Source organism: Micromonospora sp. NPDC048907 (assembly GCF_055586885.1).
In genome coordinates this window covers 1-57671 of record NZ_JBVJHI010000011.1, presented here as the reverse complement: position 1 = coordinate 57671, position 57671 = coordinate 1, and the positions used below count along the sequence as shown (strand labels likewise).

Below are 57671 nucleotides of genomic sequence, written 5' to 3'. Positions count from 1 at the left end.
CGCTCGCGACGACTGGAACGATGTTCTTGCGCACCTTCCCCGTAAGCATCCTCATCAGATCGCACATCTCAAGTACGGGTACCGCGTCCCGCGTCAGGTGTATGAATTCGCATCGCCTCTATTAGCGACCGCTGCCCCTGGAGTTGACCAGCCTACCGTGGTGCGTGATGCACCCGCCGCTCCGCGCCGAACTCATGTCGCGCCGGATGGTCGCGCCGCTGTCACCGTTGAACTCGCTCAAGCACATGCCGGCAAGGGCCGCTTTGTCGGCATCGTTTGCGCCGAATCTTGTCGAGCAGAGCTGGAGCAAGAGCTCAAAGAGCAGGAGGTGGCGTGGATGGACGCCGACCAGGGCGACCTCGGTAGCTCCATCAACGTCGTAAGTCCCCGCGGCGCCAAGGGCCTCGAGTTCGACAGCGTCATCGTGGTTGAGCCTGCTCAAATCGTTCGTGAAGACCCGCGCGGCGAGCGTCTCCTTTACATCGCGCTGACGCGGACCACGAAGTTCCTCGACGTCGTCTACACGGACCCCAACGTGCCTCCCCTTGACCTGCCGAACCAGACACCGGTTGTTGAGCCAAGAGAGCGCGACGAATTGCCGGCTACCACGCCCGTCAACCGCCCCAAGCCGGCAGGGCCAGGACCGGCACGGGTGGACCCGCTCGTCGAGTCGATTGCCCAAATGCTCGCCCAGGAGTTCCAGAAGAGGGTCTATGGCACGGTGAACGAAGGCATCTACATGCAGGTCCTTCAGCGCGTTTCTGAACTCCTTCCGAAGGAGACCGAGGGGAATCAGCCGGGATGAGTGCCGTAAAGAGTGCGGCCGGGCACATGCGCCGGTTGCCACAGGCCAGGGGAAGCGTGCTACAGCGCGAGCCGGTTAGGTTCACGGCGTGACTGATCTTGCGTGGGGAGTCTACGAGCACCTCATCACCCAGCAGCTAACCAACCGGCTCCAGAACGTCGACCCCTCCCTGGTCCAGCACGCAAAGCTCGATCCAGCCGACGCTCACGACGTACTCGCCCGGCACATCGCGGCCCTCGCGCGCCGAGCGCTGCTCGCCGTCGGTGGCGGCGACGACAAGCTTGCCCGCCAGATCGAGCTGACGAATCGCATCGCCGATGGGATCGCCCAGGTCGAGCCTCGCGCCGTTGGCGTCGACGACCAGGTCGCCGACGCGCAGCGCCTGCTGCACGCCATCGCTGCCCCACCGACTCCGCCCGCCGCGCCGACCTTTCCTTTACGCCCCACCACCCCGCTTTCCACCGGCGCGCTGCTGGTCAACGGCCGCCACCAGCCGCGCATCGGCCACGAGGTCACCCACGAAATGGCCTCCGCCGAGCAGGTCGACCTCCTTTGTGCGTTCATTAAGTGGCAGGGCCTGCGCATCATCGAGCCCGCCATCCGCGAGCTGATCGCGCGCGGCGGTCGGCTGCGGGTCATCACCACGACCTACATGGGCGCGACAGACCAGCGGGCCCTCGACCGGCTCGCCGAGCTCGGCGCCAACATCAAGGTCTCCTACGAGACCAGGACCACCCGCCTGCACGCCAAGGCGTGGCTGTTCCGCCGCAACAACGGCACCACCACTGCATACGTCGGCTCGTCGAACCTCTCGAAGTCAGCACTGGTCGATGGCGTGGAGTGGAACGTCCGCATCTCCAACCTTGAGCAGCCGCACGTGATCGACACCTTCGAGGCGACGTTTACCGACTACTGGAACGACTCGACCTTCGAGGCGTACGACCCGGCGAACGACGCCGACCGGCTGCGTGTCGCGCTGCGCGGCGAGCGCCTCGACGAGGCACCGTCCGAATTCGCAAACCTGGACGTCCGGCCGTTCCCGTACCAGCAGGAGATCCTCGACGACCTCGACGCCGAGCGGCTGATACACGGCCGCTGGCGGAACCTGGTGGTAATGGCGACCGGCACCGGCAAGACCGTGGTAGCCGCGTTGGACTACCGGCGGCTCCGCAAGGCCGGCCACGTCGACTCGCTGCTGTTCGTAGCCCATCAGGAGCAGATCCTGCGGCAGAGCCGCTCGGTATTCCGGCAGGTCATGGGGGACGGCAGCTTCGGCGAATCTCTCGTCGGTGGCGATCGACCCAAGGACTGGAAGTACGTATTCGCCTCGATCCAGTCACTACACCGGCAAGAGATCGACCCCGAGGCGTACGACATGGTGATCGTCGACGAGTTCCACCACGCCGAGGCGCCCACGTACGCCCGGCTGCTGGAACGGCTGCGACCCCGCGTACTGCTGGGGCTGACCGCAACCCCCGATCGCAGCGACGGCGGCGATGTGCGCCGGTGGTTCGACGGCCGCGCCTCGGTGGAGCTGCACCTGTGGGAGGCGTTGGAGCGGCAACTGCTGGCGCCGTTCCAGTATTTCGGGCTGCACGACGACGTCGATCTGTCGCAGCTGCGCTGGAAGCGCGGGCAGGGGTACGACCCGGCCGAGCTCGACGGCGTCTACACCGGCAACCACGCCCGAGCGCGGATGATCCTGCGGGCAGTTCGGGACACCGCCGACGTCCCCCGGATGCGGGCGCTTGGGTTTTGCGTGAGCATCGGGCACGCCGAATTCATGGCCAACTGGTTCACCGAGCACGGCATACCGTCGGCGGCGGTAACCTCGCGAATCGACCCCGCCGGGCGGCAAGCGCTGCTGACCGCGTTCCGCAACCGTGAGCTGCGGGTCCTGTTCACCGTCGACCTGTTCAACGAGGGCGTCGACCTGCCGATGGTCGACACGATCCTCATGCTGCGACCCACCGAGAGCGCCACGATCTTCCTGCAGCAGCTCGGCCGCGGCCTGCGCCTCGACGACGACAAGCCCTGCCTGACCGTCCTCGACTTCATCGGCGGACAGAACGCCAACTTCCGGTTCGACCTGCGCTGGCGGGCGCTGACCGGGGTCAGCCGGCGGGCCGTCGAGGCCGCCGTCCGTGATGACTTCCCGTCGCTGCCGAGTGGCTGCCACGTTGAGCTGGACCGGGTGGCGAAGGAGGTCGTGCTCGCCAACCTGAAGTCGGCGCTGCCGACCTCGAAGAACGGCCTGGTGGCAGAGCTGCGGCAGCTCGGTGATGTGAGCCTGGCCGAGTTCCTGCACGAGACCGGCCTGGACATCGAAGACGTCTACCGGTCGGCAAGTGTCGGCGGGTGGGCGGGGCTACGGCGCCTTGCGGGGATCGATAGCTCGACCGGGGGGCAGGACGACCGCGAGCTCGGCCGCGCCATCGGGCGGATGCTGCACATCGACGACGCCGACCGGCTCAGCCTCCTCGCTCGGGTCGTGAGCGGCGAGCGGTCCGGCGGTGGGCGGCTACTCGACATGCTGCATTTCAGCCTGTGGGGGCCGTCGGTGCCGCTCACCGAGCGCGACGCGCGGCTGAAGCGGCTCTGGGCGGAGCCGGCGCGCTGCGCGGAGCTGCGCCAGGTCGTCGAGGTGCTGCGGGAACGCATCCATCGGGTGACGGTGGATCCGTCTTCCGAGCGGGTGCCGCTGCGGGTGCACGCACGCTACAGCCGCAACGAGGCCTGCGCGGCGTTCGGGATGGCGAACCCGGGATCGCTTCGCGAGGGGGTGAAGTGGCTGCCCGATGAGCAGGCCGACCTCTTCTTCGTCACCTTGGTCAAGTCTGAGGAGCATTACTCCCCCACGACGATGTACGCCGACCGGGCCATCACCGACAGCCTGTTCCAGTGGGAGTCGCAGAGCACCACGTCGTCGGCGTCGGCGACCGGGCAGCGCTACATCAACCACGTCAAGGGCGGATCGACAGTTCACCTGTTCGTGCGGGAGTCCAAGGTCGCCGACCGTGACCTGGGCGCGCCGCCGTATCTGTACGCCGGGCCGATGACGTACCAGGAACACAGCGGCGACCGCCCGATGCGGATCCTCTGGCGGCTGCAGCATGCGCTTCCCGCCGACATGTATGCCGCCGCGCGGGCGATCGCCGCGTGATGCCGACGAGGGGGCGCGGCAACCGGATGACATTCGGCCGAGAGGGCGAGAAGCGCCTCACTGCCTGGATGGCCGAGCACGCCCGGGTTGTATGGACCGTGACGGACCAGCCATGGAAGCTTGAGGAGGAGTTGATCCGGTCGTGCGTGTTGCCGCTCAACCTCGACCAGAACCGTCATGGCACGTTCCACAGCCAGCTCTCCGGGCTCCGCGCCACTCAACGGGCACACGCTCGGTTGCTACCAGTGGAGCGTTGACCGCGCGGCCGTACCGCAGCGACCTGCGCCAAACTCCGGTAGGCACGACGTCAGCCGCTTAGAACGGACCCGGCATTCCACAGGCTGGTGGCCGCCGACACGTGGTCGGCGGCCACCAGTGTTCAAGCGGCGATTAGCTACTGAACGGCCACCCGCTGCTTGTTGTAGTTCTTGCCATGACCTTCCGGCTTGTAGTTGCCTTCGACGTTGCCGGCGATGTCGATCGAGAACCAGTTCACGAACGTGTCGCTGTTCACCGTGATGCTCTGAATCCCCTCACGCATCCCAGCGAGGGCCAGCTTCGGCGAGCTGTACGTCGGCCGGCTCCCATCAAGCGTGTAATACACGTTCGCCGGCTCACTCGTGCTGAAGGTAAAGGCCGTAGCCCCCGGCTCCCGCTTGACGACCTCGAGCGACGACCGAGGCTGGCTCTTGTCGGTCGCGTACGCCCGGGCCACTTCGAGGATGCCAACGTTGCCGTTGGCGAACTCCATCGCCTCCTCGTGCCCCTCGGCGAACGGCGGCTGGAACCCGACCGCGGTGAACCGCCCGGTCGCCGGGTCGTAGATGTCCGCGCCGACCTCGAAGTCCCAGCCGATGATGCCCCGGTTGTACCAGTGCTCGTCGGCGCTGTTGCCGGCCGCCGAGTACAGCACGTCGGTCACCGGTCCGGTGCGGCCCGGCCAGATGGCGGTGCCCCGGTATTCCTGCACGCGGGAGAGGATGTAATCCGAGGAGGTCCAGAAGTACGCCTCGGTGCCCTGGTCCACCCGGGGCAGCACCTCGCGTCCCTCGGCTTTGTACGCCCCCGGCGGCCACATGAAGTACCCGCCGTAGGAGTGGGTGTTCATCGAGAGCTTGATGTTGGGGAAGGTGTCGACCAGCCAGACCTCGTTGCGTGCCTCCGGCTCGGAGAGCTCGTTCGGCCCGGCGAACGTGTCGCTGGCGCAGTTGGTGGCGGAGGCACCGACGTAGCCGTCGAAGACGGAGCCGACCGAGAAGTTCCGGTTGACGTCGACGCCCCAGGCGTTGCGGCGGCCCGGGTCGGCGTTGGCCGCCGGGCAGTAGTTGGTCATGTTCCGCCGCTGCATGTTGTAGTCGTACATGCTGTAGTGCGCGCCGTCGGGGTTGACGACCGGCAGGATGAAGATGTCCAGGCCGTCGACGATCTTGCGGGTGTTCGGGTCCTTGGCGTAGTTGCGCAGCAGCCGTTCGGCCGACTCCACGCAGACCAGCGGGGTCACCCACTCCCGGGCGTGCTCCTGGCAGTAGAGGAAGACGCCGACCTTCGAGCCGTCGCGGTGCTTGCCGATGCGCAGCACCTTCATCTGGAAGGGTTCGCGGGACACGCTCGCCGGCGCCTTCAGGTTGTCGGTCAGCGTGGTCGCCGGGGCGACGGCCACCACGCCCGTGCCGGCGTTGCCCCGGTACGTGCTGGCGGTGAGCAGTCTGGCCGCGTCGGTGTTGCCGTTGATCGCGGCGACGACCTGCGCCGCCGTGCTGGTGGTCGCGCCGGAGCCGTCGGTAGCAAGGCGGACCGTGACGGCCCTGCCGGACACGCTCACGCTCAGGGGCGCGTTCGCCGTGGCCGGGTCGACAAGCGACACGGTGATGCCGTTGCCGCCCTCGGAGCCGTACGCCGTCGAGGTGACGTAGAGGGTGCTGGCCGCGGCGGTGCCGAACTGGGCCTGCGCCTTGCGCCGGTAGCCGTTCGTCTTGTACGGCAGGTCGATCAGCTCGGTCAGCGTCGGGAACTCGGCGGCCAGGCCGGTGAACCGTGCGGTGACCTCGGTCGGGTCCATGTAGTGGTCGACGAAGTCGGACACGTACGGATGCTTGCCGGGGTTCTTGCGCGGGCTGCCCAGCCACTTGGTGACGTCGACCGTCGCCGAGCCGCCCTTGCTGCTGGTGATGGTGGCCCGGGTCGGCTTCGCGGTGATGGGGACCGGGTTGCTGAACCGGTGGTACATGTACTGGCCGGCGTCGGTGAACCGGGACATCGTGGCGGTGCCGCCGGAGCCGATCTCGGTGCCGGGTCCGCTGTCCCAGCTGGCCGTCAGCACGGTCGTCGAGTCGGTGCCGGCACTCGACTTCACCTCGACGTTGAGGAAGAGCTGGTTGTCGAGGCTGGTGAACCATTCGGCCCGCAGCACGGTCAGGGTGTCGGTGGCGGCGGTCGCCGCCGTCGCGGCCCGGATGGCGGCGGACCGGTCGGCCATGTTCTGCGCGTAGTCGCTCTGGTCGGAGATGGCGTCCTGCACGTCGAAGCCCTTGTCCCGCAGCTCCTGGCTCTCCTGCGGGCTGAGGATCGCGTGTACCTCGATGCCGTTGTCGACGGGCTTGACGTACTCGGCGAGGTCGACGCCGAGTTGCTGGAGGCGGTCGATGCCCGACTTGTCGGCGACGACGATGCGCATCAGGCCGACGCCGTTCTGTCCGCCGGTCGACGACCGGTCGGGGGCCACGGCACTGTCCGTGCTTGTACTGGCGAGGCCGGGGGTGCTGACGGCGAGCGCCAGCGGTAGGGCGATCAGGGCCAGGAATCGGCGCGGGCGGTTGGATCTTCCTGTACTCCTCATGAGAGTCCTTCCGGCGAGGCGATCCAGAAGGCCGCGCAGTCGAGGCGTCGGGGTAGGTCACCCCCGGCTGCCGCAGCTACACACAGCGTCGTCGCCGTCTCACCATCAGTCAAGATCTATGTGGCCGGTACGCACCCGGGTTTCGTCACCGGGGAGCCTTAGCCGCACACGCCGGCGGCCATCACGTCCGCACACGCCGGCGGTCAACACGTCACGAGGTCTCCGCTGGGCAGGGGCGTCCAGCGCCGACGCTGGGACAGCTCGGGTATCAGCCAGTGAGGGTCAACGCCACCGGCAGGCCCTGCGTCACCTCCAGGACGGCCCGCTCCCCCAGTGGTCGCGACAGCTCGACGGTGGTGCTGCGCGGTGCTCCGATGTCCGGGCATGCCTCGCCCTTGGCGTGCCGGTACTCGATGACGATCACGACGACCGCCAGCTCCGACTCGGCCGCTTCGGCGCTGTAGTCGGCCCCGCACGGCTTGCTGTACGGACCGGGCGCGCCGGTGAAGGAGACGGTCAGTTCGCTGCTTGCGGTCGTGGTGGTCGCTGACGCGATCGCCAGCCCCTCGTGTGGGTGGTCGGCGTCCCAGGGCGGTGGGGTCACCCGGACGATGGCCGAGGGATCCACCGCCACCCGCACCAGCCGCACGGCCGTTCCGGCGAGGGTGTACTCCCACGCCGGGGCGGTCGCGAGGCCGCGGGTGGTCGGGACCGTCATCGTGGTCAGGCGGGCCCCGGTGAGCGTGAGCGGCGCGCAGCCGGAACAGTCGCCCGTCCCCGCGGCGCGCAGCTGCGCCAGCGCCCCGTCCGCGGAGATCAATGGCACGTCGTGACGGGTGCCGTCGGCCCAGACGATGGCGCCGGCCCGCTCCGGGGCCTCGGGCAGCGTCGTGGCGGCCTCGACGCGGCCGGCCGACAGGGCCTCCTTGCCGGACCCGTTCGCCGGCTCCCAGTCGCCGAGTTGGCCGGTCAGCTCCCCCACCGGAACGAAGGGGGCGCCTCCGGCGGCGCGAAACGCCTGGTCGTACCGGGTCAGGGCGTCGCCTGCCTGCTGGCGCAGCCCGTCGAGCGGATCGACGGCGGGGCTGTTCCCGGCGGAGCCACAACTGACGAGCAGGGCCGCGACGGTGATCCACGGCAGCGCCCGGTACCGATGCATGCTCACTGCCTCCACCTCCTTGAGACGCCCGCACGCCGGTCCGGGTTGCGCCTCACCGGCGTCGACCCGATGGGGAAACCCGTACGGCCGGTCCCGCGCCGCCCGAGCCGACCGCTACGCCTCCCCGGTTCCGGCCGGCTCCGGCGCGGCGTGCCGCCCCCTGGCGGGCCGCTCGTCACCGTGGCCCGGCCACCACGCCTTGTGCCCGATCAGCGCCGTCAACGCCGGCACGAAAAACATCGACATGACGAACGCCGACAGCACGATCCCGATCGCCACCGCGAACCCCATCTGCTGCAGGAACGAGATCGGCGCGAGCATCAGCACCCCGAAGGTCCCGGCCAGGATCAGGCCGGCCGCGGCCACGGTCGGCCCGGCGTGCTCCACCCCGATGGCCGCCGCCTCATGCGGCTCGTTCCCTTCCCGCGCCTCCTCCCGCAGCCGCGCGATCATCAGGATGTTGTAGTCCGTCCCGATCGCCACCACGAACAGGTACAGGATGATCGGCAGCTGGAAGGTCACGCCCGGGTTGTCCTGCAACCCCTGGAAGACGTAGACCGTCGCGCCCAGCGTCGCCGCGAAGTTGAGCAGCACCGCGATCACCAGGTAGATCGGCGCGACCAGGCTGCGCAGCAGCAGCGCGAGGATCAGCGCGATCAGCCCCGCCGCCACCGGCAGGATCACCGACAGGTCGCGGTTGTTCGCCGAGTTGATGTCCGCGAAGATCGCCGTGGTCCCGCCGACCAGCGCCTTGGTGCCCGGCGGCGCCGCCGCGTGCACGGCGTCCCGCAGATCCTCCCGGACGAGCGTGATCGCCTCGTTGGACACCGGATTCTCGCTCAGCAGCAGGTTGACCCGGGCCACGCTCGGATCGGTGCTGCGCTCCGGCGGCTGCGCCTGGCCCACGCCGGGCGCCTTCGCCACGGCCGCCGCGAAGTCGGTGACCTGCTGCTCGCTCAGCGGCGTCCCGTTACCCGTGGTCAGGTAGACCTCGGTGGGGGCGAGGGCGCCCGCCGCGAACCCGCGCTGCAGGTCCTTGGCGGCCTTGGCCGACTCCGTGTCCTGCGGGAAGCCGGCACTGAAGTCGTAGTCGGCCTTGTAGCTGAGCACGCCCGCGGCGAGCGCCACCAGCACGATGCCCGAGGCCACCGCGACGAGCGCGGGGCGGCGGCCGACGGTGGTGCCGAGGCGACGCGACAGGGTGGCCTTCGGGGCGCGCTGCCAGGCCTTGGACGGCCAGAAGACGTACCGGCCGAGCAGCGAGACGACCGCCGGGATGAGGGTGAGCGAGGTGATCAGCATGACGGCGACGGCGATGGCGAGCGCCGGCCCGAGCGAGCCGAAGAAGCCCAGCGAGGCCAGCAGCAGCACGAGGAACGCGACGATGACGGCTCCCGCGGCCGAGGTGATGACCTCGCCGACCCGCTGGACGGAAACGATCATCGCGGTGCGCTTGTCGTCGCCGGCGCGCAGCCGCTCGCGGTAGCGGAAGAGCAGGAACAGGATGTAGTCGGTGCCGATGCCGAACAGCACGATGAGCAGGATCGTCTGCAGGTCCTGGCTGACGTTCAGATCGAACGCCTTGCCCGCGGCGGCGACGAGCCCGGTCGTGATGGTCAGGACGGCGCTGACGACCACGACGGGCAGCAGTGCGGCGATCGGGCTGCGGAAGATGATCAAGATCAGTCCGATGATCAGGATGATCGTCGCGACGCCGACCACGGCGAAGGCGCTGTTGAAGGTGTCCTCGTTGTCGACGAAGCTGGCCACGTCGCCGGCCACGCCCGCGGTCAGCCCGCTGCCGGCCAGCTCGGGGCCGAGGTCGGCCCGCAGGTCGCGTACGGCGTCGAGCAGCGCCGGGTCGTCGGGGGTGGTGGCGTCGAGCCCGACGTTGATCACCTGCACCGACCGGTCCGGCGCCACCGCCGGCGGGCCGGTCAGGTAGCCGGACGTCCGCGGGATGTTCCTGGCCTTGAGCGACTGGGCGAGCTGACCCACCTTCGCCTCGTCGGCGGCTGTGAGTTTCTGCCCGTCGGCGCGCTTGACCACGATGGTCGCCGTGGCGGTGGCCTGCTGCGGGAACGCCTTCTGCCCGAGTTCCGTGGCCTGCACGGACTCGTATGAGCGGGGCAGGAAGCTCTCCTGGTCGGCGGAGGTGATGTCGCTCAGCGACGGCGTGGTGAGGATGATGGCGGCGGCCGCCACCACCCAGCCGGCGATGACCCACCACGCCTTGCCGACGACGAATCTGCCCAGCCGCTCGAACATGCTTCCCCCGGATCGTTCGGCTCACCTGTTGTCGGGAGCCCAGAGCGTCCGTGGGCCCGCCCGTCACCGTGACGGCAGCCTTCGCTACCCGCCGTGGATCGTACCGTCGGGGTGCAATCCTTTTCGGACGCCGCTCCGCCGCAGCGGGCCCCTAACGGGCTTGCGTCAGGGGCAGCGTGGCCAGCAGGCCGGCGAGATGGTCCTGCATGCGTTCCAGCGGCCCGTCGGCACTGTGCAGTCCCTGGTGAAGGTCGCGGAGCACCTCGTCGGAACCGTTCGTGAAGGCCAGGATCTCGGCGAGGGAGAGCTGGTGGTTGAAGATCTCCGCCTCGTTCCGCCAGTCGTGGAGCATGCTGGACAACCCTTCGTCGCGCCGGGGCGACAGCACGGCCGACGACAGCGCCGCGTTCACCGCCGACAGGCTCATCCGCGGGTAGACCTGCCGGCGCACCGGCTGCGCAGCGCCAACCGCGAAGGGCGGGGAAGCCAGGATCTTCCGGTTGTCCCGCAGCTCGTCCGCGATGGCCTGGAGGGCCTCCGCGCGCCGCTCCCGGCCGGCCGCCCAGCGCTCGGCGACGATGCCGGTGATGCCGCCGAGCAGGCCCAGGACCTGCACCGTCGGCTCGAAGCTCGACGTGCCGGAGGAGCGGCTCCACCAGACGGCGCTGACGACGAAGGCCACCGCCAGGCTGCCGGCGGTGACCAGCATGATCCAGGTGCGGGGCGCGGTCACCCACGACGGCAGGCGCGCCGGGCGCGGCCGCCGCCCCGGTGCGCTCGTCATGTGCCGGGGCGGCGGAAGACGTCCCGGGCGGCCGTGTCGTGGCCGTTGCCGGCGTCGGTGCTCGACAGGAGCATGAGGTCCATGCCGAACCGGCGAGCCCTCTCGTACGCCTGGAACTGGGTGAACGCCTCGCTCTCCACGAAGAGGCCGGCCTTGGCCAGCGCGGCCGCCAGGGCCTTGAGCTGGTATTTCCGGGTGATCAGGAGGCGGATGGTGTCGCCGCTCGGGAAGTGGACCTCGCTGCGGTTCGGGAGCACGATCTTCAGGTCGTCGGCGGACTGGTTGCAGTAGATCACCTTGATCACCAGCGAGCGCCCCTCCTCGACCACCCCCTCGAAGCGGACGTGGTTCATGTTCACCGAGAGGTCGGTGTTCTGGCGCAGAGCGCTGATGACGAACTCGCGGAACACCCAGCTGGTCTCGTACTCGCGGGCGGCCTGCTGCGCCATGCGGTCGTCGAGGTGGGACGCGGTGGCGACCTCCACAAGCAGCCGGTCCTGCGGGCGGAGCAGTTGCCTGCTCAGCCGCTCGACCAGGTCGACGTCCTCGTCGAAATTGGCCATCGTGTTGCCGAGCAGGGAGAACAGCACCGGCTCGTCCCCAATGAGCCGGTCCCGCAGCTCGTTCAGCTCGGTCACGTTCTCCTCGACCGAGAAGTCGAGTTGCACCGGCAGCAATTGGTTGCGGAACTGCCGGAAGAAGGGCAGGGACTGTATCGGCTTCAGACCCAGGCGCAGCATTTCCGCGCTCATGTCGACGGGCACGTAGTACATTTCCGGGTTCGCCCGCTGGAGGTCGGCCAGCACCACGGCGTCCTTCTCTCCCGTGCCGGGGCCAAGGCTGACGTAGTGGTAGGGCCGGTCGTTGTGCCGGGAGTGCAGGTTCCGCCAGCGCCGGCTGAACGTCTCGATTCCGTCCCGCATGACCGGATAATTGGGATCGGTGCAGGCCCGCTGCCAGTTGACCGCCGGCTCGATTCCCCAATAGGAATAGCCGGACACGATCCGCTTCTCGTCACCGGTGGCGGAGAACGGACGCTGCAACTCGGCGGCCAGTTCGTTGAGCTTCCGGGACTGGTCCTCACCGACCAGGCACAGCGACCACGAGAACTCGGTTTCCGAGATGACTTTTTCTAGCCTGCGCAGAAGCTTCAACTGTTCCCTGGCCTGCTGATCCATCTGTGCCATCCCCCGAGCGAGGTCGGACCGGTCCCCCATGCTCCGCCCGACAACCTTAACAGCGACAATGTCTCCTCAGTGGACCGCGAACCGGGCGGTGACGGGTCGCCGAATCCACCACGGCCGGGGTCGGAAGCGCCTAGCCTGGCCGGAGAGGCACAAGGGAGAAATCGTGGCGAACGCGGTCTGGGACGCCCTCGACGGGGTCCGCGAGGTCGAGATCACCGTGACCGGCCGGCGGACCGGCCGGCAGATCACCCACCCGGTGTGGTTCGTGCTCGACGAGGACAGCGTGTACCTCGTCCCGGTGACCGGCTCGGACAGCCAGTGGTACAAGAACGTCCGGCAGACCCCGATGATCGAGGTGTCCGCGAACGGGACGGCACTGAGTTCGAGTGCCACCCCGATCACCGAGGCCGACCGGGTGAACCACGTGGTGGAGCTGTTCAAAGCCAAGTACGGCGCCGACACGGTGGAGCGCTCCTACCCGAAGCACGACGTGGCGGTCCAGGTCCCGCTCGGGTAGCCAGAGCCTCCCCGGCGATCCTTCCCGAGGAGGCTCTGACCACTGCCGGCGGACCGGTTCGGCTAGTTCACCGGCGCGGGTCCTCCTGGACCTTCAGGGCGTTGAGGATCGGGTCGCTCTCGCCCTTCTCGCGGCGAAGCTCGATCGTCAGATCGCCACCGGCGTGCTCGACGGTGACCGTGTTCACGTCCGCGGTCAGCGCACCCACCTTCGCCTGCACGTCGTGGTCGTAGAGCACGACCTTGCCGTCGGCGAGAACATCGAAGGCACGCTTGCCGGCCTTGACCTTCTCGATCTCCGCGAAGTCGAGGCCGATCCGGTACGTCCCGGCGGGGGCGTTCTTGAACACGTAGCTGAACGTCTCGCCGGTCCGCTGGGTGCGGAACAGCGCGTCGTCCTCGGTGCCGGCGATGTCGGCCCTGGTGGTACGGGCCTTGCCGCCGACGTAGCCCCACGACCGCGAGCCGAGCTCCTGGTCCGGCGACCAGACGAAGCCGTCGGCACCGGCGTACCCGGATCCGCCCACGTCGACGCCCCGCCAGTAGGCCGAGGTCGCCAGGCGGACCGGCTTGAGCTGGGCCTCGCCCTTGCCGGCGTTCGACGACACGAGCACGTCCCCGACGAGCACGCCGGGCTCGACGCCGGCGTTGTCGGCCGTCGCCGTGACCGTGGTGGACTCCCCGGCCGCCAGCGTGACCGTGCCCGTTGCGGCCGCGCCCGTGAGGGTCAGCCACGGAAGGTCGGCGGCCTCGTGCCCGCCGTCGCCGGTGCGCTTCTGCTCGCTGAGCCGCACCTCGAGCGGGGCGGAGCCGGTGTTGGCCACTGTCACGTCGGCCGTCGCCTTCTGGCCCTTGTCCAGGAGCCAGTCGAGGTCAGCCCCGGTGACGGTGGCGATGCCCGTGGTCAACGCCGTGTCGACCACCTCGGCCTGATCCTTCCTGGCGATGGTCACCGGGTGGCTGGCGGTGACGTAGTTCGGCGCCGACACCTCCACGGTGTTCTCGCCGACCAGCGCCTGAGCCTTCCACCGGCCCTTCGCGTCGGCCGTGATGACCCGCTCACCGTTCGGCCCCTTGAGCATGACGATCGCGCCCTCGATCGGCTTGCCGTCGTTCTTGTCGGTGACCGTGCCCTCGATCGTGCCCGCGGCCGGGAGGGTGTACTCCAGCCCCAGGCCGGCCTTCAGGACGGGCTGGTCGAAGGAGTACTGGCCCGCGGGGTTGCGCGTCAGGCTCTCCACACCGACCGTCGCCGACGACCCCCGGGTGAGAGGGTTGTCGCCGCCGACACCGTCGCCGTACCCGATCTGGATGCGGCCGTCCGCGATCAACGTGACCGAGAAGCTCACCCGAGCCGTCTGGTCGCTGTAGAAGGTGGCGTTGCGCCACTCGATGACCTCGGCGGCCAGGCCGTCCACCTCGGTCCTGCCGAAGTAGATGCCCGCCTCGTCGTCCACGACCAGGTCGTCCCAGAGCGGATAGATCGCGTCGAACGCGTACGGCGACGGCAGCTCCGTGTTGCCTCCCACGGCGCTGGCCTGATCGAAGATCAGCTGGCCGTTCGTCGTCACGCACACGCCGTCCCAGGCCGTGTCGTAGAACGGGAACAGGAAGCTGGAGTCGAACCACAGCACGCCGCAGACGTCATCGCCGTGCCACCCGGACTCCTCCGCGCCCTGGCGGTAGAGCCCCTCGGTCACCTTCATCGAGTACGAGCGACCGGCGGGGGCCACCGGCACGGGACCCGGCTCCGGCTGCTCGGGCTGGGGCTCCGGCTCCGCCGTGTCCGCGCGCGGGTCGAGCGTCACCCGCAGCGCGGCGATGCTCGGGGCCTTCAGGCCCTTCGAGCCCCGCAGCTCCACGGTCAGCGGGCCACCCTCGTGCTTCACGACGGCGGTGCGCCAGTCGGCGGCGTTCGGCCCCACGGTCGCGGCCGCGTCGTACGCGTAATCGGTCAGCGTTCCGTCCACGAGGACGTCGAACACCCGCTTGCCCTCGGCCGCCTTCTCGATCTCGGCGAACCCGAGGTCGATCGCGTAGGTGCCCTTGGGCGCGTCGGGAAAGCGGTAGAACAACTGCCTGTCGGGCGTGGTGCGCTGCGACTGGAACAGGGCGTCGTCCGTCGTACGTTCGATCCCGGACTGCGTGGAGGCGACCTTCGTCTTCCCGTCGTAGCCCCACGCCGCCTTGCCGGCGGCCTGGTCGCCGGACCAGGTGTAGCCGGAGCCGTCGGTGAACGTCGAGCCGCCGGCGTTGACGCCGACCTGGTACTTCGTGGTCGTGAGCGTCACCGGGACGTAGGTCTTGGACTGGCGTCCGGTGTCGGACCGCACCACGATGTTCGCGCCGAGGACCCCGGGCTTGGCGTCCATCGAGGAGAGCGAGACCTTGACGGTCGTCGACTGACCCGGGGCGAGGGTGCCGCCGGTCGAGGACAGCGACAGCCACGGCAGGTCGGTGAGCAGGTCGTCCTCGACGTCGACCAGCACGACGTCATCGGCGACCTGGTCGGCCGCCCACAACGCGCCGGTCGAGTCGGTCTCGAGGCCACCGCCCTGCGTCGCCTTCTGGCCCGGGAACCACCACGCGTTGACCAGCGAGCAGTCGTCGGGGTCGACCTGCAGCAGGCGGGTGGGCCTGTTGAAGGTGAGGTCGGTGTACCAGATGGTGTCGGACGCCTGGTTGTAGGCCAGGCCCATCACCTCGGGCAGCGGCGGCGCGCAGAACGACAGCAGCGCACCGGCGTTGTCGTGTGACGTGCCGGCGACGGTGCCGATCATGCCGTTCGCCCGGCCGCCGACGTAGAACACGTCCTCCGCCGGGTTGTAGGCGAGTCCGGTCAGCTGCAGCGTGGACCAGTCACCCTTGATCTGCCGGGTCTCCTTGCCGGTCTCGCGGTCGAAGCAGTGGATGTAGCTGGCCGGGCTGTCCTCCATCTGGCACATGTCACCGGTCCTGGTGTCGAGCGCCATGTCGAACGCCCGGTACGCGGGGTTCCACGACGCGTCGAAGACCTTGCCGGTCGGCTTACCGGTCACCGTGTAGGCGGTGTTGGTCCGCTTCATGTAGTCGTGGACCCAGACGTCGCCGTCGTAGCCGATGCCGGAGGGCTCCTTCTCGGCGATGGTGCCCGGGATCTCGATGCGGGTGATGACGTCGCCGCCGGAGGTCGTACCGACCTTGGCGGCCGCCTGTGCTTCCGCGGCGCTGGACGTCGCGGCCTTGCCGTCGGCGTTCGACGGCTTCATGCCGCTCGCACCGGCCTTCCACGCGGTGAGGTCGATCGTGCTGGCCGCACCCGTCCCGGTGCGCGCGGTGGCCCCGGTGGCGTCAAGCTCGGGGTGACGCGCGGCCTCGCCCAGGTCGTACGTGAGCGGGGCGGAGCCGGTGTTGGTCAGCGTCAGCGAGCCCACGCCGTTCTGGTCGGTGCCCAGCACGGCGTCGAGGCCGCTCGCCTTCAGACCGGCGACGCCCGTGGTGAGGCGCGCGTCGACAGTCGCCTTCGCGTAGAGCTTGTCGAGGGTGAAGTCGTACGACCCCGTCACGTAGTTCGGCGCCTCGACCGTCATCGTGTAGTCGGCGACCGGCAGCTGCCGGTGCACGACGCCCGTCGCATTGGTCGTGACGCTCTCGACGAGGCCGTCCTTGTCGGTGAACGAGACCTTGGCCCCGGACACCGGCAGCCCGTCGTTCTTGTCGACGACGGTGGCGTCGAGGTAGCCCCAGTCCGGAAGGTCGTAGGTGACGATCATCCCGTCGTGGAGCACCGGGACGTTCTCGGAGAACCGGATGCCGTCCACGCCGGCCCAGCCCTGGATGCCGGTGGTGGTTTTGGCGCCGCCGGTCACCGGATCGTCGGTGCCGATGCCGTCGCCATACCCGAAGATCACCTTGCCCGAGCGGGTGAGCGTCGCCGAGAAGTTGACCGGCTCCGCGTACTCGGACCGGATCGGATAGGCCCAGATCTTGGCGTTGCGGAACTCGACGACGAACGCGTCCTCGCCGTCGACCTTGGTGGCCGCCGTGAAGACGCCGCCGCCGGGGGCGAACTCGACGGGGGTCTGGACGTAGAACGGGAAGATGCCCGCACCGCCGCTGCCGGGTCCGGTGCCCTCCTCCGGGGTGATCACGCCGCGGAGGCTGATGCCGAGGGTGTCGTGGCTGCCGTTGTAGAGCGCGACCGGGAACGGCACCTTCACCGTCGCCCACACGCCGCTGGTGAACGCGACCGGGTCGGTGCCGCGCAGGTACTCGCCTTCGGAGACGGCGCAGCGGTAGCCGCCCTTGTCGACGACGCGCCCGACCGGGATCTCCAGCGACGTGTTCTCGGTGCCGACGGTCAGCGGGAGGGACGTCGGCGAGAGGCAGGCGTTGGGCGTGACGGCGAGCCCGTACTGGCCCTCCGGCACACCGGGGATCGTGAACGCGCCGTTGGCGTCCGTGCGTACCGGCTTCAGCGGCGTGTCCTTGACGGAGACGTCGGCGTTCGGTACCGGCTGCTTCTTGTCGTCGACGACCCTGCCGCTGATGTCGTGGCGCGCGGCGGCCGTGAGCGGCAGCGTGACGGAGGTGTCCTGGCCGAGGGAGATCGTGACGGTGGCGGTCGCGGTCAGGTAGCCGAAGACCTTGGTGCTGAGCTGGTAGTCACCGGCCGGGAGGTTGATCGTGAACCGGCCGTCCTTGTCGGTGCCGACGGACCGGCTGAACGGTCCGCTGATCGTCACGTCGGCGGCGGGGACCGGGGCGCCGTCGGCGGTGACGACACCCGTGAGGGTGCCGCCCTGCCGGGGCGCGAGCTCGAGCAGGCGGACGAGGTCGAGCCGGCCTTCGCCGTACTTGTTGTTGACGTCGGCGGTGCCGCCGCACTCGGTGTCGTCGACGTCGACGGCCGAGTCGGCGAGCAGGCGGCGGGTCTGCTCGACCTGCCCGATCAGCGTCGGGTCGTAGCTCCACAGGTCGGCGACGGCGCCGGCGACGTGGGGAGCCGCCATCGACGTACCGGCCATCTCGACGTAACTGTTGTTCGGGTAGGACGAACGGACGGCGACGCCCGGAGCGGAGATCTCGGGCTTGATCCGGCCGCCCTCACCCTCACCCTTTCGGGAGAACGACGCGAGCGTGCCGTCCGAGTCGTACGCGCCGACGGAGTAGGCGCTCTCGGCGGAGCCGGGCGAGGAGACGGTGTCGCAGGCCGCGTACGGCGAGGTGTTGCCCGAGGACCAGACGCTGAAGATGCCCGCGGCGCTCCAGGCCTCGTCGATGGCCTGGAAGAAGTCGTCGTAGTTGTGTTCGAGGGTCTGACCCCACGAGTTGTTGATGACGTGGGGGCGCTTGGACGGGTCGGGGTTGTTCCCGTTGAGGTCGGTCGGGGCGAGCAGCCACCAGCCGGACCTGAGCAGCGACTCGACGCCGCTGCTGTCGCAGCAGCCGTTCGTCGCGATCCACCGCGCGTCCGGGGCGACGCCGACGTGGTCGGTGCCGTCGGCGCCGACCATGGTGCCCATGGTGTGGGTGCCGTGTCCGTTGTCGTCGCACGGCGCGCCCGTGCACGGGCCCCGGGTGGCCATCCAGTTGTAGTTGTGGTCGACGGTGCCGTCGGGCTTCGTGCCGCGGTACTGGTGCGTCAGCGCGGGGTGGTCAAACTGGATGCCCGAGTCGAGGTTGGACACGGTGATGCCCGCGCCGGTGGCGCCCATGGCCCATGCCTGGGGGGCGTGGATGGCGTCCAGACCCCACGTGGTGGTGCCTGCCTCGGCGGCGGCCTTCGGGGCGGCGGGGCGGGCAGCCTGGTCGGCGGGGATCTTCTCCTCGACGGGCTCGACCAGCGCGACCTGCGGCGTCGCGTGGATCTCGGCGACCTGCCCGACCGAGGCGACGTCGAGCGCGAGCTTCTGCGTGCCGCCCTTGACGAGCACGGCGTTGACGAGCGGGTAGGACGTGTATTTCACGCCCGCGGCGTCGAGCTCGGCGGCGACGGACGCCGCGGAGCTTTTCGCTGCCGCTTGCAACGCGTCGTAGACGAACTTGCCGCGGGCGGTCCAGTCCGCGATCTTCTTGGCGGGGGCGAGATCGGCCCTGGTGTCGAACGTGATCCAGAAGTCGGAAGCCGGCTGCGTGCGGAAGCGGTCCTTCAGGTTCGACGCGATCTTGTCGGCGGCCGCGCCGGGATCAAGCTCAGCGGCGGACGCCGGTATTGGCTGGATGACGCTCAGGCCGACCGCTGCGGCCAGCGAAGCCGCGAGGGCTGTGAGTCTCATGGGGGGTCCTTCCGCCTACAGGGGTTGGTAGGGGTCGTGGCTCTCGTGGTCGTCGGCACCGTCGGCGTCGTGGGCGGCGGAGGTGTCGCGGGCGCTGGCGCGCGGCTCGCGCGACAGCTCGAGAGGCGGCTGGTGCTCGCTGGCGGAGTCGTCACGCGCGACAGGCAGCTCAGCCATGCATTGGCCTACGGCTATGGATCATGCAGTCATGCTCGGCGGACGAGCGACCGCTCGCTATCCAGCGGATACGTCAATTTTCACGGCGCGTCGCCCAGCGTTTCCTCTTCGGCGAACACTCCGGCCTCCACTGCCTTGACCGCGAGCGCGGTCCGGGAGGTCACCTTCAACTTGCGCATCGCCGCACGTAGCTGTTGATCCACCGTGGCCGGCGACTTGGCCAGGATCCGGCTGATCTCCCGGTTCGTCTTGCCGGCGACAACCAGTTGGACCACATCGAGCTCGCGAGGTGAGAGCTGGTCGCCGTACCCTCGTCGGCCGCCGCGCCACAGTCGCGGAACCTCGGCGCCGTGTTCGCGGAGCCGCTGTGCGACACGGTCCGCATCGCCGCGGGCCCCGAGCCGGAACAGGTGCTCGTACTGCGCGGCCAGCAGCTCCCGGCCCGGCTCGATCTGGCCGTGCGCGATGAGCGCCTCGGCTTGACGCTCGCGGGCGAGCATGGCGTCGTAGGGGCGCGGCAACGCGCTCCAGGCGCGCGCCGCCCGATCGTGGGCCGTCGCCGCGCGGGCGTGGTCTCCGGCCGCGGCGAGCAGCAGGGCGCGGCACACGGTGAGCGCGGCGCGGGGCGCGGGCGCCGTACGGCCACGCAGTCCTCGGGCGAACTGGTCGCCCAGGCGTGTCGCGGCCTTCAGGTCGCCGGCGGCGAGGTGCGCCTCGATCCGGGCGGGAACGAGGTCCGTCGCCCAGACCCAGATGCCCTTTCTCCGGACCGTCTCGATCGGCTCGTCCGTGACCTGCAGCGCCCGGGCGCTGTTTCCGTCCGTCAGCCACAGTCTGGCCAGCGCCGCGGCGGCCTCCATCGTGTCGTCCGCCGCGCCGAGGCGGGCGGACTCCTCGAGGACGAGCCGGAACTGCTCCTCCGCGGCGCGCCGCCGTCCGGCCGCGGCTGCCAGCCGGGCCGCGAGGCGGATGCTGCCGAGGTAGTGCGCCGGCCGGTCCCGGTCGGCATCGGCGAGTGCGGCGCTCCGCTCGGCGAGACCCTCCCACCGGCCGGTGAACCACGCCAGGTTCGCCTGTTCCAGTCGGACGTTGTGCTGCAACCGGGATGCCTGCTCGGCCTCGGCAAGGCGCATGGCCACCGCGAGGTGGTTGTCCGCGTCGGCGTACCGGCCCCAGATCAGCGCGCCCGTCCCCACATTCGCGTGGATGCGGGCCACGTCGAGACGCTCCGCCGAGGTCGCGCCGTCGATGGGCAGGTCGGCGACGAGGTCCCAGGCCTCCTCTTCGCCGAGCATGAGCAGCGCCGCGGCCCGATTGCCGGCCAGGTTCAGCCGCTCTGCGGGAGAATCGATGTCGGCGGCGAGCTCGGCGGCGCGGTCCAGCCAACGCCGGTGGGTCGACGCCGGCCACGGTCCCGCATAGGCCCAGCCCAGATAGGTCATCGCCCGAGCCGCCTCGACCGGGTCGTGGTCGAGGTTGGCCACCGCCTGCTCCAGCTCGCCGAGTGCGGCCTGCGCCTCACCCGCGGTGATCAGGAGCCGACCCAGGGGGTTGCGGATCTCGGCCTGCTGGCGGGCCGACAGCCCGGGGGTGTCCAGGACCTGGCGCAGGGTACGGATCACGCGGTGGTGGACCTCGTCGACCGGTTCCCGACGGCCCAGTGCGGCGACGCCGGCGATGCGCGCGACGCGTGCCCGGTCCGCCGGCGGCAGCACCGCCCGCGACAGCAGGTCGACGAGCAGGTCGACTGCTTTGGTGTGGTCACCCGAGGCCATGGCCAGCTCGGCACCCTGCTCCGCGTATCGCGCCCAGGACCGCGTCTCGCCCGCCTCACGGAAGTGGTGGGCGAGGCGTGCGACAGGCGGCGGGTGGATGTCCTCCAGGGCGCGGCCGGCCAGCAGGTGGAAGTGTCTGCGATCGGTCAACGGGATCGCCTCGTAGACAGCCGTGGCGGCCAGCACGTGCCGGAATCGCCACCGGCCGCGGTCGTCCCCGTCCAGGACGCCGGCCTCGGCAGCCTCCGCGACGGCGCCTCGACACGCGGTTGGTGACAGACCGGCGGTCATCGCGATCGTGGCCAGCGACGACCGTTCCGCCAACGTGGCCGCGGCCCGCAGCACCTGCTGCGCCGTCGGCGACAGACGGCCCACCCGCTCCCGGGTGGAGTCGCGCACCGTCGGCGGCACCTGCAGCTCGCGCAGCTTCAGCCGGACCCACTGCCCGTCGCGGAAGACGAGGTCCGCACGGTCGCACATGAGGCGAACCGACTCCTCCAGCGCCAGCGGAACGCCACCGGTCCGCTCGTGCATGAACGCGGTGAACTCCTGCGATATGGGGTTGCCGTCCAGCATCGAGGACACCAGCGCTGCCGTGTCGTCGGGTCGCATCGGTGCCAGGGCGATCCTCAGCTGGGTCACGCCGGCGGGCAACCGCGACGTCAGCCGCAGCAACAGCGACCCGACGTCCACCTCCTCCGGCCGGTAGGAGATCACCAGGCTCGGCCCGTCCGACTGCTGTCGGGAGGTGACGAACAGCAGGAACTCCAGGGTCACCTCGTCGGCCCAGTGAGCGTCCTCGAGCACGAGGACGTCGACACGCAGAGCCCGCAGCAGCTCGTCCAGGGCGCGGAACAGGCGATGCCGGGCCGCCTTCGCATCGTCCAGGGACGGCAGTGCGGGCGGCAGGTCCGAGGACCATTCCGGAAACAGGGGCCGTAACGCACCCGCGAGCTCGCTGAGCGGCAATCGCGACACCGGCCGGTCGACCCCGCGGAACGCGTCGACGATCGGCCCCAACGTCAGCGACTCGCGGAGCGGTGGGCACACCGACACCAGGGCGGTGCGCTGGTCCGGCGCGGCCAACCACTCCCGCAGCAGTCGGCTCTTCCCGATCCCCGCCTCGCCCTCCACCAGCACGATCGCCGGTGGCCGGGCCAGGGCGCCCCGAAGCGCCGTCAGCTCCCGATCACGACCCACGAAACGCGGCGTGGAAACCGTCGGTGCGGTCGGTTCGTCCTCGGGCGAGGGGTCGAGCATGCGTGATGATCTCTCTTCTCGCTGCTCGGGCACAAGTACCATCGCGGCGCGAGCCACGTACCGCGCGACGCGGAGGGCCGGGCTGCCCCGCCCGGCCCTCCCCGACCGAACTCACTCGTTCCGCGCGGTCTCCGGGCCGGTGATCCGGCGCAGCAGCGGCAGCGTCGAGGCGACGATCGCCAGCGACACCGCCAGCCCACCGGCGACCATCAGGTAGAACGACCCGTCCGGCGCCAGCAGCGTGTAGCCGAGCTGCGCCCGCAGGAACAGGTGCGCCGCCAGGAACCCCATCCCCATCGCCACCGCCGCGACGAGCAGCAGCGGCACGACGGTCTCCAGCGCCACCACCCGCCGCAGCGTGCGCAGCTGCACCCCGGTGAGCCGCAGCATGCTGAACGGCCGCTTCCGGTCGCTCAGCCCGCCGGCCACGCTCACCGCCAGGCTGCAGCCCGCGATCGGCAGGCTGGCCAGCGTGATCACGTTGGCCAGCTGCTGGAACTGCACCATCAGCCGTGCGGAGTCCGACTCCCACTCGGCGACGCTGGACGGGAAGCGCATCGTCGGGAACGCGGTGATCAGCAGGGTCCGGGCCTGCTCGAACGCGGCCCGGCTGGTGGTGTCGACGACCACCGACCGTATCGGTTGCCTCTCGACCTGCGCCGGGTCCAGGTCGGCGGCCGCCCAGACGTAGCTGTCGTTGGTCAGATCCCACGCGCGCTCGCCGATGAGGTCGTCGGCCACGGCCGCGACCCGCGCACCGGCGGGGCAGGTGCCGAACACCGCCAGCCGGTCCAGCTCGGCGCAGGTGATGACGCCCGGCCACCACCAGCGATAGGCGGCGGCATCCGCCGGTGTCCCGCGCACCTCCAGGGGCGGGGGCTCGGTGACGGGATTGGCGCGGACCAGGGTCACGCTGCGCACCCCGGGGATCGCCCCGAGACCGGCCGGGATCCGGTCCGCGGTCGGCGCCGGGCCGTCCTCCGGTGGGAACCACAGGGACAGGGACGTGGCGGCCACCGAGTCGGTGCGCGGCTCGCCGCGGTTGGCCACGTAGGTGGTGATGATGCCGGTCGCGACGCTCGTCACGAAGAGCGCCACGATCAGCCCGCTGACCGACCGGAAGCCGGCCCGGGGGTTGTCGGCGAGGCGCCGCCCGGCGATGAGCGCCGCCGGCCGGCTCGCCCGCCCGGCCAGCACCCGCGCGCCGACCATGGTCAGCCAGGGACCGGCCAGCACCAGCCCGACCAGGATCAGCAGGAACCCCGACAGGTACGCGGTGAGCTGCCCGTTGGTCGTCGGCGGGCGCCGGCCGACGAAGTACGCCAGCTCGACGAGCCCGGCGACCAGCGGGATCAGCCGCCAGGCGCGCGGGGGTTTCGGGGTGACCCGGCGCGCGACGCCCAGCGGGGAGATCTGCACCCGGCGCAGCGCCAGCCAGGAGGCCACGACGGCGCCGAGCGGGATGCCGAGCGCGACGGCCAGCACGTCGACGGCGGTGAGCGACAGGTCGCTGGTGAAGAACGGCTCGCCGGTGAACGGGATCGCGGCGACGCCGGGCCGGGCCGCGAGGAACAGGCCGAACCCGGTGAGGGTGCCGGCCACGGCGGCGACTGTCGACTCGACGGCCGAGATGAGGGAGATCTGCCGCGGGGTGGCGCCGATCAGCCGCATGGCGGCGAAGCGCTGTTCCCGCCGGGCCGCGGCCAGCCGGGTCGCGGTGCCGATGAAGATGAGCACCGGGAAGAGCAGCGCGGCGGCCACGATGGACAGCACGAGGGCCATGCCGTCGTGGTTGATGCCGACGTAGCAGCCTCTGCTGCACCCGTCCGGCGAGGTGGTCATGATCTGGGTGACCTTGCGGGCTCCGAGCGCCTCCAGGTCGGCCGGGGTGCGGCCGATGACGATCAGCAGCGAGTCCGGCGAGGGCAGCGCCTCCCGGCCGATGGTGCCGACGTCCCGGCCGGGGAAGCGGTCGCCGAGTTCCGCGGCCGGGGTGGCGCGCAGCAGCTCGCCGAGGGCGGGCGAGACGTAGAACTGGCCCGGCCCGGGCAGTTTCGGGATGCCCGGCGGGACGGGGGCGTCCGGCCCGGTCGCCGCGACCTCGACCCGGCCGATGGACCGGCCGTGGAAGTAGTCCTCCCGGATGAGCCACCACATCGGCTCCGCCGACGGGTCGGCGGAGGCCGGGGCGACGGCGGTGTTGAGCCAGGCGTACCGCTGGTTCTGCGCGTCGACGGCGTTCATGCCGGCCAGCGTGGTGAGGAGCATGCCGACGCCGAGCGCCACGGCGGCGGCGATGACGACGAGCCGGGTGGCGGCCTCCCGCCCGCCGGCCAGGGACAGCCGCACGGCGAACCGGATCATGCCGACACCAGCGCGTTCACCTTGCCGTCGCGCACGATGACCTGCCGGTCGGCGTACGCGGCGACGCGGGCGTCGTGGGTGACGAGGACGACCGTGGTGCCCTCGTCGCGGGCCGAGGAGACCAGGAGGTCCATGACCTGCTCGCCGGTCAGCGAGTCGAGGGCGCCGGTGGGCTCGTCGGCGAACAGCGCGCCGGGCCGGGCGACGAGGCCGCGGGCCAGGGCGACCCGCTGCGCCTGGCCGCCGGACAGCTCCCCGGAGCGGCGCCGCTCCAGCCCGGTCAGGTCGAGCCGCTCGAACCAGGGCCGCGCCTCCTTCAGCGCGGCGGCCCGCTTCACGCCGTTGAGAAGCAGCGGCAGCGCCACGTTCTCCTCGGCGGTCAGCTCCGGCACGAGCTGCCCGGACTGGAACACGAAGCCGAACCGGTCCCGGCGCAGGACGCTGCGCTGGTTCTCGTTGAGGGTGTCGATGCGGCGGCCGTCGAAGTGGATCTCGCCGGCGTCCGGCACCAGGATCCCGGCCAGGCAGTGCAGCAGGGTGGACTTGCCGGAGCCGCTCGGACCCATGATGGCGACGATCTCGCCCGGGGCCACCGCGACGGTCGCGCCGCGCAGCGCCGGAGTCTCCCCGAAGGACAGCACCACGTCCCGCGCCTCGACCGCCGTCATCCCCGCACCTCCCTGGCGAGCGCGTCCAACCGGGCGGCCGTGGTGTCGATCCAGTGCAGGTCGGCTTCGAGGTGGAACAGGCCGTGGTCGGCGAGCATGGCGTCGACAAGCGAGCCGGAGCGCTTGATGTCGGTGAGTTCCTTCATCCGGCCCAGGTGGGCGGCGCGCTGGCGGTCGAGGTACTCCTCGGCGGGCCGGCCCAGCATCAGCGCCAGCACCACCTTGGTGAACAGGACCGTCTGCAGGTTCGGCTCCGCCGGGACCGGCTCGGTCAGCCACGACTCGACCTCGGTGGCGCCCCGCTCGGTGATGACGTAGCGCTTGCGCTCCGGGCCGACGCCCGGCTCGACCTCCCCGATCACGATCTTGCCGTCGCGGGCGAGCCGGCTCAGGGTCGCGTAGACCTGCCCGAACGGCAGCGGCTTGCCCCGGCTGAAGAAGGCGTCGTAGTCGCGCTTGAGGTCGTAGCCGTGGCTGGGCTCCCGTTCGAGCAGGCCAAGGAGGGTCATGGGAACGCTCATGGCGTCACCATACCCCGAGTGTATACCTCGCGTATATACCTTCAGCGTGCAGTGAGTTCAAAGTGCACGGTGCGGCCGGTCCGCGCCCGCCCGAGCGCCCGGCGGTGTGACCGCCGGGCGCCCGGATCCCGCCGTCAGCCCTCGTGCGGGCCCTCACTGACCCGCCGCACGTCCACCTCGACGTCGATGCCGTGCTCGGTGAAGACGTCGACGAACCGCTTCGCCCACTCGACCGCCTCCTCCTTCGACCGGACCTCGACCAGCCCGAAGCCGGCGATCAACTCCTTGGTCTCGGTGAACGGCCCGTCGGTGACGGTCTTCTTCCCCTTGGTCGCGGTGATCCGCGCGGACTCCTCGCTGCTCTTGCACAGCCCCTCGGCGGCCACCAGGATGCCGGCCTTCGCGACCTCCGCCATGTAGGCGCCCATCGACTTCATGAACTCCGGGGTCGGCTCGAAGTTGCCGGGGACGGCCTCGTCCAGCTTGTGCATCATCATGAATCGCATCTCAGTGCTTCCTCTCGGTGATCGTGATCGTGTGCAGGGAAACGGCGGTCAGCCAGCCGAAGACCAGGGCCGAGCCGAGCACCATCCGGACGCTGATGCTGTCCTGGTCGGGCCAGGCCATGACGGCGACGGTCGCCAGGGCGACGAGGATCGACGACAGCGCGCCCACCCGCCGGAAGCGGCGGGCGAAGACCAGACAGGCGACGGTGAGCGAGCCGAAGGAGAGCATCGCCCCGACGCCGTGGCCGTAGGAGTGCCAACTCATCGTCTCGGGGTTGCCCTCCGGCGCGCCGGCCGGCCAGCCCATGCTCGGGTCGGCGCGGAGCAGCCCGGCGACGATCAGCCCGACGCCAAGCACCGCCACCAGTGCCGGGCCCCACGTGCCGGCCGGCCCGCCGCGCAGCGCCCGGCGGAAGCCGGCCGCCCCGGCGAGGGCCAGCAGCCCGGAGACGACGAAGTTGGCGATCTGGATCCAGCCGTGCTCACCGAGGGCGAGCAGGCTGAGCGGCTGCCGGCTCAGGTCGTAGCCGTCGCGGGCGAACGCCTGGGCGAGGCCCAGGCCGAGGAACAGCGGCCCGGCGGCGGCGCCCGCGGCGAGCAGGGTGGTGGTCGAGACACCCCGTGCGGTCCCGGCCCGGGTGAGTGTCGTGCTTGTCATCTCGATCTCCTCGTCATCGGTTCTCACTGACGCGTCGATCGGGGCGACCGGGATCCGACATGACTTCTCAAGATTTTTTACGAGCCGCAGGCGGCGGCCCGGTCGAGCAGCAGCGCCCGCTCGCGGGCGTTGCCGGTGAGGGACGCCGCCCGCTCGAACTCGGCCCGCGCCTCGGGCAGTCGGCCGAGCTTGAACAGCAGGTCACCGACCACGCTGGGCAGCAGGTGGTAGCCGGCCAGCGCCGGGTCGGACTCCAGATCCCGGGCCAGTTCCAGGCCGGCCGCGGGCCCGTCGGCCTGGGCGACGGCGACGGCCCGGTTCAGCTCCACCACGGGTGAGGGCACGAGCCGGGCCAGCTCCGCGTAGAGGGCGGCGATCCGCGCCCAGTCGGTCTCCTCCGGGGTACGCGCCCGCGCGTGGCAGGCGGCGATCTCGGCCTGAAGGGCGTACGGACCGGGGTGATCGGTGCGGGCCCGGTCGAGGGCGGTGAGGCCGCGCCGGATGAGCCACTGGTCCCAGCGGCCGCGGTCCTGGTCGTTGAGGAGGATCGGCGTGCCGTCGGGGCCGGTGCGGGCGCGGATGCGGGACGCCTGGATCTCCAGCAGCGCGGCGAGGCCGTGCACCTCGGGGTCGTCCGGCATGAGCCCCTGGAGCAGCCGGACCAGCCGCAGGGCCTCCTGGCACAGGGTGGGGCGCATCCAGTCGTCGCCGGCGGTGGCCGAGTAGCCCTCGTTGAAGATTAGGTAGACGACCTCGAGGACCGAGTCGAGGCGCTCGGCGCGCTCGGCCGGGCCGGGCACCTCGAACGGGATCCGGGCGGCGGCGAGGGTCTGCTTGGCGCGGGTGATCCGCTGCCCGACGGTGGGTTCGGTGGTGAGGAAGGCGCGGGCGATCTCGCCGGTGGTGAGGCCGCCGACCAGCCGCAGGGTGAGCGCGGCGCGGGCGATCGGCGACAGGATCGGGTGGCAGGCCACGAAGATCAGCCGTAGCAGGTCGTCCTCGATGTGCTCGTCGAGCGCGGCGTCGAAGTCGGGGGTGACCTGCTCGTCGAGGTCGCGACCGAGTTCGGCGAGCGTGCGCTGCTGGGTCTGGGTACGGCGCAGCGTGTCGATGGCCCGGCGCTTGCCGACGGTGGTCAGCCAGGCTCCCGGGTTGGCGGGCACGCCGTCGCGGGGCCACTGCTCCAGTGCGGCGACGAGGGCGTCCTGGGCGAGTTCCTCGGCCAGGCCGACGTCGCGGACCAGGGCCGCGATGCCGGCCACGACCCGGGCCGACTCCATCCGCCAGACCGCCTCGACGGTGCGCCGCGCGTCGGACTCCCCCATGCGCACATCTCAGCAGGTCAGCCCGGCGTTCCGCCAGCGCCTGTGCCGGGGGCGGGCACGACGGCCCGGTGGTGCCACCGCCATGGCCCGCGCACGGCCGGCGGGAAGTGTCGCAGGCGGCTCGTAGCCTGGCGCGGTCATCGACGATCGCAGGGAGGCGACCGTGCTCGACCACTTCTCCGTCATGGTGCGTGACCTGCCGGCCAGCGCGGCCTTCTACGACGCGGTGCTCGCCCCGCTGGGCGGCCGCCGGATCATGGAGCCGGGCCCGATCGGCTACGGGGTCGACAGTCCCGACTTCTGGCTGGTGCCCGCACCCCCCGAGGCCGGCCCGCCGCTGGAGGCGCACATCGCCTTCACGGCCCCCGACCGGGCCGCCGTGCAGGCGTTCCACGACGCCGCCGTGGCGGCCGGCGCCGAGGTGCTGCACGCGCCACGGGTGTGGCCGGAATACCACCCGACCTACTTCGGGGCGTTCGTCCGCGACCCGGACGGCAACAACGTCGAGGCGGTCTGCCACCGGCCCGAGTGAGACTCGCGGCCGGACGACCTCGCCTCCACCGGGTCCGAGTCGTTGTACCGGGCGGGTCACGCAGGCGCAGACGGGAGGCGGCATCCGGTGTTCGAGGGCTTCGAGGAGCTGGATGTCGCCACCAGCGGCACGACCATCCACGGGCGACGGGGTGGCGGCGGGCCGCCGGTGCTGCTGCTGCACGGCATGCCCGAGACGCACCTCATGTGGCACCGGGTGGCGCCGCGGCTCGCGGAGCGGTTCACCGTTGTCGCCACCGATCTGCGGGGCTTCGGCGACAGCGGCGCGCCGCCCAGCGCACCGGACCACACCCCGTACAGCATGCGGTCGGTGGCCGCCGAGCAGGTCGAGGTCATGCGGCTGCTGGGGTACGACCGGTTCGCCGTGGTGGGCCACGACCGGGGCGGGCGGTGCGCGTACCGCATGGCGCTGGACCACCCGGACGCGGTGAGCCGCCTCGCGGTGCTGGACATCGTGCCCACCGGCGACGCGTTCGACCGCGCCGACATGGCGTTCAGCCTGGGTTTCTGGCTGTGGTCCTTCCTGGCCGCGCCCGAGCCGGTGCCGGAGCGGATGGTCGCGCGGGCCCCGGAGGTCATCGTCGACCACATGCTCGACGACCTGTCGGAGGTGCCGGACGCCTTCCCCGCGGCGGTGCGGGCGGAGTACGTGGCGAAGCTCGCCAGGCCGGAGGCGATCCACGCGATCTGCGAGCAGTACCGGGCCGCGGCGACCCTCGACTACGAGCACGACCGGGCCGACCGGGGCCGGCGGCGGATCGGCTGCCCGGTGCTGGCGCTCTGGGGGCACGCCGGCCCGGTGGCGACCTGGTACCGGCCCCTCGAGGTGTGGCGGGCCTGGGCGGATCAGGTCGAGGGCGGCCCGGTGGCGGCCGGGCACTTCCTGCCGGAGGAGGCGCCGGACGAGACGCTCCGGCACCTGCTGGCGTTCCTCGCCTGAGGGCCGGACACGGCACGATGGGTGGGTGGACATCGAGCCGGTCGACTGCGCGCCCGTCCGGGCGTTCCCGCGCGCCTGGCTGCGGCAGCGCTGGCAGGACCTCACCTTCCTGCACTGGGCCGTGGAGCCGGAGGTCGTCGCGCCGCTGCTGCCCGCCGGCACCCGCCCGGACACGCTCGACGGGCTCAGCTACGTCGGGCTGATCGGGTTCCGGATGGTCGGGCTCGGCCTCGGGCGGGGACCGGGCGTGCCGTACTTCGGCACGTTCTGGGAGACCAACGTCCGGCTGTACTCGGTGGACGGCACCGGGCGGCGGGCCGTGGTGTTCCGCTCGCTCGACGCGTCCCGGCTGGTGCCGGTGCTGGTCGCGCAGCTGAGCCTGCGGCTGCCGTACAAGTGGTCGGCCATGCGGCTGGAGCGGGACGGTGACCGTCTCACCTACCGCTGCCGGCGCCGCTGGCCCGGCCCGGCCGGGGCGTCGAGCCGGATGGCGGTCCGGGTCGGTGAGCCGATCGCCGACCCGACCCCGCTGGAACACTTCCTCACCGCCCGGTGGGGGCTGCACACCCGGGCGTACGGGGGCACCGTGCACCTGCCGAACTGGCATCCCCGGTGGCCGCTGCACCGGGCGGAACTGCTGCACCTCGACGACGAGCTGGTCACCGCCGCGGGGTTGCCGCCGCCGGCCGGGCCGCCGGTGAGCGTGCTCCACTCCCCCGGCATCCCGGTCGTGTTCGGCGGCCCGGCGCGCGCGGGCTGAGGTGTCAGCGCAGCGGGTCGTGGGTGCCGCGCGAAACGCCGACGCCGAGCGGTGGATCGGGGTGGGTCAGGCCATCGCGGCGGCCCGGGTCAGGCAAGCTCGCACGTCGCCGCGGTGGTAGGGGTGCTCGCTCGGCTCGATGCCGGCGAGGAACGTCGCGTACACGGCGGCGAGCCGCAGCTCGGCGACCGGCCGGAGCAGGTCGACGGCGCGTTGCGGGTCGCTGCCCGGCACGTCGGCCCGCCAGCGCGCCGCCCAGGCGTCGCGCAGCCGGCCGGCGACGGGCGGGTCGAGCGTCTCGGTGAGGCGCAGGATGTCGAAGGCGGGGTGGCCGACGAACGCGTCGCCCCAGTCGATGACGGTCCGCCGGAGGCCGTCGCCGCGCACGTTGCCGGGGTGCAGGTCGCCGTGGACGAGGGTGTCGGGCAGGCCGCAGTCGCGGACCTGGTCGAGCCGGTCGTCGAGGCCCGCCAGCAGGTCGGCGGCCACGGCCGGGTCGTGCGGGGCCAGCCGGTCGCGGATCCAGCGGGCCAGTGCCGGCCCCCGCCGATCGGGTACGCCGGCCGCGACCAGCGCGTCGGCCTCGCCCGCGGCGCGGAGCTGGACGGCGTGGTGCTCGACGGCGACGGCGGTCCGCTCGGCCTCGTCGGCGCCGTAGCGGTCCTCGCCGGGCACGTGGTCGAGCAGCATCCGGCCCGTGTCGTCGGCGGCGAGCAGGGTGGGGGCGGTCGTGGGCGCGGCGGTGGCCAGCCAGCGCAGCACGGCCGCCTCGTGCCGGAAGAACGGGGGCACCTGCTTCAGCCAGGCGCTGCCGGCCGGGCCGTCGAGCCGCCAGATCGCCGACAGGTTCCAGGTGCGCTGCTGCGCCACGGCGGTCACCGGCCGGCCGAGCCGGCGGAGCTGCCCGGTGGCCCAGGCGACGCTGCGGGCCGGGCCGCCGGGCTCGGCGTACGGGGCGCGCAGCGGGTGCGGCGTGAGGTCCACCGGCGCCGGCGTCAGGGGTACGGCGGGCGGCTCGGCGACCTGGGCCAGGTAGGTGACGTGGCCGCCGGGCGGTTCGGGGCGGTCGCTGGTGAGCAGCCGCAGCACCGCCACGTCGAGGCCGTACCGGTGGCGGGCCCCGTCGACGATCGAGCCGACCTCCTGCCACCACGGCTCCGGCACGTCGTACGGGGGCAGGGCGCCGAGCGGGCGGCCGTCGGCGTCGACGAGGACCAGGGTGACGGTGCGGGACACCAGCCGGACGCTAGCCGCGCACCCCTGAGGGGCGCGAACGGTTAATCCGGGGGCCGGTGGGGGGTCAGCCCGGATGTCCCCGGCCGGCCCCGGGACGAGGCTGATGCCATGACCCTCACCGATTCCCGGACGCGTCCCGCGTACCCCTGGTTGCGGCCGGTGGCCGTGACCGCGTCGCTGCTGCTCCTCGCCTACGGCCTGCTCCGTCTGATCGACCGGCTGGACGGTCACAGCGACAAGGGCGCCTGGGCGTGGAACACGGGGCACACCCTGTTCCTGTTCGGCATCCTCGGGTTCGCCGTGCTGGCCGTCGGGCTGCACGGCGTGCTGCGTACCCGCTCGACCCGGCTGCGGGCGGTGGACGACGTGGCGGCGCTGGCCGGCCTGGTCGGAGCGGCCGCGTTCGTGTGGGTGATCCTGGGCGACCTGTTCCCCCGCTTCGCCGACGCGGTGGAGACGCCGGATCTGGTGCTGCTCGGCGGGCCGGCGCTGTTCGAGGTGGGCCTGCTGGTGCTGCTGTACCGGGCCGCCGCCGCGCGGCTGCTGCCGGTGTGGGCGCCGGTGCTGGTGCTGGTCGGGTTCGTGGCGATCGCCGTGAACCTGGACCTGCTGCCGGTCGGCGCGGCCCTGGTCCTCGCCGGCCTGCTGCCGCTGCGTGCGACGCCCCGGTCGCCGCGCCTCGCGGGCTAGGGGCGCCGCCCGTCAGCTCCAGAAGGTCCGGCGGAAGCCCTGGTTGTCGGCGCACGAGTCGCGGCGCCCGCCGGTCAGGCTGACGGTGCCGTCGCGGCACTGCACCAGCCAGCCGCGGCCGGACCAGAAGCCGGGCACGCAGTCGAACCAGTCGCAGATTCCCCGGGCCGGTTTGCGGATCCGCGTGCCGCCGCAGAAGTCGTACCCGTAGGGGTTGGCGGGGGCGCCGCAGCGGCGTTCGGCGGCCGGCTGCGACGGGGTGCTCCGGGACGGCGGGGAGGTCGGCGCCGGCCGGGTGCGCTGCGGCCTCGGGCCGGGCTTGACCTGCACGGCGGGGGCGACCGGCGGGGGCGCGGCGGTGGCGGTGGACTCCGGGGTGGCCGCGGCGGCCACGTCGGACCCGGGGCGCACCGGCGGGTCGGACTCGAAGAGCATCGCCGGCACGATCAGGGCGAGGGCCACGCCGACCGCGACGGTCCGCCGGCCGCCGGGGAGCAGCGTGGAGACGCGGGCCTGGGCCGGGGTGAGCACGGCCGGCCGGACCGGCCGCACCGCCTCGTGTTCCGCGATCAGCTCGTCGAGCTGGGCGACGACCGCGGCGCGCTGCTCGATCGCGTCGGCGAAGGCCAGGGTGAGCTTGAACCGGAAGTCGGCCGCCGCGCCGGTGGGCAGCAGCAGGCCGGAGGTACGCCGCCGGTCGAGCACCTGGATCAGCGTGACCGGCGCCCCCGGGTCGTGGGACAGCCCGGTCATCCGCCCGTACGTCCAGTCGCGCCGGCCCCGACCGCCGAGCAGGACGAGGCGCCGGTTGGTGAGCACGGCGAGGCCGGCGTCGACGACCTTGACCCCTTCGGGGCGGCGCGGGCGCAGCACCGGCGGTTCCGGGTCGACGGTCAGCTCGGGGGCCGGCAGCACGGCGGTGTGCCGCACCTCGACGAGTTGGGCGGCGGGCAGCGTCCAGAAGACCACCTCGCCGGGGCCCAGCTCCACGGGCAGGCCGGCGCCGGCCTCGGCCGAGCCGTGGAAGGACCCGGCGAGGGTGCGCAACCGGCGCAGCTCGTCGTCGCGGCGCCGCCACGCCTCGTCGGCCAAGCGGAAGGCCCGCTGCCGCCTGTCGTTCTGGCGGTGCGCCCACCGGTAGCGCCATGTGGAACCCGTCGAATCAGTCATCGCCACGCCGACTCCTCCGCCGCGCGAGCCCACCAATCGGGGTGTCATTCATGTCAACGGCGGCGCAGGGGTGGCAAGACACGCGTAAGTCGATGATTTGACCGAATGGGTGATTGCGGGACACGTTAGGCGGAACCTGTCGCGTTCGGTGGCCGCACTCCGGGCGGGGTCGCTTCGTCATGCGAGCGGGTCGGAGCGTCGGTAACGTCAGCCGCAGGGCGGGACGCGCGGCGACCCCCGGCACGCGAGGAGGTGCACCGGTGGGCGACCCGGCCGTCGTGGTGGGGGTGGACATCGGCACCACCAGCACCAAGGCGGTCGCGTACGACACCGGTGGCCGGCAGCTCGCCACCCACTCGATCGGCTACCCGCTGGAGGAGCCGCGACCCGGGTACGCCGAGCAGGACCCGGTCCGGATCTTCGACGCGGTGGTCGGGTGTATCCGGGCCGTGGCCGAGGAGCTGCGCCGGCCGGTCGCCGGCCTGTCGTTCAGCACCGCGATGCACAGCCTGATCGGGCTGGACGCCGACGGCACCCCGCTCACCCCGTCGGTGACCTGGGCCGACTCCCGGGCCAGCGCGCAGGCCGAGCGGCTGCGCGCCGTGCCCTCCGGGCTGGCCATCCACCGGCGGACCGGCACCCCGGTGCACCCGATGGCGCCGCTGCCCAAGCTGGTCTGGTTCGCCGAGCAGCGACCCGAGCTGCACGCGCGGGTCGCGCACTGGGTGGGCATCAAGGACTACGTGCTGCTGCGGCTGACCGGGGCGCTGGTCACCGACCACTCGGTGGCCTCCGCCACCGGGCTGATGGACATCTACCGGCTGGCCTGGGACGCGGAGGCGCTCCGCATCGCGGGCATCACCGAGGAGCAGCTCCCGCGGCTCGTCCCCACCACCCACGTGCTGCCCGGCCTGGCCGCCGGTGCGGCCCGGGCCGCCGGCCTGCCCGCGGAGACCCCGCTTGTGGTGGGGGCCGGCGACGGGCCGCTGGCGAACCTGGGGCTCGGCGCGGTGCATCCCGGCGAGGTGGCCTGCTCGATCGGCACCAGCGGGGCCATGCGGGTGATGGTGGAGCGCCCCGGCGTCGACCCGCTCGGCGGCGTCTTCTGCTACGCCCTGACCGAGCACCGCTGGGTCGTCGGCGGGGCGATCAACAACGGCGGGATCGTCCTCCAGTGGGCCAACGAGGCGCTCGCCCCCGAGCTGGGCGAGCACGCCGAGGAGGAGCTGCTCGACCTGGCCGCCCGCGCGCCGGTCGGCTCCGGCGGGCTCATCATGCTGCCGTACCTGCTCAGCGAGCGGGCGCCGCACTGGAGCGCGCTGCCCCGCGGCGCGTACGTCGGGCTGACCCACGGGCACGGCCGGGCGCACCTGGTGCGGGCCGCGCTGGAGGGGGTGTGTCAGCAGCTCGCCCTGGTCCTCGCCTCGGTGCGGGCGGCCGGCAACGAGGTACGCGAGATCCGCGCCAGCGGCGGCTTCGCCCGCAGCCCGCTGTGGCGGCAGATCCTCGCCGACGCGCTCGGCATGCCGGTGCGCTTCCCGGTCGGGCACGAGGGCTCCAGCTTCGGCGCCGCCCTGCTCGGCATGCAGGCGCTCGGCCTGATCGAGTCGATCGAGGTCGCCGCCGACCTGGTCCGGATCGAGGAGACGGTCCGCCCGGATCCCGCCTCCGCCGCCACGTACGCGGCCCTGCTGCCGCTCTTCTCCGAGCTGTACGACGCGCTCGTCCCGACGTTCGCGTCGCTGCGGCGGCTGGCCCCGAGCCTGCCGCCGGAGCCACCACCCACCGCTCCTCCCCAGTGATCGCCCGTCCCGGAGGCACGGACGACTACCGAAGGTCGTGATTGCCGTGGTCACACTGCTCGCCGCACCGGCGGAACCCCTCACGAACGCCGGTGACACCCAGCTCGTCATCGCCGCCCTGCTCGGCATCGCCGCGGTGGTGGTGCTCATCGCCTGGGGCAAGGTGCACCCGTTCCTGGCGCTGATCCTCGGCGCGGCCGTGCTCGGCGTGGTCGCCGGGGTCAGCGCCGACAAGATCGTCACCTCGTTCAGCGGCGGGGTGGGCTCCACGGTCGGCGGCGTCGGCCTGCTGATCGCGCTCGGCGCGATGATCGGCGGCCTGCTCGCCGAGTCCGGCGGCGCGGACAGCATCGTCGAACGGGTGGTCGGCCGCGTCAGCGGCGGCGCGCTGCCGTGGGCCATGGCCGGGGTGGCCGCGCTGATCGGGCTCCCGCTCTTCTTCGAGGTCGGCGTGGTGCTGCTGGTGCCGATCGTGCTGCTGGTCTCCCGCCGGGTCGACGTGCCGCTGATCAAGATCGGCATTCCGGCGTTGGCCGGCCTCTCGGTGCTGCACGGCCTCGTGCCGCCGCACCCGGGCCCGCTGGTCGCGATCGACGCGCTCGGCGCCAACCTCGGCCAGACCCTGGCCCTGGGCCTGCTGGTGGCGATCCCCACCGTGATCATCGCCGGGCCGGTCTTCGGCAACTTCATCGCCCGCTACGTGCCGGCCACCGCCCCGGAGGCGCTGCTGCCCACCCGGCAGCCGCTCGCCGCCGGCGGGGACCGGCGGCCGACCCGCCCCGGCGAGGGCCGGCTCGACGCCGACGGCGACCTGGTGACCGAGGACGACCTGGTCAACCCGGGCACCGGCCGCCCCGGCGCGCCGATCGACGAGCCGGTGGGCCCGCCCTCCCGCCGGGAACCGGCGCTCTGGGCCGCCGTGGTCACCGTGCTGCTGCCCGTGGTGCTGATGCTGCTGCGGGCGATCGGCGAGCTGACCCTCGACGAGGACACCGGCGGCCGGAAGGCGCTGGACATCATCGGCACCCCGATCGTCGCGCTGCTGGCCGGCGTCATCTTCGCGATGATCTTCCTGGGCTACCGGACCGGGTTCAGCCGCGGCCAGGTCTCCGGATTCCTCGGCGGCTCACTGCCGGCCATCGCCGGCATCCTCCTGATCGTCGCGGCCGGCGGTGGCTTCAAGCAGGTCCTGGTCGACGCCGGGGTGGGCAACCTGGTCGCGGACGCCGCCAAGGGCGCGAACATCTCCCCGCTGCTGCTCGGCTGGCTTGTCGCGGTCGGCATCCGGATCGCCACCGGCTCGGCGACCGTCGCCACCATCACCGCCGCCGGAATCGTCGCGCCGCTCGCGGCCACCCTGAACCAGCCGGAGGTTGCGCTGCTGGCCCTGGCCATCGGCTGCGGCTCGCTGTTCTTCTCACACGTCAACGACGCCGGCTTCTGGCTGGTCAAGGAGTACTTCGGGCTGACCGTCGGGCAGACCATCAAGACCTGGTCGGTGATGGAGACGATCATCTCGGTGGTCGGCTTCGCGGGCGTGCTCCTGCTCGACCTCGTGCTGTAGCGGCCGGTCCGGGAGTTGCCTGCCAGCGGCTACAAACGTGATGACGTGGACGGATCGCGCTCGGCGCGGCGGGCGCCCGGCTCACCGTGGGGGCTACGACCTACCGGGCTGACCCGTCACGGCGCCTCGACGCCGGAGATGCGGAACTTGTGCACCTCGGCGCCGAGGATCATCGCCGCCTGCTCCCCGTCCGGGCCGGAGCCGCGGAAGTCGAGCAGTTGCTCGTCGGACTCCCACCGCTCGTAGACGTTGATCCGGCCCGGCTCGACCAGGTCCGCGCTGACCGCGAAGTCCACGCAACCCGGCGCCGAGCGGGCGGCCCGGACGACCTCCGCACAGGAGGCCAGGTAGGCGTCCCGCCGGGCCGGGTCGACGTAGAGGGTGCCGGCGACGATGAACAACGTGACCTCCCGAGGCTGAGCCGTCCGGCCCATCCTGGCACCCGGGGCCGATCAGGCCCGGCTGATCGCGTTGGCGTGGATCGCCTCGTTCAGGTACGCGGCCAGCCCCGGCCGGATCTTCTCGAAGTACGCGGTGAACCGCGGGTCGGTCACGTACATGTCCGCGAGGCCGGTGTGGATCTCGTAGGAGCAGTCGTAGAACCACCGGCTGATGAGCTGCCGGTGCTCCTCGGCCAGCGCCATCGCCTCCGGCGAGTCGGCCGGCGCGCCCGACGCCATCAGCGCGGTGATCCGCCGCCCCCACTCCTCGTTCTCGGCCTTGTTGCGGAGCCAGTCCTCCTTCGAGTAGCGAGCCGTCCGCTCCGCCGACTGCCGGTAGGCGTCGGTGCCGCCCCAGCGCCGCTCGGCCTCCTCGGCGTGCTCGTCCGGGTCGAAGTCCCCGAACACCTCGAACCGCTCCTGCGGGGTGAGCTGGATGTCCAACTTTCTCGCCTCCATCGCGAGTTCGATCGCCGCGACCATGTCCCGCAGCTTCCCGATCCGCCCGCTCAGCAGCTCGTGCTGCCGGCGCAGGTGCGGCAGCGGGTCGCCGCCCGGGTCGTCGAGGATCTCGGCGATCTCCTCCAACGGGAACCCCAGCTCACGGTAGGCGCGGATCACCTGCAGCCGTTCCAGGTCCGCGTCGTCGTAGCGGCGGTAGCCCGCCGCGGTGCGGCCGCTCGGCGAGAGCAGCCCGATCTCGTCGTAGTGGTGCAGCGTCCGGACTGTCACCCGGGCCGCCCGCGCCACCTGACCCACCGTGTACGCCATGGTTCCTCCCTTCCGCGACCAAGGCTCCCGCCTCCCGTTGCGTGAGGGTCAAGCCCGATTCTGCGGCCGCGGGGCAGAAACTCCGATCACCGCCGGGTCGATCAGCGGGCCGCGTCGACCGGGGTGAGCGTGTGGAGCAGCTCGGACAGGGCGACCGGGCGGCCGTAGCGCCAGCCCTGGCCGTGCAGGCAGCCGATCGCGGTCACCGCGGCGTGCTGGCCGCCGGTCTCCACGCCCTCGGCCACCACGGCCAGGTCGAACGCGCCGGCCAGCCGGTTGACCATCTCCACCGTGGCGTACGCCCGCGCGTCGTCGGCGTCGAGGCGGGCCACGAACGACCTGTCGATCTTCAGCTCGGTGGCCGGGATGCGGTGCAGGTAGCTCAGCGAGGAGTAGCCGGTGCCGAAGTCGTCGATGGCGATGCCCACCCCGAGGTCGCGGAGCTGCGTCAGCCGGTCGAGCACCGCTTCGCTCCCCTCGATGAGCGCCGACTCGGTGAGTTCCAGGGTGAGCGCGCGGAGCGGCAGGCCGGCCGCGCCGACCGCCCCGGTGACCGTGGCGATCAGGTCGGGCCGGCGCAGGTGGGCGGCGGCGATGTTGACCGCCACGGTCACCTCGGGGCACTGCTCGCGCCAGGTGGCCGCCGCCCGGCACGCCTCGTGGATGACCCACCTGTCGATCGCGAGGATCAGCCCGGTCTCCTCGGCCAGCGGCAGGAACCGCGCCGGGGTGAGCACGCCGAGCCGGGGATGCCGCCAGCGGACCAGCGCCTCGGCGCTGCGTACCGCCCCGGTGGGCAGGTCGACGATGGGCTGGAACTCCATGAGCAGCTGCCCCTCGTCGACCGCGCGGCGCAGGTCGGCGATCAGCTCGGCCTTGGTCACCGCCGACTCCCGCAGCTGCGGCGTGCAGGTCCGGTACGCGGACTTGCCGGCCGCCTTCGCCGCGTACATGGCGATGTCGGCGTCGCGGAGCAGGTCGGTGTGGGAGGTGTGCTGTGGACCGTACTCGGCGATGCCGATGCTGGCCGAGGGGTGCACGCCCAGGTCCTCCTCGCCGGGCAGCGGTTCGAGGGCGGCTAGCAGCCGGAGGGCGAGCCGCTCCGGCGGCACCGGCCGGTCACCGGCGACCAGCACGGCGAACTCGTCGCCGCCGAGCCGCGCGATCATCCCGTCGGGGCCGGTCGCGTCCGCCATCCGTTCGGCGATGGTGCGCAGCAGCCGGTCACCGGCGGCGTGCCCGAAGCGGTCGTTGACCTGCTTGAAGCCGTCCAGGTCGAGGAGCAGGACGGCCACCGGGCCGCCGTCGCGCAGGGCGCGGCGCAGCCGCCGCGTGAAGGTGAGCCGGTTGGGCAGGCCGGTGAGCTGGTCGGAGTACGCGAGCCGGCGCAGCCGGGCGACCAGCCGCAGGTTCTCGTTGGCGGCCAGCCCCTGACGCAGCGCGAGCACCCCGAGCAGCGTCATCATGCCCAGGAAGATCAGGTGCGGGGTCTGGCCGGTGGGCCGGCGGGCGAGCACCACGGCGACGATCGCGCCGCCCACCGGCAGGTAGGGCAGGGCGACCCGCCACCACGGCGGTAGCGGCGACTCGCCGGTCTCCTCCTCCTCGGCGCAGGAGGGCGGTGGCGGGTACCGGGTGGCGAGACCCATGAGCAGGTAGCTCAGCGGCCAGCAGACGTCGATCGGGTGGCCGGGGGTGTAGTTGCCGTGCGCGACGAGGGAGACGTAGCCGGCGTCGGCGGCGGCCCGGGTGGCCAGGCCGACCCCGAGCACGGTGAGCGCCCGCCACACCGGGCGCGGTGGCGCGGCGATCGCCACCAGGATGGTGAGCTGCATCAGGTCGAGCATCGGGTAGAGCAGCCCGAAGGTGCGCAGCGGATCGGTCAGGTCGGCGGCGGCGAGGTCGCGGAACACCACCACCCAGCCGATCGGGATGAGGGCCAGCCCGACGATCACCCCGTCGAGCAGGGTGCGGGCCTGCCCGACCAGGCTGCGCGGCGCGGCCACGGAGCAGAGCAGCGCGGCGGTGCCGGTGACGATGCCGGCGGTGAACAGCGCGCCGACCAGCGGGGTGTGCGGCAGGCCGTGCCCGCCGAGCCGCTCGACCGTCCAGACCGTCCGGCCGAGCGCCGCGAGGGTCATGGTGGCCGCGAGCAGCGCCCAGAAGCGGCGCAGCGGGGCCGGGTCCCGCCGGACCACGCGCGCGCAGGCCACCGCCGCCCAGCCCGACACCGCCACCGCGCCGACGTCGCTGACCAGGGCTCCGCCCGGCAGGCCGGCGACCAGCCACACCGCTTCCCCGAGTACGACGAGGGCGGCCGCGGCGAACCCGACACGGCCGGAGAGCGGGCGACGGGCCGGCGCCACGGCGGCGAGGCTCACGTGCTGCTGGGGGACAACGATTCGCTCCGGCTCTCTCTCGGACGTGCACCCTCGTTGATGACGACCGGTTGCGGACGGCGAACGGCGCAAGCCTAGTCAGCGCCCGGTGCCGCCGCCAGAGCCGATCGGCGGTGCTCACCGCCCCGGCGGGCCGAGGTGTTCCGGACCGCCGCGGCGGTAGAGGGAGACCAGGACGCCGTACCGGGGCTGGTCCGGTCCGGCCTCCTCGGCCTCGCCGACGAGCGCGTCCAGGGTGGACCGGAGCCGCTCGGCCTGGGCCGGGGTCAGCCGCAGGTGGCGCAGGTGCACCAGCGGGTCGGGGTCGCCGGCCAGTTCCTCGGCGACCGCGCCCAGCATCGCGCCGGTGGCGCCGGCGTCGACGGTCTCGCCGGACAGGCGGCGGAACGCCCGCTCGTGATACTGCTCGGTGCCGCCGCGGACCTGGCGGGTGTGCGCGACCCGGACCAGGCCGGCCTCGGTGAGCACCTTGAGGTGGTGGGCGACCGTGCCCTTGGCCGCGCCGAGCCCGGTGGCGAGCTGGCTGATGGTGGCCGGCCCGGATCCGAGCGCGAAGAGCAGCCGGTGCCGGAACGGGTGGGCCAGCGCCTTGAAGTGGGCCGGGGTGCGGACCTCCAGGTCGGTCTCGTGGTTCACCGCTAAAGCGTCTAATTCTCTTGACGCTTTGTCAACCGGCCTGCTCTACTCGGGACATGCGTCAGGACGAGATCACCGACATCGTCGAGCGGGCCGCGAAGCTGGTCGCCGAGCAGTACGTCTTCCCCGAGCTGGCCGGCCGGATCGCCGCCCACCTCGGCGACCGGCTCCGGGCGGGGGCGTACACGGGAGCGGCCGACCCGGCGGCCCTCGGCGCGCTGGTCACCACCGACCTCCAGGCCGCCAACGGGGACCTGCACCTGCGGCTCAAGCACCACGAGACGCCGCTGGCCGACATCGCCGACGACCCGGCCGAGGCGCAGTTCGTCCAGCTCGCCGCGCTCACCATGGGTGGGGTGGCCCGGGTGGAGCGGCTGCCCGGCAACGTCGGCCTGCTGGAGATCGCGCCGTACCTCTTCCCGCCGCAGCTCGCCGGCGACCTCATGATCGCCGCGCTGCGGCTGCTCGCCGGCACCGACGCGCTCCTGCTCGACCTGCGCGGCAACCGGGGCGGCAGCCCCGACATGGTCGCCCTGGTCTGCGGCTGGTTCTTCGCCGAGCCGACCCACCTGCACACCATGCACGAGCGGGCCGGGACCACCCACCAGTACTGGAGCGCCGCCTGGCTGCCCGTGCCCCGCTACGCGCCCGACAAGCCGGTGCTCGTGCTGACCGGCCCGGAGACCTTCTCCGGCGGCGAGGAGCTGGCGTACGACCTCCAGCAGTTCGGCCGGGCCACCGTGGTCGGCGAGCGGACCCGGGGCGGGGCGCACCCGCGGGTCGGGCACCGGCTGCACCCGCACCTGGAGCTGACCGTGCCGGTGGCCCGGCCGGTCAACGCGGCGAGCGGCACCAACTGGGAGGGCTGCGGGGTCGCCCCCGACGTCGAGACGCCGGCCGGGGCGGCGCGCGACGCCGCGTACCGGAGGGCCCTGGAGGCCCTGCTGGCGGCGGACCCGCGGCGGCCGACGGCGGCCGAGGCGCGCGCGACCCTGGCCGCGCTCGGCTGACACCGCACCAGCGTCAGGACCAGTCCTCGGCCGGGGCGTCGGGGGCGGGTGCGGTGGTGGGAGGGCCGCCGTGGGTCCACGGCGTCTCCTCCGGGGCCGGGAAGGCGCCGGCCGGCAGGGAGCCGTCGGACAGGGTGGTGAGGCAGATCCGCTCCCCCACCTCCGGCACGCTGCCCGGCGCGGCGGCCAGCCCCCGGCCCATCCCGCCGGAGAGCTCCAGCACCACCTCGGTCTTGCCGTCGGCCGCCGGGGTCACGAAGACCACCTTCGCCTTCTGGCCCGGACGGGCCGGCGAGTACAGCGTCGCGCCGACCGGCACGAGCACCGGCTCCGTGGTGACCACCTGGATCCGCGGGCGCAGCACCGGCCGCCTGCCGGTGTCGTCGACCCGCTTCGGGTCGGCCAGCGTCACGTCACCGACGAACGCCTCCCCGGCCAGCCGGTGCTCGGCCATGACCAGCGGATCGTCGTAGGCGCGCTGGACGGCGTAGGAGGCGAGCGCCCGCTCCAGGCGGTGCAGGCGCAGCGCCGCGGCCACCGCACCGTCCCGGCGCGGCTGCGGGCCGCCACCGGCGTCGACGTGCTCGGCGTGCGCCGTGAAGGCGTCCTTGTCGCCGTCCCAGCGGCCGGCCACCCGCGCCCCGGCCGGCAGCGCGCGGAGCAGTCCGATGCCGCGCCACATCAGCTCCCAGGTGGGCGCCAGCTGGTCGCGCAGCAGCCGTTCCAGCTCCGCGTACGCGGCCGCGCGGGCGACCGGGTCCTCCCCGGCCCGGGTGTACGCCTCGATGGCCGGCGCGAGCCGGTGGTTGTCGAAGTCCGGGTCGGTGGCCGGCCCGGCCGGCGGGCAGCGTGCCGGGTCCTCGGCAAGGGCGGCCGCCTCGGCGCCGGTGAGCCCGGGCGGCGGGTCGAGCCAGCCCAGCAGCGCCGGCAGGTGCAGGTCCTCGACGGCGCTCTGGCCCGTCGCCCAGTGCAGGGTCAGCGCGTCCGTCAGCGCCACCAGCGCCGCCGACCCGGGGTGCTCAGCGCGCTCGGCGAAGAAGGTCAGCCAGCGGCCGAGCAGCGGCACCGACGGGTGCACCGGGTGTTCGCCGTCGGGCCGGCGGAACCGGGTGGAGCGGCCGAACAGCCGCAGGAAGGTGATGCCGGCCGGGTTCGGCACCAGCAGCTGCGGGGCGTCGACGTAGCGGTGCCGGACGTCCCGGCCCCGGTCGACCGGCACCGGCTCGGTGCGGTCGCGGAACTCGTCGAGCCAGGGCAGCACGATCCCGGCCAGGTCGGCGGCGAACGCGAAGCGCTGGTCCCGGTTGCGGGGTTGTGGCACGACCAGCAGCCGGGCCTCGTCGGGCGCGGCGCCGACCAGGGCCGCGAGCGGGGCGTTCGCCTCGCCGGCCAGCGCGAGCGGCACCAGCACGAGCGGGCGGTCGGACAGGTGCAGATGCCGGACGGTGGCCACCGGCTGGGCCACCCCGGCGGCGACCGCCTGTGCCTGGGCCAGCGCGCGCAGGGTGCTCACCGGGTGCTCCGGGCGGGGTGCGTCCTCATGCGGGGTGCCCGGCCAGGGCGTCGGCGCGCAGGCGCGCGGCGGCGCGCAGCAGGGCGGCGGCCTCCGCCTGCTCCGGATCGGGGGCGCGACCGCCGTCGGCGAGCGCCAGCACGTCGGCCACCTCCGCGACGCCGCCCAGCGCCTCGCGGACCGGCCGGCCCAGCGCGCCGGTGTGGCCGCGCGCCTCGTGCCGGCAGAAGTAGGCCAGCTCGCAGGCGGCCAGGCAGTCCGGCGCGTAGGTGGCCGGTACGCCAACGAGCGCGCCGGCCAGCGCGGCCGGGTCGGCGGTCAGGTCGGCGGTGAACCCGGCCGGCACGGCGGCGAGCAGGTCGTCGAGCCGCGCCATCCGGTCGAGCTGGCGGCGCAGCACCAGCAGCTGCTTGCGCACGTCGAGCAGGCTGGCCACCGGCCGGTTCGCGAAGTCGCGCGGGCAGACCAGCACCACCTCGTGCGAGACGAGGTCCGGGTCGCGACCCTCGGCGGCGAGCAGGTCACGCAGCGCCAGCACGTAGACGGCGGACTGGAGGGCGGCGGCCGCGACCTTGGCGGGGTCGGCCTGACCGTCGATGATCGGGAAAGACTTGATCTCCACGACGTGGAAGCGGCCGGCGAGCCGGGCGGCCACCAGATCCGGCTCCAGGTGCACCCGGCGGCCGGCGACGTCCAGGCCGAGCAGCGGATGATCGAAGAGCGCCGGCCCGTCCCCGCCCGAGGTGAGCGCGGCGCGGGAGCGCTCCGGCCGGTCCTCGTCGCCGCCCAGGTCGGTCCAGGTGGCGTCGTCCGGCACCGGCACGCCCAGCCGCTCCGCGACCAGCCGCAGCAGCTCCGCGCCGCCGTCGGCCTTCACCTGGGCCTCGAACGCGTTGCCCCGGGTGATGGCGAAGCGGGACTGGCCGAACCGGGCCGGGAAGCCGATCCGCTCGGCCAGCTTTGGCTTGTCGACCCCGGCGCCGTCCAGCACGGCGCGGCGGGTGCAGCCGGGGTTGCCGGTCAGCGCGGCGATCGTGCGGGCGTTGTGCCGCCGGGGCGGCACGCCGCCCCGGATCTCGGCCAGGCGCTGCGCGGTGTCCGTCACGACAGCCCACCCTAGTGGTGGACGGTAGGGCTCCGGTTGACGCCGGCCGTGGAGAAGGGTTTCCTTCTGACCGTCGGGCCGGAGCGGGGTCAGCGGCCGGCGGAGCGGTTCCAGGGGGAGCGGGGTGACTGGGCGCCGGCCGTGGGCCGGGTGCGGCGGCGGTGCCGGCGGCCGGGCGTGCAGGGGGGCCGGGAGACGGTGTGCACGGGCGCGGCCGGCGGGCTGACCGGCTGGCGGCCGATCAGCCAGCAGAGGAAGCGCGCCACGGTCAGCCGACCGGGAGGCGCTCGGCCTCGGCGCGGGAGATGTCGTACTGCGCGCCGCAGAACGTGCACTGCTGCGCGTAGCGGGTGCGCACCGGGATCAACGGGATGAAGAAGAGGGTGAACTTCGTGGCCCGCCGGGTGATGACCTGGGCGGCCCGGTTGCCGCAGTTGCGACAGACCTGGGTGACCACGCCGGACCGGTCGACCTTGGTCCGGAGCCCGAAGATGAAGAACATCGCCCGGCATTACCCCGCCGGGCCCCGGAAATCACCACCAGAAAATTTCTGCCGCCGCTGTCCGGATGCGCGCCCGGTGTTCGTCAGGTGGATGAAGGCACGACCGACAGGAGTGAAGCGATGAAGTACATGATGCTCGTCTGCACCGACACCCAGCCCGACCGGAACCCGGACGCGGCGCCCGACATCGAGAAGTGGGTGGCCGAGCGGGACGCCAACGGCCAGCGGCTGACCGGCAGCCGGTTCGCGCCCGCGTCGGCCGCCACCACCGTCCGGGTCCGCGACGGCGAACTGCTGCTCAGCGACGGGCCGTTCGCCGAGACCAAGGAGGTCATCGTGGGCTTCGACCTGCTGGAGTGCGTCGACCTGGACGAGGCCGTCGAGGTGGCCCGCGCCCACCCGATGGCGTACGCCGGGCGCATCGAACTGCGCCCGCTGGTCGAGGACTGATCCGGGTGACCGACGCGGCCGGGGCGGTCGCCGACGCGGGCGCCGAGGCGTACCCGCGGATCGTGGCCGCCCTGATCCGCGTCACCGGCGACTGGACCCTCGCCGAGGACTGCGCCCAGGAGGCCCTCGCGGCGGCGCTGGAGCGCTGGCCCCGCCAGGGTGTGCCGGACAACCCGGGCGGGTGGCTCATGACCACCGCCCGCAACCGGGCCGTGGACGTGCTGCGCCGGGCCACTGTGGAACGCCGCAAGCTGCGCGACCTGGCGCTGCTCACCGACCCCGCACCCGCGCCACCGGAGGGAGACGTGGTGGACGACCGGCTCCGGCTCATCTTCACCTGCTGCCACCCGGCGCTGGCGCTGGAGGCCCGGGTGGCGTTGACCCTGCGCACGGTGGCCGGCGTGCCGACCGCCGACATCGCCCGCGCCTTTCTGGTCACCGAGTCGACCATGACCCGCCGGCTCACCCGGGCCAAGACCCGGATCGCCGCGGCCGGCGTCCCGTACCGGGTGCCGACCGGGCCCGCGCTGGTCGAGCGCCTGCCGGGCGTGCTGGGAGTGCTCTACCTGCTCTTCACCCGGGGGTACGACGCCGACGGCGAGCCGGCGTTCGCCGCCGAGGCGATCCGGCTGGCCCGGCTGCTGCACACGCTGCTGCCGGACCAGCCCGAGGCGGCCGCGCTGCTCGCCCTGTTCCTGCTGCACCACTCCCGCCGGGCGGCCCGCCGCGACCCGTCCGGCGACCTGCTCACCCTCGACCAGCAGGACCGCACCCGGTGGGACCGGGCCGCCATCGCCGAGGGCGTCGCGCTGCTGGACCGGGCCGGCGACGGCCCGTACGCCCTCCAGGCCCGGATCGCCGCCGCGCACGCCACCGCCCCGACCGCCGCCGAGACCGACTGGCCGGCCATCGCCGGCTGCTACGACGCGTTGGTCGCGCACCGGCCGACCCCGGTGGTCCGGCTCAACCGGGCGGTGGCGCACGGGTTCGCGTACGGCCCGGACGCCGGGCTGGCCCTGCTCGCCGAGGCCCGGGAGGGCGGGGCGCTGGACGGCTACCCGCCGGCGACGGCGGCCGAGGCCGAGTTGACCGCCCGCAGCGGCGACCCGGTACGCGCCGCCGCGCTGTTCCGGGCCGCCGCCGACGCGGTCCGCTCCGACCCGGAGCGGCGGGCACTGCTCCGCCGGGCCGCCGAGCTGTCGCCCTGAGCGGTCAGGAAGGGCCCTCTCCTCCACCCGAGGCGTTAGGAGGGGGCCCTTCCTTGCACGGCTCAGGCGTTGCTGGGCATGTCCACGTCGAGCCAGATCGGCTGCCAGTCGGCCATCTCGTGGAAGCGGCGCAGCTCGGCCAGCCCGGCCACGCTGCCGGTCCAGCCCGCGTACGGCGGGTTGCTCTGGTCGAAGCCGGACTGCACGAAGGTCAGCTTCGTCCGGCCGCCGGACTCGGCCAGCTCCCAGGTGCTGACGCCGGTCGGGCCCCAGTCGACGGAGAGCGCCCGGCCCGGCGTCAGGTCGACCACCTTGGCCGCGTAGCCGGCGTCGAAGCCGCCCATCGCGTAGCGGCCGCCGACCCAGGGCTCGATGCCGATCGGGAAGCCGAACCAGGCGCTGGCCTGCTCCGAGTCGGTCAGCGAGGTCCACACCTTGTCCATGGGCGCGTCGATGAGCACCTCGCCGCGCAGGTCGGCGGAGGTGAAGTCGGTGCGCGGCAGCAGCGGGCGGCCCTCCAGGTGGGCGTTGAGGTTCGCGATCGCGAGCGCCCAGAAGGTCTGCAGGACGCCCCGGATGCTGCTGCCGCTCATCGCCTCCTCGAAGCTGAAGTGGCTCTGCCGAAGGGTCAGCACGGTGCTCCCGTCCTCCGGCGTCAGCTCGAACTCGGTGGTGGTCTCCACCCCGTCGAGCGTCCAGGCGAAGCGCAGCGTCCGCTCGTCGGCGTGCAGCAGGCGCTGGTGCGGGGCGTCGCCCTCGGGCGTGTGGCGGCCCCAGAACTCGTAGCGCCGGGGCAGGTCGACCTCGGCGTGCTCGGCGAGCCAGACGCGCAGCTCGGCCGGGTCGGTCAGCGCGCGGCGCACGGTCTCGACGGGTGCGGCGAGGCGGGCCCGGACGGTCAGCAGGTCACTCATGGTTGTCGCCCTTCGGGTAGCAGGCCACGGCGAGTTTGAAGGCGTCTCCCTCGACGCCGCCGTAGCGGGTGAAAAGGTCCTGCAGTGTCGACTGCAGGTCGTGCAGGAACTCCTGGCGCCGCTCGGCGGGGACCCGGATCTCGCCGGAGACACCGATCGACGGCAGTTCGGGTGCGGTGCGGTCCAGCGCGGCGATGTCGGCCTGGACCTCCTCCATGAGGTCGAGCAGGTAGCCCAGGCTCAGCTCGTCCTGCGCCCGGCGCGCCCCGCCGATCCGGCCGACCAGCCGGGGCGAGAGCCAGTAGGACCGGGCGACGGCCTGGTAGATGCCCTCGCTGATGCCGCGCACCCGCCGCTCGGCGACCTGCTCGGCCAGCCCGGCGGCGACCAGTTGCTTGACGTGGTAGTAGACGCGCTGGGGCGTCTGCCCCAGCCGGGTGGCGATCTCGGTGCAGGTGCGGGGCTCGGCGAGCTGCCGCAGCACCTCGATGCGCTGCGGCTTGAGCAGGGCTTCGGCCTGCTCGCGCTGTTCCAGGTACAGGACGTCTCTCATGGCAAAATCAGTTTGTACGTACAAAACTTCTTTGTCAATAGGTTCGACGAACGGCCGCGCGGTCCGCGCGGCCGTTCGTGCCGGGCTACTTGCCCATGATCAAGGCGCCGGCCGGCGCCGTCACCTTCACCGGCAGGCCGTAGCCGGACAGCTCGATGACGACCCTGAGGTGGGAGGTGAAGTCCTTGCTCCGGACCATCCGGGACGTCCGGTCGTAGGCCACCTTCGCGATCCGGCCGTCCGCGCCGACCGTCACCTCGCCGACGAGACGGTCAGCGAGAATCTCCTTGGACGGATCCGGCGCCGAGACATCGAAGTGGTAGACGCCAGGCGACTGTTCGGTGACCGTGGCGCCCGCCCGGTCCAGCACCCGGAGCAGTGCCTGCGGGCTCGCCGAGGCACCGAGACGGCCGCCCATCGCCACGTCGTAGTCGAGGCTGTCCTGCCGGTCCGGGGACCGGCTCCACACGATCTTCCCGTTGTCGGGGTCCCGGCCGTCACGGCCGCCGAAGTAGAGGACACCGTCGATCAGCCGCAGATGCTCCGGGCCCGCCGCGACGGCCGGACGCAACCCCTTGTACGGCGAATCCAGGTAGCCGGTGGCTGTGGCGGGATCGAACGCCCCGGTCGTGACCCACCGCCGGCTCACCGGCTCCGGCAGCTCGCCCGTCGGCGGGGGCTCGTCCAGGGAGGTGGTGGTGACCTTCACCCGGTAACTGATGTTCTCGCTGGCCGCCGCGGCGGCGGCGAGCCGCAGCTGCGGCGACTGCGGGCTCGCGACGGGCGCCGGGCGCCCCGCGACCGGCCCGGACGGGCCGGGACGGTCACCGGGGGCGCCGGCGCCGATGGTCAGCGCCGCCGTCAGCGCCCCGGCCACCCCGACCACCCCGGCGGCGCAGGCGGTGCGGTGCAGGGCGGTACGCCGCCGGTGCCGGCGGGTGGCCGCGCCGAGCACGTCACGGGTGGACGTCAGGCCGGTCACCCGGTCCCGCATCCCGGCGATGAGCTGGTCCTCGAGGTCGGTGGTCATCTGCGTGCTCCGTTCATCCCGGCGCCTTCGAGCGCCCATTCCGCGGTGAGTTCACGTAGCCGGGCGAGCCCCCGGGAGGCGGTCGACTTGACCGTGCCGACCGAGCAGCCGAGCAACTCGGCGGCCTCTGCCTCGCTGCACTGCTCCCAGTAGCGGAGGACCAGCACGGCCCGCTGCCGGGGCGGCAGCAGGCCCAGCGCCTGCACGAGCGCCTGCCGCAGGTGCAGCGCGTCGGTGCCGTCCGGCTGGCCCGGCGGTTCCACCTCCGCCAGCACCTCCGGCCGGCGCCGGCGCAGCCGCCACCGGTCCACGGCCAGGTGGTACAGCGTGCGGCGCAGGTAGCCCTCCGGGTCGCCGTGCACCCGGTGCCAGTTGCGCATCAGCCGTTCCAGTGCCGACTGCACCAGGTCCTCCCCGGCGACCCGGCTACCGGTCAGCAGCACCGCCGTCGCGAGCAGGGCATTGCCGCGCTCGGCGACGAGGCTGTCCAGGCCGTCAAAGCGTCTCTTCCGCCACACCGGCTCTCCTTCCGTCGTCCCCAAGGACGACGGGACACCCGCGAAGGTTGACCGGCCGGACCGGCCGGTTTCACGACGAAAGGCCGCGCGGATCGCGCGGCCTTTCGTCGGATCGGAACCTGTCAGGGCGTCCAGTCGGGACGCAGCGGGTAGCCGTTGGCCCCCTGCCGGTCGTTGTGCGTGGCGAGCACCTGGTGCAGCTGGATGCCGTTGCGCTCGAAGGCCATCCGAGAGCCGGCCATGTAGAGCCCCCACACCCGGGCGGTGCCCACACCGACCTCGCCCACGCAGAAGTCCCAGTGCTCGACGAGGTTGCGGCACCAGCCGGCCAGGGTCAGCGCGTAGTGCTGCCGCAGGTTCTCCTCGTGGTGCACCTCCAGCCCGGCGTCGTGGATCTCACTGATCAGCCGGCCCGGGCCGGCCAGCTCGCCGTCCGGGAAGACGTACCGGTCGATGAACGCGCCGGAGCGGTGCGGGGCCCGGTTGTCCGCCCGGGTGATGCAGTGGTTGAGCAGCCGGCCACCCGGCTTGAGCCGGCTGCGCAGCGCCCCGAAGTAGGCCGGGTAGTTGCGCACCCCGATGTGCTCGGTGAGCCCGATCGAGGAGATCGCGTCGAACTGCTCGCGCGGGGCGTCCCGGTAGTCCAGGTGGCGCACCTCGGCCAGGTCACCCAGGCCCTCCCGCTCGATCGCGGCCTGCGCCCACTCGGCCTGCGCGCGCGACAGCGTGACGCCGAGCGCCTTGACGCCGTACTCGCGGGCCGCGTGGCGGACCATGCCGCCCCAGCCGCAGCCGACGTCCAGCAGCCGCATCCCCGGCTTCAGCGCCAGCTTGCCGGCGACCAGGTCGTACTTGGCGCGCTGCGCCTCCTCCAGCGTGTCCGACGGACTGCGGAAGACCGCGCAGGTGTACGTCATCGACGGGCCGAGCACCTTCTCGTAGAAGGCGTTCGAGACGTCGTAGTGGTGCGAGATCGCGTTGCTGTCCCGGGTACGGGAGTGGCGCAGCCCGTTCACCACCCGCTTCCAGCGCGGCGCCGCCTCCTGCGGCGGGGGCGGCGGGGGCAGCAACCGCTCCCAGCCGAGCCCCTTGACCAGGGCGAGCGCCTCGGCCACCGGCGGCATCCGCAGCGGCATCTCGTCCTTGAGCACCCGCAACGCCTCGTACGGGTCGCCCGGGTGGACGCCCTCCAGCCCGAGGTCGCCGCTCACGTAGGCCCGGGCCATGCCCAGGTCACCCGGGGCGGTGAGCAGGTAGGACAGCCCGCGTTCGGAGCGGATCGCCAGGGTGATCCCGGCGTCGGCCGGGCCGACCGCGCTGCCGTCGTATCCGGTGATGCGCACGGGCAGGTCGCCCGTGGTGACCGCGCGGACCACGTCCGCCACGGTCGGTCCGCCACGCCGGCCCCCCGCCGGCGGGCCGGCCGGGGCACTCGCCGCCCCGGGTGTTCGGTCGGTCAGACTCATGCTCGCGCTACCGCCTTTTCGTACAGTCCGGTCAGCCGGTGGTCCGGGTCGTAGCGTTCCTTCACGGCGCGCCAGGTCTCCCCGCCGTAGAGCCGGTCGAACGCCGCCCGGTCGTAGTACGCATCGGAGTAGAGCGACTTGTGGCCGCCCGCCTCCGACACCGCGCGCTCGATCTCCCGGTTCACGTCACCGTCGGCGGCGCCCTCGGCGATCGGCACGCTCCCCCAGAAACCGATGTTCACATAGGTTTCGCCCGGTTGGAGGGGATACAGCGGCCAGGCCCGGGCGGATCCCGGGCCGGCCGGCTCCCGCAGCCGCAGCGGGCAGAGCCACACCGGCTCCATCCGCACGGTCCGGGCGAACCAGCGCAGGAACTCGGCGGTCCCGGCAAGCGGGACCTCCACGTCCTGCACCACCCGCTCCCGGGCCGGCCGGCCCCGCCAGCGGTCGATCCGGGCGGCGACCTGGTGCCGGTGCTCCAGGCGCACCAGCCGGTGGTAGAAGTCGCTGCGCCGGTAGCGCTGGGGCCAGAGCCGGCGGACCACCGGGTTCTGCACTCCGAACGCCGCGGAGCACCAGAACCAGTCGGTGTCCCAGCGCCACAGGTAGTCGTACGTGGTGAGCACGTCCCGGGTGCGCCGGCGCAGCGAGCGGTAGTAGATGTCCTGGCCGGTGTAGTCGCTCGGCGGGCCGTCGGCCTCGTCGGTGAACGTGGCGAGCACCAGGTAGGCCTCGCCGGGGCTGAACATCACCCCGTCCATCCCGTCGACCGGCTCGCCCTCCCAGGAGCCCTTCGCGACCACCTCGGCGATCGCGTCGGTCAGCTCCTCCAGCCGGCTGAACCGGATGTTGCGCAGCGCCACGTACCGGCGGACCGGTTGCAGCTCGATGCGCAGCCGCGTCGAGTAGCCGAGGCTGCCCAGCGAGTTGGGAAAGGCCCGGAAGAGGTCGGCGTGCTCGCCGACCGGCCGGGCGGTGAGGAGGTCGCCGGACCCGGTGAGGATGTCCAGCTCGGTCACCGACTCGTGCGGCAGGCCGTTGCGGAAGGAGGTGGACTCGATGCCCAGGCCGGTCACCGCGCCGCCCAGGGTGATCGTGCGCAGTTGCGGCACGACCAGTGGCATGAGGCTGTGCGGCAGGGTGGCGTCGACCAGGTCCTCGTAGGTGCACATGCCCTGCACGTCCGCGGTCCGGGCGTCCGGGTCGACGGAGAGCACCCCGGTCAGCCCACTCACGTCCAGGCCGGGGGTGCGCGGCGCGGATCGGGGTCGGAAGAGGTTGGAGGTCTGCTTGGCCAGCCGTACGGGTTCTCCGGCGGGCACCGCGGCGTATGACCGCCGCAGCGCGTCCACCGCCCGCTCATGATCACGGACAGCGTGCATGAGATGACCTTACGCCTGAGCACGAGAATTCGTGGGATGTCCACGGTGGCCTTTTCGAGGCCGGCCGGAGATCCACCGGTTACCGTGGCGGGCATGCCCTCCCCCGCGCTCGCCGCCCTGGACGCCGCCGGCCTGCCCTACCGGGTGCTCCGGCACGGCCCGGTGCGCAGCCTCGCCGAGGCGGCCGCGGCGCGCGGCGTCGAGGTCCCCGACGTGGTCAAGACGATCGTGGTCCGGCGCGGCGAGGACGACCACCTGTTCGTGCTCACCCCCGGCGACCGGGTCATCTCCTGGCCGAAGCTGCGCCACCTGCTCGGGGTGAGTCGCCTGTCCATGCCGGACGCGGCGGCCGCCCGTGCGGCGACCGGCTACGAGCGGGGCACCATCACCCCGTTCGGCGCCAGCACCGCCTGGCCCGTCGTCGCCGACGAGCGCCTCCGCGGCCGGGAGATCACCCTCGGCGCGGGCGAGCACGGGGTGGCCGTCGCGGTCGACGCCGAGGCCGCCCTCACCGCGCTCGACGCGACGGTCGCCGACGTCACCGATCCCGAGCCGGCCCGCTGAACGGTGGCCGCCGCCCGGCCGCCGGCATAGCGTGGAGGGCATGCCGAAAGCCGTCTGGAACGACCTGGTCGTCGCCGAGAGCGACGACACCGTGCTGGTCGAGGGCAACCACTACTTCCCCCGTTCGGCCCTGCGCGACGACCTGATCCGCGACTCCGACACCCACACGGTCTGCCCCTGGAAGGGCACCGCCTCCTACTACACGCTCGAACACGCGGGCGCCACCAGCCCGGACGCCGTCTGGTACTACCCCGATCCGAAGCCCGACGCGGAGATGGTGCGCGACCGGGTGGCGTTCTGGAAGGACGTGCGGGTCGTCGACTGAGTCACCCCGCCGCCGGGGCGGCTGGCTCCCGACCGTCCCGGTGGGTCAGGATGCCCCCATGGCAGACCCACGCCCCGATCCGTCCGGCACCGTCTACGGCGGCCACCGCCCGGCCCGCCGCCGGCTGCCGCAGGACCCGCTGATGCGGATCGCGCTGGGCGTCGCCCTGGTCGGCGTACTCCTGGGGGTGTTCTTCGCCACCGGCGTGCTGGGCGGCGGCGACCAGCCGGTGGTGCCGGCGGCGGCCGAGCCGACCCCGCCGGCGAGCGAGTCGAGCGCGGCCGCGGCCACGACGGCGGCCGCCCCCACCCCGGCGGCGCCCTCGCCGAGCGCCGCGCCGACCACCCCGGCCGCCCCCGCGGCCACCCCGAAGGTGATCCGCGGGGTGCCCTCCGGGCGCTGCCTCGGGGTGACCGGCGACGACCCCGAGGGCGCGAAGGCCGCGCTGGCCGACTGCACCGGCGGTCCGGAGCAGCAGTGGGTGGTCACCCCGGTGGCCGCCGACACCTACGTCCTGGTCAACGCGGCCAGCGGCAGGTGCCTGGACGTGTACGGGCAGAGCACCGACGACGGCACGGACGTGGTGCAGTGGTCCTGCAACGGGCAGGCCAACCAGCAGTGGAAGCTCCAGCCGGCCGGGTCCGGCCCGGTGCTGCTGATCGCCGTGCACAGCGGCAAGTGCGCACAGGTCGACGACGCGGCCACCGAGGCCGGAAGCGAACTCGAACAGGCGCCCTGCACCGGTGCCGCCGAGCAGCAGTGGGCGGCCGGCTGACCGCTCAGCCCCGGTAGCTCCACGCCCGGCGGCCCACCGCCACGGGGAGGGCGAACGCGGGCTCGTCGCCCCGGCGGCGCAGCAGCAGGGAGAGGCCGGCCGCGCCGATCGACAGGGCGCCGGCCACGTACCAGGCCATGGCGTAGTCGCCGAGCCGGTCGCGGACCAGGCCGGCCCCGGTCGCGGCGAGCGCCGCGCCGACCTGGTGGGCGGCGAACACCCAGCCGAAGACCACCGCGCCCGAGGCGCCGAACCACTCCCGGCACAGCGCCACGGTGGGCGGCACGGTGGCCACCCAGTCCAGGCCGTAGAAGACGATGAAGACCAGCATGCTCGGCCGCGCGGAGCCGGCGAAGAGGCTCGGGAGCACCAGCAGCGAGGCGCCGCGCAGCGCGTAGTAGGCGCCGAGCAGCAGCCGGCTGTCCACCCGGTCGGTGAGCCAGCCGGAGGCGACCGTGCCGGCGATGTCGAAGAGCCCGACCAGGGCGAGCAGCCCCGCCGCGGTGGTCTCCGGCATGCCGTGGTCGTGCGCCGCCGGCACGAAGTGGGTGCCGACCAGTCCGTTGGTCGTCGCGCCGCAGATCGCGAAGCCACCCGCGAGCAGCCAGAACGGCCGGGTCCGCGCGGCGGCGGTCAGCGCGCCGATCGCGCGGGCCGCCGCACCGCCGGCCGGCGGCGCCGGGGGCACCACCTCGGTCGCGCCGTAGGCGGGCAGGTCGAGGTCCGCCGGGTGCTCGCGGAGCAGCCAGACCACCAGGGGTACGACCGCCAGCGCCGCCCCGGCCACGACCAGTGCCGCCACCCGCCAGCCGTGGTCGCGCACCAGCACGGCGACCAGCGGGAGGAAGACGAGTTGGCCGGCCGCCCCACCCGCGGTGAGCACGCCGGTGACGAGGCCCCGGCGCCTGACGAACCAGCGCCCGGTGACCGTCGCCACGAAGGCCAGCGCCATCGAGCCGGTGCCCAGCCCGACCAGCACGCCCCAGCAGAGGATCAACTGCCAGCTCGCGGTCATCCCCACGGTCAGCGCGCTGCCCAGCGCGACAAGCACCAGCGCGCCGGCGACCACCCGGCGGATGCCGAACCGGTCCATCAGCGCGGCGGCGAACGGTGCGGTGAGCCCGTAGAGCATGAGGTTGACCGAGACGGCGGCGGAGATGGTGGCCAGCGGCCAGCCGAACTCGGCGTGCAGCGGGTGCAGCAGCACCCCCGGGGTGGCGCGGAAGCCGGCCGCCCCGACCAGGGCGACGAACGAGACGCCGGCCACGAGCCAGGCCGGATGCAGACGGTGTCGGGTCACGCTCCGAGTCTCGGCGGGCCGGAGCGCCACGACGAGTGGCCGGAAAGCCATCATGCGCAATAATCGGGCCATGACCGTCCTGCCTCACCGGATCGCGGTGCTCGCCCTCGACGACGTGGTCGGCCTCGACCTGGGCGCCCCGGCCCAGGTCTTCGGCACCGCCCGCACCGGCGACCTGACACCGCTCTACCGCGTCCAGGTCTGCACCCCCGGCGGCCGGCCCATCCGCAGCACGGCCGGCTTCCAGGTGGTTCCCGACCACGGCCTGGAACTGCTGGACTCCGCCGACACGGTGATCGTCCCCGGCATCCACGACGGCACGCCCCTGACCGACGGCACGCTGGACGCTCCGGTGGCGGCCGCACTGCGCGCCGCCCACGACCGGGGCGCCCGGATCATGTCGATCTGCACGGGAGCCTTCGTGCTGGCCGCCGCCGGACTGCTCGACGGCCGCCCGGCCACCACCCACTGGGCGTACGCGGACCGCTTCCGCCGCCTGCACCCGGACGTGGCCCTCGACCCCGACGTGCTCTTCGTCGACGACGGCGACGTGCTCACCTCGGCCGGGGTGGCCGCCGGCATCGACCTCTGCCTGCACGTCATCCGCACCGACCACGGCAGCGCCGTCGCCAACCGGTCGGCCCGGCGCTGCGTGGTGCCGCCGTGGCGCGACGGCGGCCAGGCCCAGTACATCGAGCGCCCGGTGCCGCGGACCGCGGAGACCGGCACGGCCGCCACCCGGGAGTGGGCCCGGCAGCGGCTGCACGAACCGGTCGCCCTGCGCGAGCTGGCCGCCCACGCCCGGATGAGCGTCCGCACCTTCACCCGGCACTTCCGCTCGGAGACCGGGCTCAGCCCGGCGCAGTGGCTGCTCCAGCAGCGCACCGAGCACGCCCGGGTGCTGCTGGAGACAACGGACCTCACGGTCGACCAGATCGCCCGGCACGCCGGGTTCGGCACCACGGCCGCCCTGCGCCAGCACTTCCACTCCCGGGTCGGGGTCGCCCCGACCGCCTACCGCCGCACCTTCCGCCCCACACCCTGAACCGGCGGTCGCCGGCCCGATCCCAGCGCGGATCGGTCCGGGCACGCCTTGCTGCGGTCAGGCGAGGTGGGGTTGCCGGCGGAGGGCGCGGAGTTGCGCCAGGTGCATGGGAAGGTGGACGCGGGTGTGCAGGTCGAGGGCCCGACCCCAGGGCAGGGACTCGTCCACGTCCAGGTCGAAGCCCTCCCGCAGCACGGTGTCCACCGGCGTCTCGGCGGCCGGGCCCAGCCGGTCGGCGAGGGCGCAGAGCTTCTGGCTGGTGGCCCGGAGCAGGGCGGCCAGCCCGTCCAGCCCGCCGCACTCGGAGACCAGCGCGTCGAGCTGCGGCCGGTGGATGGTCTCCAGGTCGTAGTAGGCGAACGGCGAGCCGACCAGCACCGCCTCGGTCGCCTCGCTCATCAGCTCGTCGTTGGCGGCGAGGTGCGCCACGATCTGCTCGGCGCTCAACTCCCCGTCCGGGGGTGGCCCGAACCCGCCCCCGTCCACTTCCGTGAGCACCGCCTCGTACGCCCGCCGCAGCGCCGCGGCGTCCACCTCGTCCATGCCCGCATCCAACCCCCGCCCCCGCCGACCGCACCGCGATTACCCCGTCCGCGTCACCCGGACGAGGCTTCCGACCTGTCGCGATCTTGGCAAGTTGCCGTTGACTGCCGACGACAACTCGCCAAGATCCGGAGACGCCGCTGGCCGGCACCCCGTGTTCCGGGGTGCCGGCCAGCTTGCGTTGGGTCAGCTGTTCCAGTGCTGGGCGACGATGTCGGTGGCCTGCTGCTCCCACTGCGCGTAGGCGTCGGGGTAGGCCGAGACCTGCACGGTCTGCGC

General features: G+C 72.8%; 48 protein-coding genes (1 of these 48 running past the window's edge). 17 read left to right on the top strand and 31 right to left on the bottom strand.

All coding sequences use genetic code 11. The annotated features are described in order from the left end of the window. From ACZ6PY_RS28515 to ACZ6PY_RS28505, 3 genes are all read left to right on the top strand, one after another. Positions 1-805, top strand: the 3' portion of a protein-coding gene (locus tag ACZ6PY_RS28515; protein ID WP_466077719.1) for a HelD family protein. The gene continues 1427 nt to the left of window position 1, outside the view; only the last 805 of its 2232 coding nucleotides appear in the window; its start codon lies beyond the left edge, outside the window; it ends in the stop codon at positions 803-805. Positions 806-893: 88 nt separating this feature from the next. Then, positions 894-3968 (top strand): DEAD/DEAH box helicase, encoded by a 3075-nt coding sequence (locus ACZ6PY_RS28510; protein WP_466077716.1) that lies wholly within the window; start codon positions 894-896, stop codon positions 3966-3968. Continuing rightward, on the top strand, positions 3968-4225 hold the full coding sequence (locus tag ACZ6PY_RS28505; RefSeq protein WP_466078018.1) for a GIY-YIG nuclease family protein: 258 nt from the start codon (positions 3968-3970) through the stop codon (positions 4223-4225). The genes ACZ6PY_RS28510 and ACZ6PY_RS28505 overlap by 1 nt, the downstream gene beginning before the upstream one ends. Positions 4226-4362: 137 nt before the next feature. Here ACZ6PY_RS28505 and ACZ6PY_RS28500 read toward each other — a convergent pair whose 3' ends face one another. The 5 genes from ACZ6PY_RS28500 to ACZ6PY_RS28480 all read right to left on the bottom strand — a co-directional run bounded on the left by ACZ6PY_RS28500 (position 4363) and on the right by ACZ6PY_RS28480 (position 12202). Continuing rightward, a complete protein-coding gene (locus ACZ6PY_RS28500; RefSeq protein WP_466077713.1) occupies positions 4363-6804 on the bottom strand; it encodes a M14 family zinc carboxypeptidase in 2442 nt (813 codons plus the stop codon). 268 nt (positions 6805-7072) lie between these two features. Beyond that, positions 7073-7969 carry a hypothetical protein gene (locus ACZ6PY_RS28495; protein ID WP_466077711.1) on the bottom strand — a complete coding sequence of 299 codons (897 nt, stop codon included), beginning with the start codon at positions 7967-7969 and terminating at the stop codon, positions 7073-7075. Positions 7970-8077: 108 nt separating this feature from the next. Continuing rightward, positions 8078-10231, bottom strand: coding sequence for an MMPL family transporter (locus ACZ6PY_RS28490; RefSeq protein ID WP_466077708.1), 2154 nt, complete (start codon positions 10229-10231; stop codon positions 8078-8080). A gap of 151 nt (positions 10232-10382) precedes the next feature. Beyond that, entirely contained in the window at positions 10383-10964 is a 582-nt protein-coding gene (locus ACZ6PY_RS28485) for a hypothetical protein (protein WP_466077705.1), read from the bottom strand. Between the two features lie 47 nt (positions 10965-11011). After that, positions 11012-12202, bottom strand: coding sequence for an L-histidine N(alpha)-methyltransferase (locus ACZ6PY_RS28480; protein WP_466077702.1), 1191 nt, complete (start codon positions 12200-12202; stop codon positions 11012-11014). Between the two features lie 163 nt (positions 12203-12365). On the opposite strand from ACZ6PY_RS28480, the gene ACZ6PY_RS28475 reads away from it, so the two are divergent. Then, a complete protein-coding gene (locus ACZ6PY_RS28475; RefSeq protein ID WP_466077700.1) occupies positions 12366-12719 on the top strand; it encodes a nitroreductase/quinone reductase family protein in 354 nt (117 codons plus the stop codon). A 67-nt stretch (positions 12720-12786) separates the two neighbouring features. Here the strand turns inward: ACZ6PY_RS28475 and ACZ6PY_RS28470 are convergent, their stop codons facing one another. From ACZ6PY_RS28470 to ACZ6PY_RS28430, 9 genes are all read right to left on the bottom strand, one after another. After that, complete coding sequence (locus tag ACZ6PY_RS28470; protein ID WP_466077697.1) at positions 12787-18975, bottom strand: S8 family serine peptidase; 6189 nt, start codon at positions 18973-18975, stop codon at positions 12787-12789. A 15-nt stretch (positions 18976-18990) separates the two neighbouring features. Further along, on the bottom strand, positions 18991-19152 hold the full coding sequence (locus ACZ6PY_RS28465; RefSeq protein ID WP_466077694.1) for a hypothetical protein: 162 nt from the start codon (positions 19150-19152) through the stop codon (positions 18991-18993). A gap of 80 nt (positions 19153-19232) precedes the next feature. Then, complete coding sequence (locus ACZ6PY_RS28460; RefSeq protein ID WP_466077691.1) at positions 19233-22127, bottom strand: ATP-binding protein; 2895 nt, start codon at positions 22125-22127, stop codon at positions 19233-19235. A 171-nt stretch (positions 22128-22298) separates the two neighbouring features. Continuing rightward, positions 22299-24551, bottom strand: coding sequence for an FtsX-like permease family protein (locus ACZ6PY_RS28455; RefSeq protein WP_466077688.1), 2253 nt, complete (start codon positions 24549-24551; stop codon positions 22299-22301). Beyond that, a complete protein-coding gene (locus ACZ6PY_RS28450) occupies positions 24548-25219 on the bottom strand; it encodes an ABC transporter ATP-binding protein (RefSeq protein WP_357337740.1) in 672 nt (223 codons plus the stop codon). Before ACZ6PY_RS28450 ends, ACZ6PY_RS28455 begins: the two co-directional genes overlap by 4 nt. Then, positions 25216-25740 (bottom strand): PadR family transcriptional regulator, encoded by a 525-nt coding sequence (locus ACZ6PY_RS28445; RefSeq protein WP_466077684.1) that lies wholly within the window; start codon positions 25738-25740, stop codon positions 25216-25218. The genes ACZ6PY_RS28450 and ACZ6PY_RS28445 overlap by 4 nt, the downstream gene beginning before the upstream one ends. 134 nt (positions 25741-25874) lie before the next feature. Next, a complete protein-coding gene (locus ACZ6PY_RS28440) occupies positions 25875-26246 on the bottom strand; it encodes a YciI family protein (protein WP_466077681.1) in 372 nt (123 codons plus the stop codon). Position 26247: 1 nt separating this feature from the next. After that, positions 26248-26904: a DUF998 domain-containing protein gene (locus ACZ6PY_RS28435; protein WP_466077679.1), complete on the bottom strand. Its 657-nt coding sequence runs from the start codon at positions 26902-26904 to the stop codon at positions 26248-26250. A gap of 77 nt (positions 26905-26981) precedes the next feature. Further along, complete coding sequence (locus ACZ6PY_RS28430; protein ID WP_466077676.1) at positions 26982-28229, bottom strand: RNA polymerase sigma factor; 1248 nt, start codon at positions 28227-28229, stop codon at positions 26982-26984. Positions 28230-28392: 163 nt separating this feature from the next. On the opposite strand from ACZ6PY_RS28430, the gene ACZ6PY_RS28425 reads away from it, so the two are divergent. From ACZ6PY_RS28425 to ACZ6PY_RS28415, 3 genes are all read left to right on the top strand, one after another. Beyond that, positions 28393-28761, top strand: a complete 369-nt coding sequence (locus ACZ6PY_RS28425; protein WP_466077673.1) for a VOC family protein — start codon at positions 28393-28395, stop codon at positions 28759-28761. A gap of 87 nt (positions 28762-28848) precedes the next feature. Then, complete coding sequence (locus ACZ6PY_RS28420) at positions 28849-29721, top strand: alpha/beta fold hydrolase (protein ID WP_466077670.1); 873 nt, start codon at positions 28849-28851, stop codon at positions 29719-29721. A 25-nt stretch (positions 29722-29746) separates the two neighbouring features. Next, positions 29747-30481 carry a YqjF family protein gene (locus ACZ6PY_RS28415; RefSeq protein ID WP_466077667.1) on the top strand — a complete coding sequence of 245 codons (735 nt, stop codon included), beginning with the start codon at positions 29747-29749 and terminating at the stop codon, positions 30479-30481. 66 nt (positions 30482-30547) lie between these two features. Here ACZ6PY_RS28415 and ACZ6PY_RS28410 read toward each other — a convergent pair whose 3' ends face one another. Next, entirely contained in the window at positions 30548-31717 is a 1170-nt protein-coding gene (locus ACZ6PY_RS28410; RefSeq protein ID WP_466077664.1) for an aminoglycoside phosphotransferase family protein, read from the bottom strand. A 108-nt stretch (positions 31718-31825) separates the two neighbouring features. On the opposite strand from ACZ6PY_RS28410, the gene ACZ6PY_RS28405 reads away from it, so the two are divergent. Next, positions 31826-32407: a hypothetical protein gene (locus ACZ6PY_RS28405; protein WP_466077661.1), complete on the top strand. Its 582-nt coding sequence runs from the start codon at positions 31826-31828 to the stop codon at positions 32405-32407. A gap of 12 nt (positions 32408-32419) precedes the next feature. Here the strand turns inward: ACZ6PY_RS28405 and ACZ6PY_RS28400 are convergent, their stop codons facing one another. Beyond that, entirely contained in the window at positions 32420-33583 is a 1164-nt protein-coding gene (locus tag ACZ6PY_RS28400) for a hypothetical protein (RefSeq protein WP_466077658.1), read from the bottom strand. A 254-nt stretch (positions 33584-33837) separates the two neighbouring features. Here ACZ6PY_RS28400 and ACZ6PY_RS28395 point away from each other — a divergent pair, with 254 nt between their 5' ends. Further along, positions 33838-35379 (top strand): gluconokinase, encoded by a 1542-nt coding sequence (locus tag ACZ6PY_RS28395; RefSeq protein ID WP_466077655.1) that lies wholly within the window; start codon positions 33838-33840, stop codon positions 35377-35379. Positions 35380-35425: 46 nt separating this feature from the next. Then, entirely contained in the window at positions 35426-36943 is a 1518-nt protein-coding gene (locus tag ACZ6PY_RS28390) for a GntP family permease (protein WP_466077652.1), read from the top strand. Positions 36944-37059: 116 nt separating this feature from the next. On the opposite strand, the gene ACZ6PY_RS28385 is transcribed toward ACZ6PY_RS28390, so the two are convergent. The 4 genes from ACZ6PY_RS28385 to ACZ6PY_RS28370 all read right to left on the bottom strand — a co-directional run bounded on the left by ACZ6PY_RS28385 (position 37060) and on the right by ACZ6PY_RS28370 (position 41189). Further along, positions 37060-37377 (bottom strand): putative quinol monooxygenase, encoded by a 318-nt coding sequence (locus ACZ6PY_RS28385; protein WP_466077649.1) that lies wholly within the window; start codon positions 37375-37377, stop codon positions 37060-37062. 18 nt (positions 37378-37395) lie between these two features. Next, positions 37396-38154: a MerR family transcriptional regulator gene (locus ACZ6PY_RS28380; RefSeq protein ID WP_466077646.1), complete on the bottom strand. Its 759-nt coding sequence runs from the start codon at positions 38152-38154 to the stop codon at positions 37396-37398. A gap of 101 nt (positions 38155-38255) precedes the next feature. Further along, positions 38256-40520, bottom strand: a complete 2265-nt coding sequence (locus ACZ6PY_RS28375) for a putative bifunctional diguanylate cyclase/phosphodiesterase (protein WP_466077643.1) — start codon at positions 40518-40520, stop codon at positions 38256-38258. 150 nt (positions 40521-40670) lie between these two features. Then, positions 40671-41189, bottom strand: a complete 519-nt coding sequence (locus tag ACZ6PY_RS28370; RefSeq protein WP_466077640.1) for an ArsR/SmtB family transcription factor — start codon at positions 41187-41189, stop codon at positions 40671-40673. A gap of 56 nt (positions 41190-41245) precedes the next feature. Between ACZ6PY_RS28370 and ACZ6PY_RS28365 the strand changes: the two genes are divergently transcribed. After that, positions 41246-42199 (top strand): S41 family peptidase, encoded by a 954-nt coding sequence (locus ACZ6PY_RS28365; protein WP_466077637.1) that lies wholly within the window; start codon positions 41246-41248, stop codon positions 42197-42199. Between the two features lie 13 nt (positions 42200-42212). On the opposite strand, the gene ACZ6PY_RS28360 is transcribed toward ACZ6PY_RS28365, so the two are convergent. The 3 genes from ACZ6PY_RS28360 to ACZ6PY_RS28350 all read right to left on the bottom strand — a co-directional run bounded on the left by ACZ6PY_RS28360 (position 42213) and on the right by ACZ6PY_RS28350 (position 45319). After that, positions 42213-43712, bottom strand: a complete 1500-nt coding sequence (locus ACZ6PY_RS28360; protein WP_466077634.1) for a hypothetical protein — start codon at positions 43710-43712, stop codon at positions 42213-42215. Positions 43713-43737: 25 nt separating this feature from the next. After that, positions 43738-44817, bottom strand: coding sequence for a hypothetical protein (locus ACZ6PY_RS28355; protein ID WP_466077631.1), 1080 nt, complete (start codon positions 44815-44817; stop codon positions 43738-43740). A 268-nt stretch (positions 44818-45085) separates the two neighbouring features. After that, positions 45086-45319, bottom strand: a complete 234-nt coding sequence (locus tag ACZ6PY_RS28350; RefSeq protein WP_456183961.1) for a zinc-ribbon domain-containing protein — start codon at positions 45317-45319, stop codon at positions 45086-45088. Positions 45320-45439: 120 nt separating this feature from the next. On the opposite strand from ACZ6PY_RS28350, the gene ACZ6PY_RS28345 reads away from it, so the two are divergent. Together ACZ6PY_RS28345 and ACZ6PY_RS28340 are read left to right on the top strand one after the other, a co-directional pair. Next, on the top strand, positions 45440-45769 hold the full coding sequence (locus ACZ6PY_RS28345; RefSeq protein WP_466077627.1) for a YciI family protein: 330 nt from the start codon (positions 45440-45442) through the stop codon (positions 45767-45769). Between the two features lie 5 nt (positions 45770-45774). Beyond that, on the top strand, positions 45775-46977 hold the full coding sequence (locus ACZ6PY_RS28340) for an RNA polymerase sigma factor (RefSeq protein ID WP_466077624.1): 1203 nt from the start codon (positions 45775-45777) through the stop codon (positions 46975-46977). Between the two features lie 62 nt (positions 46978-47039). Here ACZ6PY_RS28340 and ACZ6PY_RS28335 read toward each other — a convergent pair whose 3' ends face one another. The 6 genes from ACZ6PY_RS28335 to ACZ6PY_RS28310 form a co-directional block, all read right to left on the bottom strand. Beyond that, the gene (locus ACZ6PY_RS28335; RefSeq protein WP_466077621.1) at positions 47040-47891 is read right to left on the bottom strand and encodes an SRPBCC family protein; all 852 of its coding nucleotides are present in this window, start codon (positions 47889-47891) and stop codon (positions 47040-47042) included. Next, positions 47884-48444: a helix-turn-helix domain-containing protein gene (locus tag ACZ6PY_RS28330; protein ID WP_466077618.1), complete on the bottom strand. Its 561-nt coding sequence runs from the start codon at positions 48442-48444 to the stop codon at positions 47884-47886. The genes ACZ6PY_RS28335 and ACZ6PY_RS28330 overlap by 8 nt, the downstream gene beginning before the upstream one ends. A gap of 85 nt (positions 48445-48529) precedes the next feature. Continuing rightward, positions 48530-49474 (bottom strand): hypothetical protein, encoded by a 945-nt coding sequence (locus ACZ6PY_RS28325; protein WP_466077615.1) that lies wholly within the window; start codon positions 49472-49474, stop codon positions 48530-48532. Beyond that, the gene (locus ACZ6PY_RS28320; protein WP_466077612.1) at positions 49471-49992 is read right to left on the bottom strand and encodes a SigE family RNA polymerase sigma factor; all 522 of its coding nucleotides are present in this window, start codon (positions 49990-49992) and stop codon (positions 49471-49473) included. Before ACZ6PY_RS28320 ends, ACZ6PY_RS28325 begins: the two co-directional genes overlap by 4 nt. Before the next feature lie 122 nt (positions 49993-50114). After that, positions 50115-51458 (bottom strand): class I SAM-dependent methyltransferase, encoded by a 1344-nt coding sequence (locus tag ACZ6PY_RS28315; protein WP_466077609.1) that lies wholly within the window; start codon positions 51456-51458, stop codon positions 50115-50117. Continuing rightward, positions 51455-52840: an FAD-binding oxidoreductase gene (locus tag ACZ6PY_RS28310; RefSeq protein ID WP_466077606.1), complete on the bottom strand. Its 1386-nt coding sequence runs from the start codon at positions 52838-52840 to the stop codon at positions 51455-51457. The genes ACZ6PY_RS28315 and ACZ6PY_RS28310 overlap by 4 nt, the downstream gene beginning before the upstream one ends. Before the next feature lie 93 nt (positions 52841-52933). On the opposite strand from ACZ6PY_RS28310, the gene ACZ6PY_RS28305 reads away from it, so the two are divergent. From ACZ6PY_RS28305 to ACZ6PY_RS28295, 3 genes are read left to right on the top strand one after another with little or no spacing between them, the layout of a single operon-like run. After that, the gene (locus tag ACZ6PY_RS28305) at positions 52934-53404 is read left to right on the top strand and encodes an aminoacyl-tRNA deacylase (protein WP_466077603.1); all 471 of its coding nucleotides are present in this window, start codon (positions 52934-52936) and stop codon (positions 53402-53404) included. A 40-nt stretch (positions 53405-53444) separates the two neighbouring features. Further along, positions 53445-53729, top strand: a complete 285-nt coding sequence (locus ACZ6PY_RS28300; protein ID WP_313722905.1) for a DUF427 domain-containing protein — start codon at positions 53445-53447, stop codon at positions 53727-53729. A 58-nt stretch (positions 53730-53787) separates the two neighbouring features. Further along, positions 53788-54504, top strand: coding sequence for an RICIN domain-containing protein (locus ACZ6PY_RS28295; protein ID WP_466077600.1), 717 nt, complete (start codon positions 53788-53790; stop codon positions 54502-54504). Between the two features lie 4 nt (positions 54505-54508). Here the strand turns inward: ACZ6PY_RS28295 and ACZ6PY_RS28290 are convergent, their stop codons facing one another. After that, the gene (locus tag ACZ6PY_RS28290) at positions 54509-55804 is read right to left on the bottom strand and encodes an MFS transporter (RefSeq protein WP_466077597.1); all 1296 of its coding nucleotides are present in this window, start codon (positions 55802-55804) and stop codon (positions 54509-54511) included. A 70-nt stretch (positions 55805-55874) separates the two neighbouring features. On the opposite strand from ACZ6PY_RS28290, the gene ACZ6PY_RS28285 reads away from it, so the two are divergent. After that, positions 55875-56849 (top strand): GlxA family transcriptional regulator, encoded by a 975-nt coding sequence (locus ACZ6PY_RS28285; RefSeq protein ID WP_466077594.1) that lies wholly within the window; start codon positions 55875-55877, stop codon positions 56847-56849. A gap of 57 nt (positions 56850-56906) precedes the next feature. On the opposite strand, the gene ACZ6PY_RS28280 is transcribed toward ACZ6PY_RS28285, so the two are convergent. After that, complete coding sequence (locus tag ACZ6PY_RS28280) at positions 56907-57383, bottom strand: hypothetical protein (RefSeq protein WP_466078015.1); 477 nt, start codon at positions 57381-57383, stop codon at positions 56907-56909. Positions 57384-57671: the final 288 nt, after the last annotated feature.

Coding starts and splice junctions, on each gene's coding strand:
- ACZ6PY_RS28385 (WP_466077649.1), bottom strand. CDS start 37,377: ATGGGCCGGACGGCTCAGCCTCGGGAGGTCACGTTGTTCATCGTCGCC.
- ACZ6PY_RS28310 (WP_466077606.1), bottom strand. CDS start 52,840: ATGCACGCTGTCCGTGATCATGAGCGGGCGGTGGACGCGCTGCGGCGG.
- ACZ6PY_RS28490 (WP_466077708.1), bottom strand. CDS start 10,231: ATGTTCGAGCGGCTGGGCAGATTCGTCGTCGGCAAGGCGTGGTGGGTC.
- ACZ6PY_RS28480 (WP_466077702.1), bottom strand. CDS start 12,202: ATGGCACAGATGGATCAGCAGGCCAGGGAACAGTTGAAGCTTCTGCGC.
- ACZ6PY_RS28350 (WP_456183961.1), bottom strand. CDS start 45,319: ATGTTCTTCATCTTCGGGCTCCGGACCAAGGTCGACCGGTCCGGCGTG.
- ACZ6PY_RS28285 (WP_466077594.1), top strand. CDS start 55,875: ATGACCGTCCTGCCTCACCGGATCGCGGTGCTCGCCCTCGACGACGTG.
- ACZ6PY_RS28455 (WP_466077688.1), bottom strand. CDS start 24,551: ATGATCCGGTTCGCCGTGCGGCTGTCCCTGGCCGGCGGGCGGGAGGCC.
- ACZ6PY_RS28405 (WP_466077661.1), top strand. CDS start 31,826: ATGACCCTCACCGATTCCCGGACGCGTCCCGCGTACCCCTGGTTGCGG.
- ACZ6PY_RS28500 (WP_466077713.1), bottom strand. CDS start 6,804: ATGAGGAGTACAGGAAGATCCAACCGCCCGCGCCGATTCCTGGCCCTG.
- ACZ6PY_RS28465 (WP_466077694.1), bottom strand. CDS start 19,152: ATGGCTGAGCTGCCTGTCGCGCGTGACGACTCCGCCAGCGAGCACCAG.
- ACZ6PY_RS28305 (WP_466077603.1), top strand. CDS start 52,934: ATGCCCTCCCCCGCGCTCGCCGCCCTGGACGCCGCCGGCCTGCCCTAC.
- ACZ6PY_RS28440 (WP_466077681.1), bottom strand. CDS start 26,246: ATGCGATTCATGATGATGCACAAGCTGGACGAGGCCGTCCCCGGCAAC.
- ACZ6PY_RS28295 (WP_466077600.1), top strand. CDS start 53,788: ATGGCAGACCCACGCCCCGATCCGTCCGGCACCGTCTACGGCGGCCAC.
- ACZ6PY_RS28435 (WP_466077679.1), bottom strand. CDS start 26,904: ATGACAAGCACGACACTCACCCGGGCCGGGACCGCACGGGGTGTCTCG.
- ACZ6PY_RS28315 (WP_466077609.1), bottom strand. CDS start 51,458: ATGAGTCTGACCGACCGAACACCCGGGGCGGCGAGTGCCCCGGCCGGC.
- ACZ6PY_RS28335 (WP_466077621.1), bottom strand. CDS start 47,891: ATGAGTGACCTGCTGACCGTCCGGGCCCGCCTCGCCGCACCCGTCGAG.
- ACZ6PY_RS28365 (WP_466077637.1), top strand. CDS start 41,246: ATGCGTCAGGACGAGATCACCGACATCGTCGAGCGGGCCGCGAAGCTG.
- ACZ6PY_RS28505 (WP_466078018.1), top strand. CDS start 3,968: ATGCCGACGAGGGGGCGCGGCAACCGGATGACATTCGGCCGAGAGGGC.
- ACZ6PY_RS28330 (WP_466077618.1), bottom strand. CDS start 48,444: ATGAGAGACGTCCTGTACCTGGAACAGCGCGAGCAGGCCGAAGCCCTG.
- ACZ6PY_RS28300 (WP_313722905.1), top strand. CDS start 53,445: ATGCCGAAAGCCGTCTGGAACGACCTGGTCGTCGCCGAGAGCGACGAC.
- ACZ6PY_RS28325 (WP_466077615.1), bottom strand. CDS start 49,474: ATGACCACCGACCTCGAGGACCAGCTCATCGCCGGGATGCGGGACCGG.
- ACZ6PY_RS28445 (WP_466077684.1), bottom strand. CDS start 25,740: ATGAGCGTTCCCATGACCCTCCTTGGCCTGCTCGAACGGGAGCCCAGC.
- ACZ6PY_RS28345 (WP_466077627.1), top strand. CDS start 45,440: ATGAAGTACATGATGCTCGTCTGCACCGACACCCAGCCCGACCGGAAC.
- ACZ6PY_RS28470 (WP_466077697.1), bottom strand. CDS start 18,975: ATGAGACTCACAGCCCTCGCGGCTTCGCTGGCCGCAGCGGTCGGCCTG.
- ACZ6PY_RS28430 (WP_466077676.1), bottom strand. CDS start 28,229: ATGGGGGAGTCCGACGCGCGGCGCACCGTCGAGGCGGTCTGGCGGATG.
- ACZ6PY_RS28380 (WP_466077646.1), bottom strand. CDS start 38,154: ATGGCGTACACGGTGGGTCAGGTGGCGCGGGCGGCCCGGGTGACAGTC.
- ACZ6PY_RS28450 (WP_357337740.1), bottom strand. CDS start 25,219: ATGACGGCGGTCGAGGCGCGGGACGTGGTGCTGTCCTTCGGGGAGACT.